Source organism: Nitrospirota bacterium (genome assembly GCA_016235245.1).
Taxonomy (GTDB): Bacteria; Nitrospirota; Thermodesulfovibrionia; order Thermodesulfovibrionales; family UBA6898; genus UBA6898.
Genome location: JACRLO010000006.1, coordinates 171810 through 218675, shown reverse-complemented (window position 1 = coordinate 218675; position 46866 = coordinate 171810). Strand labels below are relative to the sequence as shown.

Below are 46866 nucleotides of genomic sequence, written 5' to 3'. Positions count from 1 at the left end.
AGTGTTTCATGTTGGCATGAAGCCTGCATATATACAGGCAAGATCAACAAGCAGGAGGATACGAAGATGAAAAACAACACACTGGCAAAAAAGGGATTATACATCGGAGCAGGAGCAGGACTGATGCTGTTTGCAATCATCGGGCTGCTTCCCGGATCAGTGATTGGCGGGATGATAGGGATCAACATAGCCGGCAGCTTTTTTGGGTTGCCCCTTGAGGCGAGCATAGTGTCAAGACTGATCGTGGCAGGGTCGATGATCCTTGGGGTATGTCTCTCAGGAGTGGTATTTGTGGTAGGTGCCTCATCCCTTGGGTGGCTGCTGGGCAATGTGGCAGACAGTGTAAGGGCAGGCAGGGCAGTGGCAGTAGAGGCAAAGGCAAAGAGCAACTAAGACAGCAATAACCGATAAAAAAACTACGAGAAAAAGGAGAACGGAGATGAAAGCAAGAAAAGAGATGGTAAGGATGGGGACGAAGATCGGAGCAACACTTGGGGGGATCGCATTTTTGATCTTTGGAGTGCTGCCGGGGTTTTTCTTTGGGAGCTATGGGACGCTGCTGGTGCTTAGGCACCTGGTGGGTGGGCCTGTAGAGCCGACGGTGATCGTAAGGATGGTAGTGGCAGTAGGGATATTGCTTGGGATAGTCTGCATCGGGTCGGTGAGTGTTGTGTTGGGTTCAATCGTAGGGACAGGGATAGGGTATGCGGTAGAGGCAATATCGTCTCCCGTAGCGGCAAAAGAGACCGCTGAGGCAGCAGCCAAGAGCAATTAAGACAACAAAGAAACCAAAAGACAGAGCAGCCATACAGAGGAAGGGGAGACAGACTGTCTCCCCTTTTGTTTGCATTCTAATGAAATCTGCATTGCTAAATAGTAATCTCTTCTTTTGATGATAGCCCCTTGAAGCATTCTTGCCTTTGTCTTCAGTTAATGCTATTCTGTCCCAAAATCTTGGAGGGGTTTTTAATTCATGCTCTCAAAGGTCCTTTCCGCAAGCATCATCGGCATTGAGGCTTTTCCGGTTGAGGTAGAGGTCGATATCTCTTCCCGGGGCCTGCCCCATTTCTCGATGGTCGGCCTGCCGGATGCCGCAGTAAAGGAAAGCCGTGACCGGGTGAGGGCTGCCCTCAAGAATATCGGCTTCAATTTCCCGCTCAAGCAGATCACCGTTAACCTTGCACCTGCAGACCTGAAAAAGGAAGGTTCTTCCTTTGATCTTCCGATCGCCATCGGCATCATAACCTCTGAAGGACTAATCGAACCTGAGGTGGTCAGCGGATATGTCTTTACCGGTGAACTCTCTCTTGACGGCAGGATCAAACCGGTAAGGGGCTCTCTTTCGATGGCACTGAAAGTCCGGGACCTTGGTCTGAAAGGGCTTATCGTTCCTGAGGAAAATGCACCTGAGGCAGCGGTAGTATCGGGGGTTCAGGTTATCGGGGTCCAGAGCCTTCCTGACCTGATTGCCTTCCTGCGAAATGAAAAGAGCCTTCTGCCCTATACCGCTGACATTACCACCAATATGCAGGAGTTCTCCTGTTATGAGGAGGATTTTTCAGAGGTGAAGGGGCAGGAGCACGCAAAGCGCGCCCTTGAGGTTGCGGCAGCAGGCGGCCATAATGTTCTTCTTATCGGACCGCCCGGCTCAGGCAAGACCATGCTCGCCAAAAGACTTCCGACGATTCTTCCGCAGATGACCTTTGACGAGGCACTCGAAACAACCCGCATACACAGCGTTGCAGGCCTGCTCAGGGACGGCCAGCCGCTTCTGGCAACGCGGCCATATCGGGCGCCTCACCATACCATATCCGATGTTGCGCTGATCGGCGGCGGCCAGGTTCCAAAGCCGGGCGAAGTCAGCCTTGCACATCACGGCGTGCTGTTCCTCGATGAAACGCCGGAATTCAAGAGAAACGCACTTGAGGTTTTAAGGCAGCCGATCGAAAACGGCGAGGTTACCGTATCCCGCTCCATGGCATCCATTACCTATCCGGCAGCATTCATGCTGGTAAGCGCCATGAATCCATGTCCCTGCGGGTACCTCAGCGACCCTAAACATGCATGCACCTGCGCCCCCGGCCAGATACAACGATACAGGCGGAAGATGTCAGGCCCGCTTCTTGACAGGATCGACATTCATGTTGAGGTGCCGGCTGTGCCCTACAAGGAACTCTCAACTGATTACGTGGGAGAGACATCAGAGAAGATCAGGGACCGGGTCGTGCAGACGCGCAACCTTCAGCTCGACCGTTTCAAAAGCGACAAGATCTACAGCAATGGCCAGATGAAGACGCGCCACATCAAAAAATACTGCAAGCTCGGCACTGATGCCGTGAACCTTCTTGAAACCGCAATGCAGAAACTGGGCCTTTCTGCACGGGCCTATTCACGGATACTGAAACTGTCGCGTACGATAGCAGACTTAGAGGCGTCAGAAGACATAAAATCTCAGCATATATCTGAGGCAATACAGTACAGGACGCTGGACAGGGGGCAGTACTAACCTCAGCTAAAAACGAAGCAGAGGTTTCCTTGCAAATAATTCGGAGATGACAACGGCTTATCCTTCGATTTTATTGCTCATAAAGCTACGCATCTCTTCTATCGACGCCACAGCTCTGCATTTGCCCATTACGCCTGATCGTCTGAAAGCGGATTCATATCCGGCATCACTATCGGGCAAGTATTGCGAGGGTCAAGACACTCGCGCCGATAAGAAACAAGGCAACATAGGGCGGTACAGCCAGCGCAGTAAGACCGACGATAAGCAGCCCACCCCCGCCAATAACATGCAACCTCGACCGATGATCCGCGAGACCGCCTGCTGACTGGTACCCACAAACTTTGCCATTTGCTGCTGCGCTAAACCATTTTTCTCGCGGAGCTTCGCAGCCAACTTGAGTGTCTGCTGTTCTTCCCGACGAGTTTGCGAAACGGTAATAAATCCTACGGTAAGCCGGTTGCAGCGACCTGAAGTCGCCCGCGCCGTGCTCATTCTGGTTCCAACATACGGATAGGACGCGTCCCAATCTCCGCGCCTGTCACGGCATCGATCACGACGGGCTTGATGTCGGTCCCGGTCTCACCATCCAAGAATCGCACCAGCTTGCCCCCCCCCCGATGCTTTCGACCCCATGCGCCAATCATGAAAAGTACGGGCAAGAAGTCGCGACCAGCCTCGGTCAAGACATACTCGTCACGTGGCGGGCGTTCCGAGTATCGCCGCTTTTCGAGCAATTTCTCCTCCGTCAGCATCTCTAGCCGCTTGGTCAGCATGGTCGGTGCAATGCCCAGACTTTTCCGAAACTGATCGAAGCGTGTAACCCCGGAATGCGCATCCCGCAGGATCAGTATCGTCCAGGCATCGCCTAGAAAAGCGAGGGTCCGCGCTATCGGACAGATATTGGCAGAAGATTTTTTTGAGTTCATATCATTTTAGTATTGACTTAATACTAAAATGATAGTAACATATTTTTCATAGTAAGTCCACATAAATTTCACATTAAGGAGAGATCGTATGAACAGTAAAAGCATTAAGGTTGCTATGAAAAAGTCGCTGGGTGCTAAAACACTCGCGATACCAACACCAGTTTGGGTTGTCGGAAGTTATGACTCGCAGGGGAAGCCGAATATGATGACTATTGCGTGGGGCGGGATATGCTGCTCACAACCTCCCTGCGTCACTATTTCCTTGCGCAAGGCTACCTACACGTACGGCTGCATAGAAGAACGTAAAGCATATACCATTAACATTCCTTCTGCTTCGATGGTAAAAGAGGTAGATTATGTCGGCATGACTTCAGGAAGAAATGCCGACAAATTTGCCGTAACGAAACTAACCCCCGTTAGAAGCGATCTCGTAGATGCTCCGTACATCAAAGAATTCCCTCTGGTGATCGAGTGCAAGGTAATCCACACGCTGGAGATCGGGCTTCACACTCAATTCATCGGCGAGATCATGGACATCAAGGCTGAAGAGTCGGTGCTCGACGAAAATGGAATAGCGGATATCCTGAATGTTAAGCCGCTCGTTTTTGATACAGGCCAAGTTGCTTACTACGGTATTGGCGAGCGAATTGGCAAGGCATTTTCGATCGGGAAAAATTAAATCATACCCAACCGGGACAAATAGAGGAAAGTAAAATGACAAATGCCGTATTTGAGCAAGCACAGATAACAGACGTGAAATTAAGAAACCGGATTATTCGTTCAGCAACGTACGAAGGAATGGCTGACGAAAACGGCTTTCCGACTGAAAAGCTGAAGAATCTGTATATCCGTTTAGCGAAAGGAGGTGTCGGAGCAATAATTACCGGCTATGCATCCGTTCAGGCAGATGGAAAAAGCAACGCGGCTGGCAAGATGATGATCGACGACGATAGAAGCATTCCGGCATATAGAGAAATAACTGACGCCGTTCATGAATACGACACGCCGATAATAATGCAGATATCTCATTGCGGCAGGCAAACACGCTCTAAGTCAACGGGCTTGCCGGTTGTTGCGCCATCAGCCTTGCGCGACGTGTTTTTTAACGAAGACATGCCGAGAGAACTATCTGAATCCGGGATACAGGAAATCATCAACAATTTTGTTTCCGCTATTATCAGAGCGAAAAAAGCAGGCTTCGATGGAGTAGAGCTTCATCTGGCCCATGGCTATTTGCTGTCCGAATTTTTATCCTCTCACTCAAACCGCAGAAAGGATGGCTGGGGCGGCTCAATTGAAAATAAATACCGAATTGTCGGCGAGATTTTTAAGAAAGCCAAAGAGCGCGTTGGTGATTATCCGATTCTTGCAAAAATCAATGCTCACGACGGACAAAAAAACGGAATGAGGATCGAAGAAGCGGTTAAGATCGCCCGTATGCTGGAAAGCTCCGGTTGTGCGGCGATTGAAGTTTCCTGCGGGACTATTGAAGATGGTTTCTACACCTTGCGCGGAGAAAAGCTGCCTGCCGACGCAGCAATGGAATATATGTTCAAGTACAAAAATATTCCCGGATTTTTAAAGAAAATCGCAAAGCCGGTCCTCAAGACGCTCTTGAAACAACCAAAGCCTCTTCTGAAATACAATCTCGATGCAGCATCTGAAATAAGAAAGTCGGTAAATATCCCGGTGATCGTTGTCGGCGGAATAAATAACATGGTTGACATCAACGATATCATCAAGAATAAGAACCTGGATTTTGTTTCAATGTGCCGGCCATTTATCGTCGAACCGGACATCGTGAACAAATTCAGCAAAGGAACTCAGTCCCAATCAAAATGCATCATGTGTAACTACTGCATCGTGATAAGCGAGGAAAAACCATTGAAGTGTTATTACGGGAAATTACCGCAAGCAAAGCAGGTTAATTCAGACGAAAGCGGAACAAGGAGAAAATAATGAAGGCGTTTGGCATCAAGCGTTACGGAAAAAAGGTTGCTTTGCAGGTCGCCGAAATGCCGGATCCGGAAATGCGAAGTGATGACGTATTGATTCAGGTTCACGCTGCTGGTGTTAACCTTTTGGATTCCAAAATCAGGGACGGCGAATTCAAACTGATTTTGCCCTACAAACCGCCATTAACTTTAGGCCACGATGTCGCAGGAATTGTGATTAAAGCCGGCGCGCGTGTTTGGCAATTCAAGGTGGGAGACGAGGTTTATGCGCGGCCGGCAGACCATAGGGTTGGAACGTTTGCCGAATTTATTTCAGTAAGCGAAAAAGACGTAGCGCTAAAACCCAAAAATCTTTCGATGGAAGAAGCCGCATCCATACCATTGGTTGGTCTGACTGCCTGGCAAGCTTTAGTCGAAAAAGCGCACCTGCAGAAAGGGCAAAAAGTTTTCATTCAGGCGGGTTCCGGTGGCGTCGGCACATTTGCTATTCAGCTGGCGAAGCACCTGGGGGCAACCGTAGCCACAACAACAAGTGCGGTAAATATTGACTTGGTGAAGAGTCTCGGTGCTGATTTAGTGATCGACTACAAGAAAGAGAATTTTGAAACCATCCTGCATGACTACGACGTAGTTCTGAATAGCCAGGACAACAAGACACTCGAAAAGTCACTACGCGTACTAAAACCCGGCGGAAAACTCATCTCCATTTCCGGACCCCCCGTTCCCGAGTTTGCGGATGAAATCAAGGCACCTTGGTTCGTGAAGCAAGTTGTGCGGCTTTTGAGTGCGGGCATCAGAAGAAAAGCCAAGCGCCATGGTGTCAATTATTCATTTCTCTTCATGAAAGCGAGTGGAAGCCAGTTGCGTCAGATTACAGCGCTTATCGAGTCTGGCGCCATACGGCCGGTTATCGATAAAGTCTTTCCATTCGCATCCACCGATGATGCATTGGCCTACGTCAAAAGCGGACGTGCCAAAGGAAAGGTTGTGATCAAGGTACTATGAATCATTATCCATGAACGCCCCATCAGTTCCGTAGCGGGGGTGACTTTCTACGATATGCTGCGGGGTTTCTTTACGGGCCAGGATGCAAAGCAATTTCTGTTCTTCACGCGCACACCTAACGGCATCGAGGCAGGCAAGGCATTTCTGGCTCGGCTGACAGAGCGCACTGCGGGCCACGCGGCCCAATTCCAGTACCCCGAGCGGTTCTTGAAACACGTCATCCAGTTTCTCGGGGAATAGCTGAACATACGTTAAACTCACTTCAAGGAGGAGATAAATGGCAAAGAAGATCATGGTTTTGATCAGCAGTCCGCGCAAGAACGGCAATACCAGCACCGTGGCAACATGGTTCGCCGAGGGAGCAAAAGAGGCGGGCGCAGACGTCGAGATGATTGACGTGACAAAGCTGAAAAGCAAGTTCGGAGGTTGCATCGCCTGCATGGGATGCCAGAAGTCGGATAAATTCGAGTGCCAGGTGGACGACGAGGTGAAGCCGGTGCTTGCGCGGAAGCCGAAAGCTGATGCGCTCGTGTTCGCAACACCGACCTATTTCTTCGGACCAAGCGCGCAGACCAAGTCGATCATGGACCGCATGTATTCCCACATCAAGTTCAATTCCACCCAGGGCGGCTATGAGCAAAGTCTCGCCCATGTCAAGCTGGGCGTTATCGCGACTGCGGGCGGCGATATTCAGCCAGGACTCAAGCTGATCGATGACACCTTCAGAACAGTAGCTGGTTTATTAGGCATCCCTTTTGACTCGCTTCTCGTTCCCTTTGCTCCGAGAGAATCCGGAGAGATGAAAAAACAGAACAATGTCAGGGAAAAGGCGCTTGCCTTCGGCAGAAAATTCGCTCTATAACGTTAACGCTGAATATTTAACTTTTATTAGGAGGAAGAGGATGAGTCTTTTTACTATCGACGAAAAGAAGTGCAAACGCGACGGAATCTGTGTGGCCGAATGTCCGATCCAGATCATTGAAATGAAGGACGACAAATCCATACCAGCACCGACAGCATATTTGAGAAAGGATGACCAGGCGAAAAATATGAAAAGCTGAACGATTGTTGTCATCGAAGCCGGCGTTTGTAACTGAAAAATATACAATTTAACCAGAGAAAGGGAAAATGGAATGAAAAGGTCAATTGTAATGGCAATGTTGTTGGTATCAATATTCACTGTAGGAGCCGCAAATGCGGCAGATAGTCAGTTGGAGGCTCAAATGAATAATGAAAATGCTATCGTCCTCATGGGACACTCCTGGAAGAACGTGCCGACGCAAACCATCTCAGCGGGCGGCGTGGACTTCGCGTACCGCGAACTTGGAAAGAGCAATGGCGGCACACCAGTGGTGTTCCTCGTTCATCTGGCCGCGGTGTTGGACAACTGGGACCCACGAATCGTGGACGGTATTGCCACGAAGCATCATGTGATCACTTTTGACAACCGGGGCATCGGTGCGTCCAGCGGCTCGCCGTCGAATTCGATGGAGCAAATGACCGACGATGCCATTACCTTCATCAAAGCGATGGGGTTCAAGCAGGTTGACCTCCTGGGTTTTTCGTTGGGCGGTATGATTGCGCAAGAAATTGCGCTGAAGGAGCCGCAACTCGTCCGCAAGATGATTCTCGCGGGAACAGGCCCAGCGGGTGGCGAAGGCATCAGTTCCGTAGCGGGGGTGACCTTCTACGACATGCTGCGGAGTTTCTTTACGGGCCAGGATGCAAAGCAATTTCTGTTCTTCACGCGCACACCTGGCGGTATCGAGGCTGGCAAAGCGTTTCTGGCGCGGCTAAAGGAACGCTCGGAGAACCGCGACAAAGAAATATCTGTGAGCGCGTTTATAGCGCAATTGTCGGCTCTGCGCGCCTGGGGTCATAAGAAGGCTGCGGACCTTTCAGTGGTCAAACAGCCAGTTCTCGTTGTCAACGGGGATCAGGATCGGATGGTCCCTACGTCGAACTCACGCGACTTGGCGCGGCGGCTTCCGAACAGCCAGCTCATCATCTATCCCGACGCAGGTCATGGTGCCGTGTTTCAGTTTCACGACGACTTCGTTCTGAAGGCGCTTGAATTTCTTAAGCGATCAGAGGCGGGACGCGGTGAAAAAGCTTAACTCTGCGATCGAAGGGGGTAAGTCGTCTGAATATGAAACCCCTGCCTATTTTTTTCACCAATGATTCTTCTCCTCTTCTATGGTTAATTTCCAAAGAAGACCCGAAAGAAAGAACTCTCTCCTGATAGATATTCAGAGATACAGGGGTAACAACCGGCCAACATTCATTTGCGTGGGGACCTGATCCCTGATAAGCTTAATGTCATGGGAATAACCCTGAATATTTCATGCCCCTGCCAGCTCCGGCGATTAACCATGCCGGGCAGTGCTGGGCTCATATCACGCAGTGTCCTTGCCCTGCTTTCTGCCATCGTGCTTATTGCAGCCTCCGGCTGCAATAAAAAAGAAGAGACAGTGTACCAGGGATATGCTGAAGGCGAATTCGTGCTGGTCGCAGCGCAGTCTGCCGGCCGCCTCGAAAAGCGATGGGTACAGCGCGGCCAGGAAGTCGCAGCCAATGCACCGCTCTTTGCGCTTGAGCAGGAAAATGAAAAGTCTGCTGCGCGTGAGGCAGAAGCACGCATGCATATTGCAGAGGCAAATCTGGCCAATATCACGACCGGCCGGCGGCAGTCGGAGATCGAGGCACTCACCGCCTCAATTGCCCAGGCAGAGGCAGCGCGCAGGCTCTCCCTTGAGCAGCTTGAGCGATACGAGAAGCTTTTCGCCTCAGGGTACGTTTCGCGGGAACAGCTCGATGAAATACGCGCAAGCTATGCCACGAACACGGCGCGCGTGGCAGAGACAAAGGCACAGCTGCGCACTGCGCAGCTGTCATTGGGCCGCGACAAGGAGATCGATGCTGCACGCACCGGGGTCGATGCTGCACGCGCAGTACTTGCCCAGAGCAGCTGGCGACTGGAGCAGCGTGCAGTCCATGCGCCTGCGCCTGCCCTTGTGCATGATACGTTTTATTCCGAAGGCGAGTGGGTCCAGGCAGGAAGCCCTGTGGTCAGTCTCCTGCCTCCCGGGAATATCAAGCTGAGGTTCTTTGTACCAGAGCCTGTTCTGGGCTTGGTTAAGACCGGCCAGATGGTCTCTGCATCCTGCGACGGCTGCGGCAAGCCCATTGCCGCAAAGGTCAGTTATATTTCGCGTCAGCCTGAATATACTCCGCCTCTCATCTATAGCCGCGAGCAGAACCCGAAGCTCGTCTTTCTAATCGAGGCATGGCCTGATGCAGCAGATGCAGTGCGACTCCATCCGGGCCAGCCCATGGAAATAAAACTGAAGTGAGAAGCACAGCTTCCCCTGAACTGGTTATCAATGTCACGGGCCTGAACAAATACTTCGGGAAAAAGCATGTGGTGCGGGACCTTTCACTGCAGGTGCGGCGCGGCGAGATATTCGGTTTCCTCGGCCCAAACGGCAGCGGCAAAACGACCTCGATCCGGCTTTTATGCGGCCTGCTGACGCCGGACTCGGGTACCGGCACCTGCCTCGGCTTTGATATTGTCCGCGAGACCGCATCTATTAAACGCGAGGTCGGGTACATGACCCAGCGGTTCTCTCTCTGGGAGGACCTCACGATCCGGGAGAACATGGAGTTCATTGCCAGGATGTATGGTATGCAGCAACGCAGTAAGGCGGTGGCAGGGGCGATAGACAAACTCGGTCTGACCTCACGCCAAAACCAGCTTGCCGGCACCCTGTCCGGAGGATGGAAACAGAGGCTTTCCCTTGCAGCCTGCATGCTGCATCACCCGAAGCTCCTGCTGCTGGATGAACCGACTGCCGGGGTTGACCCAAAGGCACGGCGCGACTTCTGGAACGAGATCAATGAGCTTGCAGGCAGCGGCATTACCGTACTCGTCTCAACACACTATATGGACGAGGCTGAGCGCTGCCACCGTCTGGCATATCTTGCGTACGGGAACCTGCTGGCCTCGGGAACAGCGCAAGAGGTGGTCGATTCCCAGGCCCTTGCCGGGTATGAGGTGATCGGGCCTGACCTGGTCAAATACGCAGCACTACTGCGCGGCCTGCCGGGTGTTGAGCAGATTACAGCGTTTGGAAGCACCCTGCATGTGACCGGACACGATAGAGATGCGCTGACCGCGACCGCAGCACGCATGCAGAAAGAAGATACGCATCACTGGTCACCGATCCGGGCCGGGCTGGAGGATGTCTTTATCAGCCTCATGGAAACAGCGGTAGAGGACGACACCTGAGGCCCTGATCATGAACCCTCCCAAGGATCTGTCCATGAACTTCAGACTCTCCTGGTCACGCTGGACCGGCATCATTGCAAAGGAATTTATTCAGCTGCGGCGCGACCGTCTGACCTTCGGCATGATCATCGGCATCCCGATCATGCAGCTTATCCTCTTCGGGTACGCCATCAACTCTGACCCAAAGCACCTGCCTGCTGCAGCGGTCGTTGCCGACCATAGTCTGTACAGCAGGACAGTGCTCCAGGGACTGAAAAACAGCGGCTATTTCAAGATAGACCATGAGGTGTCCGGCAGGGCCGAGGCAGAAGAACTGCTGGCAGATGGAGAGATCCAGTTCGTGGTGACGATTCCGGAAGATTTCGGGAGGATGCTGGTGCGCGGCGAAAAGCCGACACTCCTTATCGAGGCTGATGCCTCAGACCCGACTGCGATCGGCAATGCGATTGCCTCACTTGAGGGAGTGGTCCGTACTGCGCTTGCGCGTGATCTTCAGGGGACATTGCGGCCGCTCGTTTCATCTGTTGCCCCGATCGACATAAGAGTGCACCGGCGATATAATCCTGAGGGCATCACCTCGTACAACATTGTGCCGGGCCTGCTCGGCACGATCCTCACCATGACCATGATCCTGATGACCGGCCTGGCAATGACGCGGGAGCGCGAGCGCGGGACATTCGAAAATCTGCTTGCAACTCCTGCGCTGCCGATCGAGGTGATGACCGGGAAGATCGTCCCGTATATCATGATCGGGCTGATCCAGGTGACCCTGCTCCTTGCCGCCGCAGTCTTCATATTCAACGTCCCGATGCACGGCAGTCTCCTGCTTCTCTATTTTTCTGTCTCGCTCTTTATCGCAGCCAACCTGACGCTTGGCATAACCTTTTCATCGATCGCACGCAACCAGCTCCAGGCAATGCAGATGACCTTCTTCTTTTTTCTGCCTTCGATCCTGCTTTCGGGCTTCATGTTCCCGTTCCGCGGCATGCCTGAGTGGGCCCAGTGGGTCGGGACAGTCCTGCCGCTTACCCACTTCCTCAGGATCGTGCGCGGGATACTGCTGAAGGGAAATGGCTTTGTTGAGGTCTGGCCGAATATCTGGCCGATCATTCTCTTTACGCTGGCTGTGATCGGGCTTGGCCTTGGGGTCTACCGCAAAACCCTGGACTGAGCATCACATATATTCACCCCTCTATGCAACAAGGCTCTCATGAGTGAGTAGCAGGCGCTTCAGGCTGGTGCCGCTGGCCGGAGAAAAGCCAATAACACTTTGTACCAGCAGAGGCATCTTTTTGCTATAATGACCAAAGGAGATAAGCCAAAAGGCAGGCTGATGAGTGCCTTTTGGCTCATTTAATGTTGCATTGCGGCAGGCAGGAATACTACCGCATTTCTCATACGCCTTTCTAAAAGGGGAAATCGATGGCTGACAAGCCGAAGCTGAGCATGTACTGGGCTGCATCCTGCGGCGGCTGCGAAATCGCGCTCGTCAATATCAACGAAAAGATCATTGACGTGGATGCTGTCTTTGATTTTATCTTCTGTCCCTGTCTGCTCGATACCAAAAAGAAGGATATCGAGGCGCTGCCTAACAAGGCCTTAGCGATCACACTTTTTAACGGGGCCATACGGACTGCTGAAAATGAGGAGATGGCGCATCTTCTGCGAAAAAAATCACAAATCCTTATCGCGTTCGGCTCGTGCTCGACTGAAGGCTGCATCCCCGGTCTCGCCAATCTTCATACCAGAGATGAACTAATGAATACCGTCTATCTTGATAATCCTTCGATCAATAACCCCGGGAATATCATCCCTCAGCCTGAAACAAAGGTTGCGGAAGGCACGCTTCATCTGCCTGTTTTTCTTGATAAGGTGAAGACCCTTGCGCAGGTGACTGATGTCGACTTTTTCATCCCCGGCTGTCCTCCGGAGCCGCACCAGATATGGAATGTGGTAAGTGCAGTCATTGCCGGTGCTGCTCTGCCGCCAAAAGGCTGCGTCATAGGGGCCGGAAAATCTGCTGTCTGCAATGAATGCGACAGGAAAAAAGAGGACAAAAAAATACCGAGACTATTCAGGACGTATGAGATCATCCCGGAAAAAGAGCCCTGCCTGCTTGAGCAGGGTCTGATATGTATGGGCATAGCCACGCGCGACGGCTGCGGGGCGCTCTGTCCAAAGGTAAATATGCCCTGCACCGGCTGCTATGGCCCACCGGAAGGGGTGCTCGATCAGGGGGCTAAAATGGTTGCAGCGCTTGGCTCGATCATTGACATCGGTGATACCAAGGGCATGGCAGAAGAGGAGATCTACCAGAGAATCGATGCGGTCCTTGGTTCAATCCCTGATTATGCCGGCATGTTCTACAAATACAGTCTTCCTGGGTCGATCCTGAAAGGCAGGATCAGATGAGAAAGATCAGTATTGACCCTATTACCCGTCTTGAGGGGCACGGCAAGATCGAGATCTTCCTAAATGAAGAGGGAGATGTAGCCAATACCTATTTTCAGGTGCCTGAACTCAGGGGTTTTGAAAGGTTCTGCGTAGGCAGGCTGGCTGAAGATATGCCGGTGATCACCAACAGGATCTGCGGTGTCTGTCCTGAGGCGCACCATATGGCCTCGGTCAAGGCCCTGGATATGCTTTTTGGGGTCGAACCGCCGCCTGCAGCAAAAAAGATACGGGAACTCCTGTACATGGCCTTCTATGTGACTGACCACACAACACACTTTTATGCGTTGGGCGGTCCTGATTTTATCATTGGCCCTGAGGCGCCGCCTTCTGAAAGAAATATACTCGGCGTGATCAGAAAGGTCGGGCTTGACATCGGCAAACAGGTGATCGACTGCAGGGCGCGCAATCATCATGTGATCGAGAAGCTTGGCGGCCGCGGCGTACATCTCGCCGGAGGACTACCGGGCGGCTGGTCCAAGTCCGTTTCAGAAAATGAGCGGAAAGAGATCAAGGAGATCGCAAAACAAAATATCGACTTTGCCTTATTCTCACTCAAGATCTTCGATGACATTGTGCTGAAAAACCAGCAGTATCTCGATCTGGTCACTTCAGACGTCTATCTTCATAAGACCTATTATATGGGCACGGTCGACGACAAGAACCGGGTCAATTTTTATGACGGCATGATCAGGGTTGTGGACCCTGAAGGCAAGGAGTTCGCCAAATATCCTGCCTCTGACTATACGCAGCATATTGCAGAGCGGGTCGAGCCCTGGACCTATCTGAAATTTCCGTACCTGAAAAATGTCGGCTGGCATGGGCTTGTGGACGGCATGGACAGCGGTGTGTACATTGCTACTCCTCTTTCCCGGCTGAATGTTTCTGACTCCAGGGCAACCCCGCTTGCCCAGGAGCACTTCGAGCGCATGTTTACGACCTTTGGCTCAAAAAAGGTCAAGGGAAGATTTCAGCCGATCCATCACCGGCTTGCAACCCATTGGGCGCGGCTGATCGAGCTGCTCTACGCAGCTGAGCATATGCTTGAGCTTAGCCAGGACCCTGAGATAACCTCACCTGATGTCAGAAACATCCCGCAGGGCATAGCCGGGGTCGGTATCGGTTCGGTTGAAGCGCCGCGCGGCACACTCACCCATCACTACGTCAGCGACGAGCGGGGTGTGCTCACCAGCGTGAACCTGATTGTCGGCACTACAAACAATTATGCTCCGATGAGCATGTCGATCAAACGTGCAGCAGAAAAACTTATTTCAAAAGGCAGGATCATTGAAGAAGGCTTGCTCAACAGGATCGAGATGGCCTTCAGGCTTTATGATCCTTGTCTCTCCTGCGCCACGCATTTCCTGCCGGGGCAGATGCCGATGAAGGTGGTCATCAGAAACAGCAGCAGTGAAATTATCAGGACGCTTCAGAGAGACTGATCCTTATGAAGACCGTGGTCATAGGGCTTGGCAATCCGATCCTTTCTGACGACAGCGTTGGCGTGAAGGTCTCCCGTGCTGTCAGGGAACATCTGAATCATCAGAGTGAAATAGCTATAACGGATGACCCTGTTGACGTCAAGGAGATCTACGCAGGCGGCATCAGGCTGATGGATGCAATGACCGGTTATGACAGGGCCTGTATTGTTGACGCCATGGTAACCGGCGGATGTAATCCTGGCAGGATAACCGAGTTTGGACTGGATGAACTCTGCAGTACAAGAAATATGGTCTGTACGCACGACACGAACCTTGCTACTGCACTCGAACTTGGCCGGATGTTAGACCTGCATCTTCCGTCCAGAATAAGAATATGGGGTATAGAGGCGGGCGATGTCAGCTCATTTAGTGAGCATCTGACCGATGAGGTTGAACGTGCTGTTCCTGTAGCGGTCAATGCGATACTGAGCGAGCTGAACATCTGTTGCCGAAAGGAGCTGCCATGAAGACGGGTGTCTATTTCTGCAACTGCGGAACAAACATCTCTGACAAGATTGATTCGGGCAAAGTCAGGGACAGCCTGCTTGCACAGTCACCCGGCATTCATTTTAAAACCGTGGATTTCATATGCTCTGATGAAGGCCAGGGGACAATAGAGAAAGACCTGGCTGAAAACGGGATTGAACGGGTTGTGATCTCGGCCTGCACGCCCAGAGAGCATGAAAACACCTTTATGAGGATGCTCTCCAGGGCCGGTCTGAATCCCTATCTCATGCAGATGGTAAATGTCCGTGAACAGATAGCCTGGGTTACCGAAGACAGAGACAAAGCGACGGAAAAAGCTGGCCGATATATACGGTCAGCGGTGGACCGGGTTCAGCTTCACGAGCCCCTCGAAAAGAAAGAGATCGATATATGTCCTGACGTGCTTGTAATCGGGGCCGGGCCTGCAGGACTCAAGACCGCACTGAGCATCGCCGGCTCCGGCAGAAAGGTCATACTGGTCGAGAAAGCACCGGTTATCGGCGGCATGCCGGTCAGATATGAAGAGCTCTTCCCTGATATGGAATGCGGTCCCTGCATGCTCGAACCGTTAATGGCTGAAATACTGCACGGCCAGTATGCTCAGAATATCGAACTGCTGACCATGGCCGAGGTGATCGGGGTTGTCGGTTCATATGGAAACTTTGTTGCCAGGATCAGGCAGAAACCCCGTTTTGCAGATGCGCATACCTGCATCGGCTGCGCAGAATGCATTGAGCCCTGTCCGGTCAGCGCAAAAAATACGTTTAACTTTAATGCAAACGAGCGCAAAGCAATCTCGTTCCCTTTTGCCGGGGCTTTGCCGAATGTGCCCTTTATCGATCAGAAACTCTGTATCGCTCTGCAGGGCGGGCAGTGCAGAAAATGCCAGGAGACCTGCCCGGTAGAGGGAGCAATTGTATTTGACGACAGCGAAAAAATCCATGAAAGAAATGTCGGGGCAATCGTCGTAGCAATCGGTTCAGAGCTCTATGACTGCGCGAAGATACCAGGGCTCGGGTACAAAAAGCTCGAAAACATTTACACCAGCGCCGAGTTTGAGCGTATCCTGGCCTCAAACGGTCCGACTGACGGCCAGATCAGGACATCGGATGGGAAGACTCCGGCAAGCGTTGCGATAGTCCACTGCGTTGGCAGTCTTGATGCGAACCATAAAGAATACTGCTCCGGAATATGCTGCCAGTATGCCTTCAAGTTTAACCATGTCATTGAGAAAAAATTGCCGGGTACCAGGGTCTATCACTTTTATAAAGAACTGGTGATCCCGGGCAAAAACGAGTTCAGCCTGTATAACCGGGCACGGTCGAATCCCCATGCAGCCTTCATCAGATACGCTGACATAAAGGACCTGTCTGTTGCCGGAGATGAAAAAGGCAATGGTATTGAGTATCAGGACATCTCCGGGAAATCCGGAAGAGTGCAGGCGGACATGGTGGTGCTCTGCCCGGCCGTTATCCCGGCAGAAGAATCAGGAAAGCTCGGAGAAGTTCTGGAGACGGCCCGGGACAGTTCCGGATTTTTTGAAGAACTGCACGGACGACTGGATTCTGCCCAGTCCAAAATCAAGGGGATCTTTCTGGCCGGCACCTGCCAGTCCCCAATGGATATTCAGAAGGCAATGAGCCAGGGCATGGCTGCTGCCGGGTATGTCCTTTCAGGCCTCGTAACTGGCAGGAAGCTCGAGATACAGCCGGTCAACGCAGAGGTTGATGGCGGGCGCTGCTCAGGATGCAGGGTCTGCATCAGCATATGCCCGTACACGGCGATATCCTTTGACGCAGAAAAAGAGGTGGCAAGGGTAAATGATCTGCTCTGTCAGGGATGCGGCACCTGTGTTGCCGCATGTCCTTCAGCCGCGATAAAGGGTCATCACTTTACCAACGAAGAAATTTATGCAGAGATCGCGGCGGTGCTGAAATGACCGATAATAACAACTTTGAGCCGAAGATCATCGGGTTTCTCTGTAACTGGTGTTCCTATGCAGGTGCAGACAAGGCAGGAACCGCTCAGACTCCTTATCCTTCCAATGTGAATGTTATCAGAGTAATGTGCAGCGGCAGGATAGATCCCCAGTTTGTGCTGAAAGCATTTGAACAGGGTGCTGACGGCGTTATTATTCTTGCATGCCATCCGGGCGACTGTCATTACAAGGAAGGCAACGTTCGGGCAGTGCAGCGCCACCGGCTGCTGCTTCAGATGCTTGAACCCTTTGGCATTGAAACAGAGCGGTGCAGGTTCGATTTTGTCTCTGCCGGCGAGGGAGACAAGTTTGTGAAACTCATAACTGAGATGGTCCATGCGATCAGGGTATTGGGGCCATTGAAAATATCGGCGTAATTTTCATAACATCTTGTATAGTATAGAAAAACAAGGGGGAAATCATTATGGCAATAGAGACTCTTGATGCACGCGGCCTGAAATGTCCACAGCCGACACTGAAGATTACTGCTATGGCAGTCAGGATGAAACCGGGAGATGTGCTGGAAGCTATAGCGGATTGCCCGACCTTCGAAAAAGATGTGAGGGACTGGTGCAGTCGCTCCAGGAAGATACTGCTCTGGATTCGTGACGAAGGTGGCATGAAAAAATGCCATATCCAGTTCTAACCCGACAGATCAGTTTGCTGCTGCGTTGTTGTCCTGATCTATTTGAGAAACGTTGACCGTCCCGGCAATGCGATTCCTCGGACGTATTTTTATAGAGAAAGATTACTAAAAGATAATCTATGGATGATATAAAAAGAAACAACCTGATCATCGAAGAGATGAAAAAGCGGAGGGGGAAGGAGGCACCCGTCGATGTCGAGACGGAGAATCTGAAGCTCGTGATCTTCACGCTCCGTGACGGTCTGTACGCATTTCCTGGAGCCGACGTAAAGGAAATCCTGCCTTTTATGGAGATTTTTCCGGTACCCGGTGCACCGGACTTCATCCCCGGCGTTATTAACAACCGGGGGGATATTGAGTCTGTCATCAACCTCAACCGGTTCCTCGGACTTCCCGACAGCGACAGGACTGCCGCAAGCCGGATCGCAATGGCCTCATCAAAGGCCGGTGTGCGTTCCGGGATCCTTGTGGATGCGGTGCTTGATGTTGTAGACCTGCCGCTAAACGCGATTAAGCCTCCGCTGTCCACACTTGACTATGCAATAAAGGATCTGGTGACCGGCGAACTGATCTATCACGACAGGACTGTGGTGATGCTCGATGTCGGACGCTTATTCAATAAGCTGGCTATCGATGACGAATGATAAGCGTGGGGAAGCTTGCGCTCTCCCCACAGAAATGGAGCTTCTCATGTTCCACGCGGCAGGTGTGAAAATGGCTGTTGAAACGGTCCGGGTGGACTGTATCATGAGCGGTGAGCAGGCAGCGCAGCAGGGAATCTCTTCATGCCGGCTGAACAAGGTCCTTGGATCGGCATATGAGACATCCCCTGAACCCTCAACCGTTATTTTGTACAAGAACGGCAGCGAGACTTGCGGACTCGGGATCGACGGGCTCGATGAAATCACTACCGTCCCGATCAGGGCAATACAGCCCCTGCCGGAGCCCCTTTCGTATTTTGCAGGACCACGGCTCTTCCAGGGCATTGTCCTGCATGGAAACGATGTAGTTTTGATTCTTGATCTATACCGGCTGAAAAGCCTGAACCCATGCAAGGCGGTACTAACCGCGTGAAAGAGAGGATGAAAAGACATGCATAACATACGGTTGTCCCAAAACAAAGCGTCATCAAAAAACCAGCTCCTGTTCTTGCTTATACTTCTGATGGTCCTTGCCATCGTTGCCTTCATGCTGATCTCCCTGTCTGCGATCAAAACCGGCGGAGAAAAACATATGGAGGCCTATGAACAGGCTCTGAAAGAAAATGGAACTGCAGACGGCAAACTACTGTTTGTGGACAAAAACAGGCTAATGGCCCGGGAGCGGGAGCTTTCAAAGGAAACGTCATGGCTCTTTATGAAGCGGGCTGGCCTGCTGTCCGTCCTGCTTCTGCTCTGCACGGGATATATGATCAGCCGCTTTCAAAAATGGTTTTATGACAACATCGAAAAAGCGTCTGATGTCGTTAAAAATATGGAGTCCTGCGCAGGCATGCTCTCCATAACCGTAGAACAGTATGCGGCGATTTCATCCGATGAATCAGCATCCATAGCAGAGATTACGTCAACGACTGAGGAGCTCTCCGCCTCCTCAACACAGATTGCCGAACATGCAAAAGCAGTGGTGGATATTGCCCAGAGGACCTGGGAAGATACGAAAAAGGGCGCAACGGCAATAGAATCAATGATGATGAAGATGGCCGAGATCCATGGGGACAGCCAAAAGAGCGCCGAGGAGATTCTGGCGCTTGGCAAGAAGTCCAGGGAGATTACGAAAGTCATGGAGATTATCAACTCCATTGCAGATAATACGAAGCTGCTTGCCTTCAATGCTGCACTTGAGGCGTCCAGTGCAGGCGAGGCGGGGAAGCGGTTTGGAGTTGTTGCCGCAGAGATCCGCAGGCTTGCCGACAGCGTGACAGAGTCTACCGGCGAGATCGAAGGGAAGATCAACGAGATCCAGGAGGCGGTGAACAACCTGGCTGTTGCTTCGGAAAAGAGCTCACGGGGAATCGAGCAGGGCATGGATTTTTCCTCGCAGACAGCCACACTCCTTTCTGATATTGTTGAGGCTGCCCACACCACCATGGACTCTGCCAAACAGATATCACTTTCCACACAGCAGCAGAAGACGGCCAATAGTCAGGTCGTGATCGCCCTGCGCGAAATCATGCAGGGCGCAAGTACGACGTCTGCCTCAGTTGAGTCGCTCAGTACCATAAGCTTTCAGCTTGCCTCGCTGTCGGAAAGCCTTGCACAGATACTGAAAAAACTCGGTTATAAGGGCGACATCGCACTCCAGAGCGGGGCTAATACGTAGGGTGTGATGAAGAAGATACGTGTTCTCATAGTGGACGACAGCGTCCTGGTGAGGAACCTGATCAGGGCAATCATTGAGATGGACCCGGAAATGGAGGTCGCAGGCGAAGCCTCAAACGGTCTCGAAGCAGTCGAAAAAGCCCGAAATCTCCATCCGGATATCATTACCATGGACATAGAGATGCCTGTTATGGACGGTCTCCAGGCAATCGAACAGATCATGGCTGACAATGCCCTGCCGATCCTTGTAGTGACCTCCCGGGGCGATGCGAAGACTGCCTATGCCGCCATAGCAAAAGGTGCTCTCGATCTTATGCTGAAGCCGGATTTGAACGTGGAAGCAGCAGAAGAGTTTGCGGCAAGGCTGAAACTTCTCTCCAAGGTCAGCGTTATTTCGCATATTTCCGGCAGGCTCAGTCATAGGCTTCCGGCTGCACCGGAGCCCCCAGTCTTTAGCGGGAATTCCTCGGACCAGGTGATAGCCATTGCCTCCTCAACAGGCGGCCCGGACGCCCTCTCAATCATTTTGTCGCGTCTGCCTGAAAAATTTCCAGTGCCGATCGTAATCGCCCAGCACATTTCCGACGGCTTCGCAAGCGGGATGGTTGGATGGCTCAGAGCGCTGTCGCGGATCGAGATCAAGGTGGCCGTACAGGGGGAGCATCTCAAGTCAGGCACCGCCTATGTCTGCCCGTCAGAAAACCATATGCAGGTCGACGGCTCGAAGAAGATCAACTTTGTGGAGCGTCATGCAAAGGATATCTACCGGCCGTCTTGCGATGTATTGCTGTCGTCTGTGGCAGCATCATTTGGGAATAAGGCCATCGGCGTGATCCTCACCGGTATGGGCAATGACGGTGTTGTCGGGATAACGAAGATCAGGGCGGCCGGGGGCTGGACGATTGCCCAGGACGAGAAGACATCGGTCATCTTCGGGATGCCGAAGCTTGCTATCGAAAGCGGAGTCATAGACGCGGTGCTTTCCCTGGAGGCGATCAGCGGAGAGATTGTCAGAGCAGCTGCCTCCACCGGAACTCCTTCCGCACGGACAGGTCAATGCACCTGACGCCATTTAAAAGTCTGATCAGGGAGAAGTGCGGCCTGTCGTTTGAAGATTCCCGCGAGGCCATCCTCGCTGAAGGGATTAAGGCGAGATTGTCTGAGCGGGCAGTTGCCTCGCATGAGACGTACCTCACTATTCTTTCTTGCGAACCGGATGAGTTCAAGATGCTGGTGAACCTCATTACGGTAAAGGAGACCTATTTTTTTCGGGAAGCTCTGCACTTTACCATTCTCACGGAAACGCTGATCCCTGAACTGGCGTCAAAGATGAATAACCGCAGGATCAAGATCGTCTGCGCCGGTTGTTCGACCGGCGAGGAGCCATACTCAATCGCCATGGCGCTTGCAGCGAGGTTCGGGCCGGAGTTCAGCAGCATGTTCTCGATTGTCGGATTCGATATCGATGAAGAAGCGCTCTGTAAGGCCAGAAGAGGTGTATACGCCAGTCATTCTTTCCGTGGGGTCCCGGATCAGATCCGAAAGGGTTTTTTCATTGAACAGGAAAACAGCTGCCGGATAAATGACTCTGTCCGGAAGGGGGTGGAGTTCCTGCGCCTGAATATCTTTGACGATTCATATCCCGAGGCGGTCAGGAATGCAGACGTCGTCTTCTACCGGAACGTCTCTATCTATTTTGAGCCCGAAGCCCAGCATCACATTTTCAGAAATCTGGCTACCATGCTGAACGAAAAGGGTTATCTCTTGTTGAGCTCTGCTGAGACGTTCGCTCATAACATCGGGGTTCTTTCTCTTGTTGAAAAGGAAGGGGTATTTCTCTATGAGAAAGGTGCTGAGGTCCAGATCGGGGAGAGAAGAAAGCGTCCCGGCGGCCATAAAACTGTTGCCCCGGCAACACAGGGGTTTACTAAACCCTCTTCGGACAAGACAAACTATGCTCCAATTAGGAAGAAGGACGAACCTCACCAGATATTCGACCAGGCGCTTGCGCTTGCCGAAGCTAAAAAGTATGCCGATGCGCTTCAGCTTACGGAATGTCTTATCGGCCTTGAGGCCACATTTATAAAGGCCCATATGCTGCGGGCCGGAATCCTGATCAACCTGCAGCGACTCGACGAGGCAGAAAAAGCCTGTCGCGACGGTATGGCGCTGGACCAGTGGTCTCTTGAAGGATATCTCCTGCTCGGCCTGATCGCCAAAATTCGGGGGGACTTTGAGGAAGCAGGAAAGAGGTTCAAGGAGGCGGTGTACGTTCGTTCGTCCTCCTGGCTTTCCCACTTCTATCTCGGCGAGATATACCGGATTGGGGGAAACAGGCCGCTGGCATGCCGCGAGTTCGAGGTCGTGATAAAATTGCTGGAAGAAAAGGGTTCTTCCGATCATGGACTTACGTTTTTTTCCCTCTCGTGCCCGATGGAGCAGGTCGTGCATCTCTGCAAACATTACCTCGCCGGCATGAAGCGCAGCAGGGGCTGACAGGGAGATCGCGATGGCATTCGACGTTGCAAAATTCATCGTCAGATTTGTGGAAGAGGCCCGCGAACATATCGGGGGCCTCAACCGGGGACTCGTTGAACTTGAGAAAAACCCGGGCGATGAGGAAAATATCAACGCAATCTTCCGGGCCGCACACACCATCAAGGGCTCCTCGCGGATGCTGAAGCTGACAGCCATCACCGAGGTGGCGCACAAGTTGGAGGACGCACTTGGGGCATTGCGCGAAAAACGGATTGCCCATACCCGGGAGCTTGCCGATCTTCTGTTTAACAGTGTGGATGCGTTAGCGGCGATGATACAGAAGGTTTCTGATGGACAGCAGATCACCATGGACAATCTCCCCCTCTGCGAGGCCCTTGCTCAGGCTGCCGGGGGTGCGCTCTCCGCAGGTTCTCAAGAAAAAGGCAATGCGGTTCAGGAGGCAACTGAGGCAGTGTCCGCTTGCGTTGATGTGCCTTTGATTCAGCCGGAGCGCCCTGAGCCGACTCCTCCGCAGCAGGCAAAGCCGGCATCCTCGTCTGAGAGCATCCGGGTGAAGTCTGATAAACTCGATGATCTGATACGTCTTATGGGTGAAGTCGTATCGCACCAGAATAAGCTCAAGCAGCGCATTATGGACATCAGCGTTTTGGAGCGGGAAGCGAAGCGGACTCTGGATGTTTGCAGTCTGGTCTGCGATGGCTCGTCTCTGACCAATGCCCGGGACCTGCATATGGGGCTAAAACAGCTCCTGTCGGTCATGAGGCAGGACAAGACAATGCAGGACATCCTTACGACCGAGTTTCAGGAAAAAGCCCTGATGCTGCGGATGGTGCCTCTTTCTACGGTCTTTGATCCACTGCACCGTCTCGTGCGCGACATAGCGGACTCTCTTGGCAAGGAGCTGGACTTTGAGATCGAAGGCGGAGAAATTGAGCTTGATAAAAAAATGATCGAAAAATTGAGCGACCCCCTTGTGCATATGCTCAGAAATTCGATCGACCATGGTATTGAAGAACCGGAGGGCCGCCGGAGGGCCGGTAAACCGCCCAAAGGAAGGGTGCGGTTGTCCGCGGCCTATGATGCCGGCAACATCCTTATTGAACTGACCGACGACGGTGCCGGGATATCAACAACAAAGATAAAGAAGAAGGCACTGGCAAACAGGCTGTTTGATCCGGCCACGCTCGACACCATGCCGGAGGCGGCACTGCTCGACCTGATCTTTCTGCCAGGCTTTAGTACAAGCGGCATCATCACGGATGTCTCGGGCAGGGGAGTGGGCATGGACGTGGTAAAAAAGAACCTCGTAGAGGATCTGAAGGGTACCGTGCATATCATGACCAAAGAGGGTGTCGGGAGTACCTTCTCGATCAGGCTTCCGATGACCCTTGCGATCATGCGGATACTTCTCATCTCCTGCCAGGGGATGAAGTTTGGCATTACCACTCACTATGTGACCGAGATCATCAAAGTTAAGGCAACCGAAATTATTGATGTCGTCAGCCGGAAGGCGCTGCGGCTGCGTGAGGAGTTCATCCCGATTGCTGAAATGGAGAGCGTCCTGAATATTGCCAAGAATGGCCAGAAGAAGCCGGAAACGCTTCTCATCCTGATTGTGCAGCTCGGCTCCGAAAAAATGGGGTTTATGGTAGATGCCATTTTGGATGAGGAGGATATGGTGATAAAGTCCCTGCCCGACCATTTAAAGAGTGTGCGGCTTGTCTCGGGAGTGACCATATCGGGGAAGAACGAGATTATTAACATTCTGAACATGCCGGCAGCTATGGAGGCGGCCAGGAATGCAAACAAAACAGGGTCCGCAGGCCAGACAGAAGAGGGGGCCGGGCAGGAGGTCACTATTCTGGTCGTAGACGACTCCATTAATACACGCGAGATCGAAAAGAGCATCCTTGAGGCCTATGGGTACCGGGTGACGATTGCAGGTGATGGAATGGAGGCCCTCCAGATGGCAGGGGAATCGAGATATGATCTGGTCATCACTGACGTGGAGATGCCCCGCCTCGATGGTTTTTCTCTCACCGAGCGGCTGAGGTCTGATAACGCGTACAAAGAGGTCCCGATCATTATCGTAACGTCGAGGGAAAAGGACGAGGACAAGCGGCGGGGGATCAGTGTCGGCGCAAACGCGTATATTGTAAAGGGGTCATTCGATCAAAGCAACCTCGTAGAGACAGTGCAGAACCTAATCGGGAAAGGAAGAAGACTATGAAGCTGAATAACGAAAATATAACCATACTGGTGGCTGATGACGACCCGCTGGTGCGGGAAATGATTGCGATGATCCTGCAGGACGAGGGGTATATTCTGGAGACGGCGGAAGACGGCGTTGATGCGTTTAAAAAGTTCGGCGCCGGAGACGTTATCGGCCTGATCGTCTCGGACATGAACATGCCCGAGATGGATGGTTTGGGTCTGATAAAGGCCGTCCGGGGCCTGGGGTCGGACGTGCCTATCATAATCCTGACGGGAAACAGTGAAGTGACAACCGCCATCCAAGCGCTCAAAACAGGTGCAAGCGATTATATATTGAAGGACGAAAATATCCAGGACACCATCGGCATATCGGTCGAAAAGGCACTTGAAAAGCACTTTCTCAGGAAGCAGAACCAGCAGCTCCAGGCAGAACTCGCCCGCAGGAACACTAAGCTCGAAGATGAGAAGGCCCTTGCGCAGAAGGTTCAGAAGAACATCCTGCCAAAAGAGCTTTGCTTTCCTGGGTTCGAGGTTGGATCGTTCTACCGGCCGTCGGACAAAATCGGCGGCGATTTTTTTGACGCATGGGAAAACGGCAACACGATTCATTTCCTGATCGGAGATGTGTCCGGCCATAGCACCTCATCTGCCCTTATCATGGCGGTGAGCAAGGGGATCCTCCAATCGCTCGGTCATACACAGAGTGATCCCCAGGAGATCGTCAGGACTGCCAACCGGATGATATGCAACATCGTAAGCGACAGCGGTATGTTCCTGACGCTGCTGTATGGAGTTTTTGACCGCTCAAGAGATGAACTTCGAGTCGTCTCTGCAGGCCATAACCCCGTCTTCATCGTCAGGGGGGAAGAAGTCACCAGAATAGACTCAACGGGATCTGTGTTAGGGTGGGACCCTGATGATTCCTGGAGCGTTACTGCCTCTGTCTTCTCGCCCGGCACGAGCCTGGTTCTTTATACGGATGGCCTTATAGAGGTGCGGAACCCTGACGGGCAGGAATTTGGCGAGGAGGGGCTTGAAGCCCTCCTGAGAAATAATCTGTCTATTGGCGCCACGATAGATAAGATCATACAGAAGGCCGAAACATTCTGTGGCAATGAGTTTCCGGATGATTTAACGCTTTTTATCATAAAACGGACAGCCGGTTGATGGATCAGAACATTATTTCTCTGAAATTTGAGCCGACCTTTGGGAATGTTGACGCGGCACGCGCTGCCGTGCATACTGCCTGCAGGGAGCGATTTCTGCAGCCCGGCTCAGATGCACTCATCGGCGATCTGCTCCTGGCAGTCACCGAGGCGATGAATAACGCGGTAGAGCATTCAGGAGCAAAGGAGCTGGAAATCGAGGTGATTGCCGGGCAGCAGGGCCTTATTTTCCGTATGATTACTGCAGGAGAAAAATTCGACCCTACAGCCGGAGTCGCTTTTCCTGATCTCGATGCGGCGGAAGAACTGCCCGAAGGCGGATTTGGAAGGGCACTGATTATGGAGATGGTGGACTCCGTGAAATTTGAATATCGTGAAGGCAGAAATATTCTGACACTCGAAAAAAACATGATGAAGAAGGAGGATTGAACTGATGGAGATTAGCATAAGCATGGAGGGGGATTTCGTTGTAGCTGACGTAGCCGGTGATCTGGTAGCGAGTACGGCAGAGGAACTCAAGGCGCAGATGGGGAAACTGCTCGAGAAGAACTTTCTTTTCGTGATCCTTGAGTTGAGCAAGGTGACCTTTATGGACAGCTCCGGCCTTGGAGCCTGTATGGCAGTCCACAAGGCGTTTAATGAGAAAAAAGGGAGTGTTGTCTGCACAAAACCGAGCGAGACCGTTGCCAAGGTCTTTCGTGTCACCCGTGCTGACCAGAAACTGAACATGGCTGGGACTCGGCTTGACGCCATAAAATTCCTCAAGAGCTCGGCAATGAGCGGGAGGCAGTCATGAAGATGGGCGAATCGACCAAGCTCGGCGAAATTCTGATCGAAAAGAAGATCATCACTACTGCGCAGCTTGAGGAGGCCCTCAAGAAGATGCAGGCGCATTCTCTTCCTCTTGGGGAGATGCTGGTCAGGCTCAAATTTGTGTCCGAACATGTTATGCTCGATACCCTCAGCAAGCACCTTGGGGTCGATTTTCTGAATATTGCAGAAAACGATTACCAGGTCGTGGACCGTACGCTGTCGCGTGTGCTTCCGCTTGAGATCTGCGAGAAGAACAAGGTCCTGCCGATCTATCAGATCATTGACGAAGACCTGCGGGAACTGACCCTGGCCATGGCCAATCCCTTTGACGAGGATGTCATTAATGACGTTACATCCATCACCGAATGCCGGGTAAACCCTGTGCTGGCAACAATAGCGTCGATCGAGGGCGGTATCGCCAAGCTTTATGCGATCAAGACCGACGTCAAGATCGAGAAGTTCTCGATGCAGAAGGGAGACCCCACATCGCTCGTAAACAGCATGCTTCAGACCGCAATCAGGCTTGGGGCAAGTGATATCCATGTTGATCCGCACGAGAAGGAAGTCTTTGTGCGGATGCGGGTTGACGGCATCCTGGAGGTCGTATCGGTATATCCCATAGATATTCATCCATCCGTTTCGACGAGGATCAAGGTACTGGCAAGCGCCGCTAACTCGAACATGAAGATCGAGGAGCGGAGGCTTCCGCAGGACGGCGCCATCACCGGCACGTTTGACGGGCATCTGGTTGACTGCCGTGTATCAACGCTTCCGTCGATATTTGGCGAGAAGGTCGTCATGAGGATCTTTGACAAGGACAAGGCGGCCTATATCGGCCGCATCAGGGACCTCAAGATGTCGCCGCGCATGGAGCTCAAATACCGGCGGTGCGTACGGCACCCAAGCGGCATCAATATCGTCACCGGTCCGACCGGCAGCGGCAAGACAACGACACTGCACGCAGTGATCAACGAGATCAGTTCGGTCGGCATCAGTGTGGTGACGGTAGAGGATCCGGTCGAATACCAGGCAGGGGGATATATTAACCAGAGCTCGCTCATTCCTGCAGCCGGTTTTACGTACACCCGCGCCCTGAAGGCGATCATGCGGCAAGACCCTGATGTCATCCTGATCGGCGAGGTGAGGGACCGTGAAACAGCCGAGATTGCGACTCAGGCTGCTCTGACAGGACACCGCGTTTTTACGACACTGCATACCGACAATGCGGCAAGCTCGTTTGCACGGCTGATCGATATCGGTGTCGAACACTTTCTTGTCTCTTCCACCACGGTCTCATCCCTGAACCAGCGGCTCATCCGCAAGGTCTGCACGAACTGCGCGGAAGAGCACGTCCCGACAAAGGTTGAACTGGCAGATATCGGCATTGACAATAAGGTTATCAGCGAGATCCTGAATAACCCCCAGCAATTCAGCATGCGCAGAGGTAAAGGCTGCGATATGTGCCGCAAAACCGGGTACCGGGGAAGGCAGGGAGTTTATGAGCTGATAGCAGTCACCCCGGAGATACGCGAACTTATTCACCGGAATCAGTCAACAGACGTAATCGCCACAACAGCGAGGGAAAAAGACAATGTGAATATGATCTTCGAAGAGGGTCTGCGGCTCTTCCTTACAGGGGTCACCACCCTTGGCGAAATGCAACACCTGCCGCGGGGTGATTATGAGATGAAGTCGGTTGGAGAAATTCTGAAGGATTCCGAACTTTCATGAGCCGGGCGTCTTTAACCCTGTGATGCCGGAGCAGGACGTGTGAGGGCATGACACATCCCAGCGATGCAGTTCAGGAAAAGCTGAAAGGGCTGCGAAAGATCTTTTTAGGACAGCTGCAGGGGAAAATCCGGGAGATCGAAGAGGCTTGGGCATCTCTGCTCCGGGACGGCTGGGACCAGGGCCGGGCAGAAGCCGTTACCCGTCTGCTCCATACGATGGCCGGTACTGCCGGGACTTTCGGTTTCTCCGCAATACGGGTTGCGGCAAAAACCCCTGAGGCCAGGATCAGGGCGGGCATCAGAGAGGGCGGAAATCCGTCTATCAGCGTGCTGGCTGAAATAACAGAATACTTAACCTCGCTCAGGGATGCCTGCGGAGATGCCGCAATATCAACGGTCGCTTCTCAGGTCACTATGCAGGTGCCTTCCTCCGCCCGGTCAGACAACGATACTGTTTTTGTGGTCGATAGCGACCCGCTGTTTGTCGATGGCCTTGCCCTTCAACTGCGCTGTTATGGATATAAGGTGGCCGCTTTCAGCTCCTTTGCCGGTTTCATTGAGGCCTGGAAGGCATCAATGCCACTGCTTATCGTTATGGAACTGTCATTTCTCGGTGATCTGCAGACGGGTGCAGACGCAATTGCAGAGCTTCAGCAGAGACAGGAATCGCCAATCCCCGTTGTATTTCTTTCCGACAGGGTAGATTTTAACAGCCGGCTCGAGGCTGTGCGTGCCGGAGGTACTGCCTTTTTTGTAAAGCCTATGGATGTCGGTCACCTGGTGGATATTTTGGATGCCCTGACAACGCGCAGACCGCGCCATCCCTTTCGCATCCTGATTGTAGATGACGATCCGCTCCTGGCCGACTTTCATGCAACCGTGCTGCTGCAGGCAGGCATGAAAGCCGCCGTGGTGACGGAGCCCGAGCAGGCGCTGGAGAGCATGATCGATTTCAGGCCTGAGCTTATCCTGATGGATGTATATATGCCTGGCTGCAGTGGCATGGAACTGGCCAGGTTGATACGTCAGGATGAGACGTACATCGACATTCCTATAGTCTTCCTTTCCTCGGAAACGGATATTGACCGGCAGTTGGCCGCGATGGGTCGCGGCGGCGATGATTTTCTTACCAAGCCTATCCAGCCGGCCCGACTGATTACGTCGGTCACGCTTCGGGCAGACCGGTACCGCACTCTGCGGTCCTTCATGCTCTACGATGGTCTAACAGGCCTGCTCAATCATACAAGGACCAAGGAGCAATTAGACGTTGAGGTTTCACGCGTTTTCAGACAAAAGGCGGAACTCTCCTTTGCCCTGATCGATATAGATCATTTCAAGTTGGTAAACGACACCTATGGGCATCCGGTCGGTGACCAGGTCCTTAAAAGTCTGTCGCGCCTGCTGAAGCAGCGGTTGAGAACAACGGATATCGTGGGTCGTTTCGGCGGTGAAGAGTTCGCGGTCATCCTTACCGATACCGACGGGCAGACCGCTCACAGGATATTGAACGAACTGCGGGAGGATTTCGCAAAGATCTGCCACACGATCAAAGATGGCTCTTTCAATGTCACCTTCAGCTGCGGCATCGCCTGCCCGGAACCGGGGATGACCGGAACTGCCCTGATCAACGAAGCGGACAGGGCCCTGTATGAGGCCAAGCGGGCAGGACGAAACTGTGTGGTTTGCGGAGGGGCAGGCGAGGCCTCTACGGCCTGCTGATATATGTCGCTGGAACAACTTCTCTCGGGCTTAGGCCAGGAATAAAGACCGTATTGAATGGGCAATGATACTGCCGAACTTCAGAGACTCAGATCAACGCAGTCAGGATTTTCTGCAAGGACTGTTTTTGCCTCAGCAATATCTTTGGTGATCTGGGCAATCAGCGCATCCGCTGAATCGAACTTCTTTTCCTTTCGCAGTTTTTTAATGAAATAGACCGTTACTTCTTCACCGTAAAGGTCTTCATTAAAGTCAAAGACATGCACCTCGATCGCAAGCGACTTTGTCTCAAACGTAGGTCTGAGACCGATATTGACAACGCCGTCATGACAGGTGTCCCGGGCAGAGAGCTTTACCGCGTAAACGCCGTTTGAGGGTATGATTGCATGTTTTGAGGCAATGTTTGCGGTTGGGAACCCGAGGGTCTTGCCCCTGCTGTCACCCTTGACTACGATGCCGGTTATTGCATAGGGTCTGCCTAAGAGTTCCGCTGCATGCTCTACCTCTCCGGCGCGTAGCAACTGCCTGATCTTGGTACTGCTGATCAGTTCGCTCTTCAGGAAAATCTGCTCCACTTCGTTCACCCTGAAACCGAATTCTTCACCCATCTGCTTCAGGGTCTCGGTAGTGCCTTCCCTCCCTTTGCCAAAACGGTAGTTGCATCCCACAAAGATCTCTTTTGTGCCGAGAAGATCACAGAGGATCTTCTTCACAAATTCCCGGGGCGACATTTCAGCGAAATGAAGTGAGAAGGGTATCTTGACCAGAACGTCAATGCCTAATTTTTTGAACAGTTCGATCTTCTCTTCATAGATGCTGATGAGGGGCGGACATTTGTCGGGAGCCAGGACTTTGAGAGGATGCGGCCTGAAGGTGACGACCATGCTCTGGCCCTGGATCTCCTGAGCCCGCTTCATGACCATACGGACAAGTTCCTGGTGGCCAAGGTGTATGCCGTCAAAGTTGCCCAGGGTTATTACACTGTTGGTGAAGGGCCTGGTAATTTTGCCCAGATCAGTTATGAGCAGCATAGGTCTTTGTGCCGGTCGAAGGATTTCAGTGAACTCATGTATAATTATAATGTTTTTCACTCTTCTTTGGCTGGATATAATAACAGGAAGTGGTTTTTAGAGATTCTTATGTTTGACAGAAAACTGAAAATATATCAACAGATCATGCAGCAGATGGCTGACGGGGTCTGCCTTGTATCCCTTGACGGCAGGATTACCTTCTGGAATGGCGGGGCAGAGGCGATAACAGGCAGGACTTCGCTTGAACTGCTTGGCAAATCCTGTTTCGATGAGATGATCAGGTTTGAAGATGAGGAGGGCAATGCCCTCTGCGATCTCATTTCTTCTTTTGCTGCGACGACTAAGCCGGAGCAGAGGAATCTTTTCCTGAAGCTCAGAGATGGCAGCAGGGCCCTTCTGGAAGGCAGTATTTCTCCGATGCTCAGGGCCGGAAAGCCGGAAGGTATTATTATCACCTTCAGGGACATTTCTCAGTTTGCTGCTCTCAGGCTGTTTCAGCTTAAAACGCAGAAACTCGAGCGCCTGATCCCGATCTGCGGCTGGTGCAAGAAGATCCGGCATGATGATGAGACGTGGGAGCAGCTTGAAGCCTATCTTACAGAGCAGGGGTTCGGTGATTTTACGCATTCAATGTGCCCTGTCTGCGCAGAGAAGATATTTTCGAAACGCATCTATCTCGAAAGCTACCAGAATGTCTGCAAGGCGATCAGTACCAGCCTTTCGGTTGAGGAGGTGCTGAGCCTCATTGTTACGAATGTGGTCAAGGTAATGAACATGAAGGCAAGCCTTGTAAGACTCCTCAACAGGGAGAAGAATCAGCTTGAGATCGCTGCCCATTGCGGCCTGAGCTCAAGCTATGTGAACAAAGGCCCTGTTGAATATGACCGCTCCATAGACGATGCCCTCGCAGGAAAGCCGGTCTCGATCTACGACATCACCGAGGACAGGTCGTCAAAATACCGGAACGAGGCCGAGAAAGAGGGCATCCGTACGATCCTTTCGATACCGCTTCGGTTCAAGGATGAGGTGATTGGCGTGCTTCGAATGTACACTGCAGAACCGCTGGATTATTCAGACGAAGACCTGAAGTTTCTTGCCGCAATTGCGGAACAGGCTGCTATCGCGATCATGAATGCGCGCCATTTTGAAAAAAGCGTCTCACGGGAGCGTGAGTATCTTGATATCTTCAAGGCAGTCACCAAAACGATCAGTTCAACGCTTAACGTGAAAGAGGTCTTAAATACGGTCGTGAGGATGATCCCTGCGGTCATGAGGCTGAAGGCGGCGACTATTCGGCTCCTTGACGAAACAGGCCAGAAACTGGTGCTTGAGGCATCTCACGGTCTGTCAGAGCAGTATCTAAGCAGGGGACCTGTCGATACGGAGGAGAACATCCGGGAGGCCTTAAACGAAAAGCCCGTTGCCATCTATGATGTGATGACTGATCAGAGGATTACCTATAAGAAAGAGACAGAGGCAGAGGGGATCAAGAGCGTTCTCGCTCTTCCTATCATAGCGAAAGGAAAGGTGATCGGTGTGCTGAGGCTGCTTACCAACGTGCACAGGACCTTCAGCCAGGACGAGATCGATTTCACGATGGCCCTTGCAGAGCAGTGCGGCATTGCTATCGAAAACGCACGTATGTACGAAAAGCTCCATTCTGCCAATATGCAATAAGGGTGTCGTTATTCTCCCCGTTTCAAAAAACTACACCTTGACCTTCCAGGCAGTGCCTTCCTTCTTGTCTTCAAGGATCACCCCGTTACCTTCAAGCTCCTTTCGGAGTGCATCAGCTGCAGCCCAATCCTTGTTCACCCGGGCCTTCTGCCGCTCCTCAATTTTTGTCAGGATGAACTCCTCCGTCACATCCGGGCACTTAAACTGCATGAGAGCACTGTTCCACTCCTCAGGCGTGCGTGCGAAAATATTCAGCGCATTCCCGATCTCTTTCAAAAGGTCCTGTGCCCGGACAACCAATTCCTTTGCCCGGGGACCAGAGGGTTTTCCATCGAGATATTTATTGAGGATGCGGATCAGTTCGAAGATATTCCCGATTGCAAGTGCCGTATTAAAGTCGTCGTCCATTGCCTCGGTAAATCTGCCCCTGAATGCATCCAGCATATCCCCGAAAGCCTTCTCTTCTGTGCCTGCCTTTTCCTTTGCATTATCCTGGGCAAGGAAATCGCGCACACGGAGCGCTGTTGTGTAGTAGCGGTCTATGGATACCTCGGCCTCTTTCAGCTGCTCGTCGGAAAACTCGATCGGGCTCCGGTAGTGGGTTGAAAGGAGAAAAAACCTTATCGGTTCTGCATCAAACTTTGAAAGGATTTCCTTGATCGTAAAGAAGTTGCCCAGAGACTTTGACATCTTCTCCTTATCTACGGTGATAAAGCCGTTATGCACCCAGTATTTTGCAAAGGGTTTACCGGTAAATGCCTCTGACTGGGCAATCTCATTTTCATGATGCGGGAATGTCAGGTCAGCCCCTCCGCCGTGGATATCGAACGTGTCTCCCAGGTGCTTCCTTGACATGGCAGAACATTCTATGTGCCAGCCTGGCCTGCCGGGCCCCCAGGGGCTGTCCCAGGAAGGCTCCCCTTCTTTTGACGCCTTCCAGAGGGCGAAATCCATAGGGTTTCTTTTGCGCTCATTCACGTCTACCCGTGCCCCTGCAATCATGTCATCAAGATCGCGCTTTGAAAGCTTGCCGTAATCACTGAACTTTTCGATCTGGAAATAGACATCTCCATCCGAAGCATAGGCGTATCCCTTGTCCACAAGGCCTTTTGTGATCTCGATAATCTCCTGAATATGCTCGGTCGCCTTTGGCTCGATATCAGCTCTGCCAACCCCAAGCTGATCCATGTCCTGATAGTATTCAGCGATATACTTTTCAGCAACCTCGTTCCAGGCAATGCCTTCCTGTTTCGCCCTGTTAATGATCTTGTCGTCGATATCAGTGAAGTTCTTTACGAACGTAACATGGTATCCCCTGTAGGCAAGATACCGGCGCATGATATCAAATATGATCGAACTCCGCGCATGACCAATGTGGCAATGGTCATAAACGGTTATGCCGCATACATACATCTTTACCTGCCCCGGCGTTACAGGAACAAAATCCTCTTTCTTGCCGCCAAGGGTATTATAAAGTTTCATTCTTCCTCCTTTTTGGACTGTACTCTGGGGAGCCTCCATCTTTCTGGCTATCTCAGAAATCCGCGCTTCCAGCTCCTTTATCTTTTCGTTCGTCGGGTCAGGAAAATAGTCCATAACCTCGACAAGCCCGTCTTCAGTCGTCATCCGTATGATCTTCTTTTTTGTGATCCTGCCAGGCACCCCAACACATATGGCATTGTCAGGCACAGGTTTCAGAATTACCGAGTTGGCCCCGATGACAGCGTTATTGCCGATTGTAATTGCGCCCAATATCTTGGCCCCTGCGCCAACCGTCACATTATTGCCAAGGGTTGGATGACGCTTGCCCTTTTCCTTGCCCGTGCCGCCAAGGGTTACACCCTGATAGAGAAGGCAGTTTTCACCGACTTCTGCTGTTTCGCCGATTACGACCCCCATGCCATGGTCTATAAAAAAACCTCTGCCTAATATTGCTGCCGGATGGATCTCGATTCCGGTGAGAAACCGGGCAGCATGAGAAAGAAGTCTTGGGAGAACGGGGATGCCGGCGACCCAGAGAATATGGTTAATTCTATGGATGAAGACCGCATGAAATCCGGGATAGGCAAGGAGGACCTCAAGACTGTTGCGTGCAGCAGGATCTCTTTCGAAAACTGCCTTATAGTCCTGCCTTATATCCCTCCAGAAGCCCATGTTTAGAGCGTATTATACATAAAAAGCAGAACCACTGTGCTATTATTCTTCATGCAGATCAGCCCACAATCGGACCTTCCGCAGATGATCGCAGATTATATGGAGAACGGCTTTCTTGACAACATCATTGACATGTTCAGGCATGACAGCTCGCTGTATGATCTTGTCGGCATGTTGATACAGGATGAGCGCGTCAGAGTAAGGATAGGCATTACTGCGCTGATGGAAGAACTGAAGAGGCTTGATCCTGACAATGTCATTTCTGCCCAGAAAAACCTGCTGCCGCTTCTTGCCCATACCGAAGCGGTTGTGCGGGGCGATGCTGCAAACCTTATCGGCATTATCGGTGACAGGGGTTCGCTCCCGTTTCTTGAGCAGTGCCTGCTGGATACTCATGAGGGTGTCAGGACCATTGCTCAGGAAGCAGTTGCCCAGATGCAGGCTCAGTAGAAATCTCTTTTTTGTGGAGTTATGATGAAACGTATTGCAAATTTTCTCTTTGAAGCCGGTATGCTCAAGCGCACGCCAAGGACCGGTTTCCAGTTTTTAGGATCAGGGTCCGAGTCAGTTGCGGAACATATTTTCAGGACTGCGTATATCGGGTTTGCTCTCGCCCATCTTGCAAAGGATGCAGATCATGACAAGCTCCTCAAGATGTGCCTGTTCCACGATCTTCCTGAGGCCAGGACAGGAGACCTGAATTATGTCAACAAAAAATATGTGAAGGCTGACGAGGTAAAAGCGGTTAATGATCTTGCCGATACGCTCCCTTTTGGGGATGAGATCAGGGACCTGATATTCGAGTTCATGAAGGGTGAGAGCCTGGAGGCACAACTGGCGTATGATGCTGATCAGCTCGAAATGATCGTGGCCCTCAAGGAACATAAAGACCTCGGCAATACCTACGCAGACGAGTGGCTCGGTTTTGCGCTGAAAAGGCTGAAGACGGATATCGCCCGAGAACTTGCCATGACCATACTCGAAACAGATTCATCGCTTTGGTGGTTTTCAGACAAGAGCGACTGGTGGGTCAAAGGGAAAAAAGAGGCATAAGCCTACTGCGTTGTTTTCCCCTCCTTCTCAAGCAGGCAGACCGCGTGCACCGCAATACCTTCACCCCGACCGATAAACCCCATGCCCTCGTTTGTCTTTGCCTTGATATTAATCTGCGCTGCAGAGATACCGGCCAGAGATATTGCAGACTTCATCTTCTCAATATAGGGAGAGAGCTTCGGTCTTTCAGTGATAATCGTTGAGTCAATCCAGGCAACAGCATAGCCGTTCATTCTTGCCATTTCAACAACGGACTTCAGCAGTTCGATGCTCACGGCGTCTTTCCACTTCGGATCAGTATCAGGGAAATGGGTGCCTATATCTCCTAATCCAAGCGCTCCGATGATCGCATCGGCAATGGCATGACAGAGCACGTCAGCATCGGAATGGCCTAACAGTCCTCTTTCGTGAGGTATCTCGACGCCGCCAAGGATAAGCCTCCTGCCATCCGCAAAGCGGTGAGAGTCATATCCCGTGCCGATCCTCATGGTTTCTCTTCCCCCATCATCTTCAGAAAGGCTTCAGCAATCACAAGGTCTTCCGGTGTCGTAATCTTGATATTCGTATACTCCCCTTCTACTACGCTGATTCTGCCGCCGTTTCTCTCGACAAGCGCTGCATCGTCAGTCGCATAAAAAGATTCTTTCATAGCCTTTGCATAGGCATCAAAGAGCGGCTGATAAAAAAAGATCTGGGGGGTCTGTATTGCAATGAGGGTATCCCGTTTTAATGTCTGTCGTATGAATCCCCCCTCGATCTCTTTTATCGTATCTTTGGGAGGCACACCGATCACAACACCGTCACATCCTGATAATGCCTTCAGAGCTCTTCTGACGGTTTTTGCTTTAAGAAAAGGCCTTGCCCCATCATGAATAAGGACAACGGTTGCGTTGTCTTTTATGAAATGAAGTCCGTTAAAAACAGAATCCTGCCGTTCCTTGCCGCCCGGCGCTATGCGCTTTACTTTGGAGATAGTATAGTGACTGAAGAGTTCTGTGGCTGCCTGCATGTCAGTCTCCTTGAGCACAGGGATGATCTCAGATATTTCAGGCATCTTCTCAAGGGTTTCGAGAGCCCATATCAGAACGGGTTTGCCGCCCAGGGTCTCAAAAGGCTTGTTCCTGTCTTCTCCGAACCTTCTTCCCAGTCCGGCAGAAGGGACAATTGCTACGGCGTTATGCGGCATGGAAACACCCTTTGAACTGCCGTCCGTATTTCAAGAGGGCTTGATCGTAACGTAAAACTTCTTCCCGCCCCTGTTGACGAAAAGGAGTGCCGCGTCTCCCGGCTTCATCCCTGAGACGGCCTTATTGTAGTCGTTGAGCCCTTCAATCCGCTTTCTGTCAATTTCCTGGATGACATCTCCTTTGCGTATGCCGGCCTCCTCAGCAGGGCTTCCTGCTTCGACCCGAACAACGACAACACCTTTCTCATCCTTGTGAAGGCCAAGCTGCCGGGCAATCTCCCGGGAGAGTTCCATGGCGGACAGTCCTGAGAGGCCTTCAAAGGTCGCATCCTCAGGTGTGTTGCCGGGAGTTGCCTCTGCCATATCCTTTGGCAGTTCTACGATCAGAACCTTTACCGCATATTCCTTGCCGCCCCTCAGAATAGTTATCGGTATTTCGCTGCCGACCTTGCTCTGGGCGACCATGTTCCTGAGGTTCCCCACATCAGAAATCTTCTTGCCGTTATATTCAAGGATGATGTCGCCCCTCTTGATGCCCGATTTTTCGGCAGGACTTCCCTTGGCAATATCTCCTACCAGTGCACCCTTCTCGCTCTTCAGCCCGAACTTCTGCGATAGTTCAGGCGTCAGTTCCTGGATTGTTACGCCGAGCCAACCCCGCGTTACCTTTCCTTTATCAACAAGCTGGTTCATCACAAGACGGGTCATGTTGCTCGGCACCGCAAACCCGATGCCCTGGTATCCGCCGGACCTCGAAAAAATCGCCGTATTGACGCCGATAAGTTCTCCCTTGATATTGACAAGCGGGCCGCCTGAATTTCCGGGGTTGATTGCCGCATCGGTCTGGATAAAGTCCTCATAATCTGCTATCCCGACATTGGCCCTTCCCACAGCGCTAATAATGCCCATGGTAACCGTATGGCTCAGACCATAGGGATTGCCGATCGCAAGCACAAACTCACCGACCTGCAGCTTGTCAGAATCTCCCCACTGCGCAGCCCTGAGATTGTCTGCCTCGATCTTCACAATAGCGATATCTGTCTTGGTGTCTGCACCGATAATCTTTGCCTTGAAGGAACGCTTGTCAAAGAGCGTTACCCTGATCTCGTCAGCCTGTTCAACGACATGGTTATTCGTAATGATATAGCCGTCTGTGCTGACAATTACCCCTGAGCCCAGGCTCTGCTCTTTCCACTTTTTGGGCATCTTGAAATTGCGAAACGGGTTTAAAAGGTCAAAAAACGGATCTTCAGGAGAGGACCCTGAATCTCTCTTCATAACCTTTGTTGTTGATATGTTTACAACAGAGGGCGAGACAGAACCTGCAATCTCTGAAAATGCCTTGCTTGTGTCGATGATCTGACGCGGCACATTTGGCGCGGTAAAGGACGCGTATCCTTTATGTGTCCCCGTGACTTTCTCAAGGAAATAGAACGAAACTCCGCCGATAAGAATGCCGATGAGCAGGAAAAGAACTATAATCCCGATTTTATTCTTCATGGTTAATTATAATAGTCTGCCCATATGATGTAAAGCGTCTAACCTTGACAAAAACCCTGTTCTAATGCTAATTTTCAGGCTCATAATACTTGGGAATCCAGGGGTTGGGATTACTTTATTGTCGTCTTTTCTGCCTGTTTCAGTCCCAAGAATATATCCCTGTAATATAACATTTAGGAGGTTTCTTATTATGATGAAACGCTATCTTTTAGCGCCTGGACCGACACCGGTCCCTCCGGAAGCCTTGCTGGCCATGGCAATGCCGATCATTCATCACCGCGCACCTGACTTTCTGCCGGTACTCGACTCGGCAAAGAAAGGGCTTCAGTGGCTATACCAGAACAAAAATGATGTTCTGATCATCTGCTCAACCGGTACAGGCGGTATGGACGGAACAGTAAATAACTTCTTCAGCCCCGGCGACAAAGCGCTTGTTGTCAATGCCGGAAAATTCGGGGAGCGCTGGACCAAGATCTGCAAGGCCTACAACCTTTCCGTAGAAGAGATCAAGATAGACTGGGGCTATACGGTCAAGCCTGAAGATATCGAAAAGGCGCTCAAGAAAGACCCTTCGATAAAAGGTGTCTTTGTGCAGGCATCGGAGACTTCCACCGGCGTTTATCATGATATTCAGGCTATCGCGTCGGTGGTAAGGAACTTTGACAATACCATTTTGGTTGTTGACGCCATCTCTGCGCTTGTGGCCCATGACCTGAAGATGGACGACTGGGGCATTGACGTCCTTATCGGCGGCTCCCAGAAGGGCCTCATGCTTCCCCCGGGCCTTGCCTTTGTCGGCGCAAGCGAAAAGGCATGGAAGTTCGCAGAGGTCTCAAAGTCTCCGAAATTTTATTTTAACTTCACGACAGAGAGGAAGAAGCTCAAGGACAACCAGACCAATTTCACTTCTCCTGTCTCTTTGATCATCGGCTTAAACGAATGTCTCAGGCTGCTGCAGGCCGAGGGGCTCGAAAATGCTTTCAACCGCCACGCAAAGCTTGCCCATGCAACCAGGGAGGCGGTAAAGGCGCTTGGGCTTGAGATGTTCACGAAAGAGTCTCCGAGCAATTCGGTTACTGCTATCAGCGCTCCCAAGGATATTGACGGCCAGGAGATATACAAGAACCTCCGGGTGAAATATGGCATAACCGCAGCAGGCGGACAGGGGCAGGCAAAGGGCAAGATATTCAGGATCGCCCATCTCGGTTATGCAGGCACCTTTGATACGATCACCGCAATTGCAGGCGTTGAGATGGTTCTTAAAGGCCTGGGGTATCCGCTAAAACTCGGCACAGGTGTTGCCGTTGCCCAAGAATTATTAATGGTATAGGAGAGGGAAAATTCGATGAAAGTGCTCGTCAGCGACAACATATCGGCAAAAGGCGTAGAGATACTGAAAAAAGCGGGGCTCGAGGTTGATGTCAAGACCGGCATGAAACCTGAGGAGCTGAAGGCATGTATCGGGCAGTACAGCGGCTTGGTAATCCGTTCAGCAACCAAGGTTACTGCCGAGATCATCGAGGCCGCAACGAACCTCAAGGTTATCGGCAGGGCGGGCTCCGGCCTTGACAATGTTGACAAAGTGGCCGCATCCAAAAAGGGTATTGTTGTTATGAATACGCCGGGCGGCAACACGGTCACGACGGCTGAGCATACTATTGCGATGCTCTTTTCAGTGGCACGCATGATCCCCCAGGCAACGGCCTCCATGAAGGCCGGCAAGTGGGAGAAGAAGAAGTTCTGTTCGACCTGCTGGCGCGGGCCGACGTCATCACGATCCACGTCCCCGGCGGCGGCGGCACGAAGGGCCTGCTGGACGCCGACGCGCTGGCGCGGTGCCGCAAGGGCGCGCTGCTGATCAACTGCGCACGCGGCGGCATTGTCAATGAACAGGACCTCTATGAGGCGATGACAAGCGGCAAGGTTGCTGCTGCGGCCCTTGACGTCCTTGAAAAAGAGCCGCCCGAAAATAACCCTCTTCTCACGCTTGACAACCTCATATGCACGCCCCACCTGGGCGCTTCGACAGAAGAGGCTCAGGAAAATGTTGCACTTGCCGTTGCCGAGCAGATAGCTGATTATCTTGTCCATGGCACCATCAGACATGCAGTCAATTTCCCGTCGATCCCGAGTGATCAGGTCCCGAGACTTCAGCCGTATATCAATCTCGCTGAAAAGCTTGGCAGTTTCTCATGCCAGATCTTCGAGGGCGGAGCAACTGAGATCAGCGTCGAGTACTATGGCGATGCTGCCACGGTCAATACGGCTCCGGTCACCATAGCTGCGCTGAAGGGATATCTCAGCCCCATCCTGCTTGAGACCGTAAATTTCGTGAACGCTCCCTTTATTGCAAAAGAGCGCGGCATTGATGTTAAAGAGAGCAAGAGCAGCGATGCAGGCGACTTTTTCAGCAAGATCACGATCAGGATCAAGGCAGGTCACAAGGAAAGTTATGTCTCCGGGACCCTTTACAGCAAGAAGGACCCTCGAGTCATTGAGATCGATAATTTCAAGGTGGAGATTGTCCCTGAAGGTGAACTCCTGCTCATGTATAATAATGACAAGCCGGGGGTCATCGGCAACATCGGCAATCTGCTGGGCAAAAACAATATCAATATCGCACGCATGCACTTCGGAAGGGAATCCGCAGGCGGCACGGCAATTTCTGTGGTAAGCCTTGATGCAAGGCCCGGCCCGGAAGTCCTTGACCAGCTCAAGGCTTTGCCGAACATCTTATCCATTAAACAGATCAGCCTCTAACGCTGTCTGACGGATTATAAGAGAGGAGCTACTATGTCAGTTGTCGTGATCGTAGGTGCGCAGTGGGGAGACGAAGGAAAAGGAAAGATCGTCGACTATCTCACCAGAAAAGCCGAGGTGGTTGCCCGGTTCCAGGGCGGGCATAATGCCGGCCATACCGTAGTGATAAAGGACGAAAAATACATACTGCATCTTATCCCTTCAGGAATTCTCCACAAAAACACGCTCTGCCTTATCGGCAATGGCGTTGTTGTAGAGCCTGCAGCGCTTATACAGGAGATAACAGACCTTAAAAAGAGAGGTATCAAGGTTGGCGGTAATCTCCTTGTCAGCAAGAATGCCCACCTTATCATGCCGTATCACATCGCTCTTGATCAGGCAAGCGAACGCGCAAAAGGCAAAAAAAATATCGGCACCACAGGCAGAGGTATCGGCCCTACGTACGTTGACAAAATGGGACGCTCGGGTATAAGAGTCGGGGACCTGCTGACCCCTGATGCATTTCTTGAAAAACTTAAGGCAAACCTTCTGCATGTGAACTTTCTTTTGAAAAACCTGTACAAGGCCCCGACATTCAGCGCAGAGAAAGTCTTCAGACAATATATGGGATATGCAAAGGTGCTCGGAAAGCATATTGCCGATACAGACATTATTGTAAACGATGCGATGGCAGCGAAGAAAAATGTGCTGCTTGAAGGTGCACAGGGAACGCTCCTCGATATTGACCACGGCACCTATCCTTTTGTGACATCGTCAAGCGCTATTGCAGGCGGCGCATGCACAGGTCTCGGCATAGGCCCTACGAGGATCAACAAGGTCTTGGGCATTGTGAAGGCATATACAACCCGCGTAGGCAGCGGCCCTTTCCCCACAGAACTTCATGACCAGACCGGAGAACTGATCAGGGAAAAGGGAGGAGAGTTCGGCTCAACGACGGGCAGAGCCCGGAGATGCGGCTGGCTCGATACCGTCATACTTAAGCACTCCTGCCGCATTAATGGCCTTTCAGGCATTGTGCTGACGAAGCTTGACATCCTCGATGGGATGGATACCCTTAAGATATGCACTGCCTACAAATACAAAGGTAAGATCATTAAGGAGATGCCGAAGGAACTCCTTGTTTTTGAAAATTGCGTTCCTGTATATGAGAAAATCGCCGGGTGGAAAGAGAGTACCCTTGGCATCACTGACTTCAGAAAACTGCCCAAAAACGCACAGGCATACATAAAGCGCATTGAAGAGCTTATTGGCGTTAAGGCCGCCATCGTCTCAACAGGACAAAAAAGAGATGAACTGATACTGCGGCTGGAACCTTTTTGAGACCTCGCCGAAGGCACGAACGGTTTGTTCGAAGACTTGAGTCCGAGTTTGTCGGCCAGGGGAAGAACTATCGTGCAATTTCGAGTGATTTTTCGCGTTACGGACTCTTTATCAGGACAAACCATGCCTTTGTCCCCGGCACAGAGCTGGAGATTATCATTCACCTTCCAAACGGAACTGACTGCAGGCTCAAAGGCGTTGTCAGGCGGGCGATGAAGACAACCATTGTCTCTTTGAAAAATGGGATGGGCATAGAACTTACCAGTCGGGACCATAACTATATCAAATTTCTGAAGGATTTTGATCCCAGCGAAGACGGACAACCTCCTGCATTCAGCGGTGAAAAGCGTGCGGACCCTGAACCGACAGCCCAGGGACAGAACGAACCTCATGAGCACTACCGCAAGCCTGCTCATGACACTGCCCCTGACTTCGTTATCATCACCTGCGCCCAGTGCGGAGTAAAAAATAAGGTCCGCAGAGAACGACTTTCTCACGGCCCCAAATGCGGCAAATGCGGCTCCCCCATTTCGCTTCAGGCATAATTGCCGGTCTCGTTAATTTCATATACCCCTCTGTATGCCCTACGTGCAGTAAACAGACTGACAGTCTTTCCCATGCTCCATTTTGCAGGCAATGCTGGAGCAGTATAGGGCAATACGCTGGTCCAGCATGCAGGATCTGCGGCGTGCCTATTGTCTCCGTTCATGCTGACCGATGCCAACATTGTCTTGAGGATCCCCCCGCCTTTGCACGGGCCCATTCTTTTACTCACTATGAAGGCTCAATTGCTTTAGCAATTCATCATTTCAAGTTCCTTGGGATTCGGCGGCTTTCAGGACCGCTTTCAGAGTTTCTGCTCTTTCATGATACTGAGGGCATAGATTCTATCGTTCCGGTCCCGCTCAGTCCGGGCGGACTGAAAAGCAGCCAATGTGAGGAAGGCTTTTGACTGCAGCGGCACGGTAACAGGCCTGAATCTGCTGTTGATCGATGATGTTATGACGACCGGAGCTACTGTCAATGCCTGCTCCAGGGTACTCCTCAGCGCAGGCGCGAAAAGCGTTTCTGTCCTCACGCTTGCCAGGGCTGGCATGATATAAGAAATATTTTATTGCTGCCGGCAACTCTGCCACCCCTTGTACAGAATACATTGACTTGTCGGCGGCAAAACGACAATTATATGAATGCGCTTAAAGAGATTCCCGCATCAGATCGCAATAAATAGAAATAGTTGGGGAGGAGCATGCCATGAATGAGGTGCAGAGTTTTAAACTGAAAAACGGGTCGGCAGTCACATTGCGGCCTGCCGCAGGTGACGACGCAAAGGGCATTGTGGGGACCATCCGTTCGACCTCTGAAGAGAGGAGTTCCCTGATTCTGGAAATGCACGGCAAGAATATCGGATCTGAGCGCGCGTTTATCGAAGGCCTCGACCGCCGCAATAACCTTCTGCTTGTTGCAGTTTCTGACGATACCGTGGTCGGCTGCCTCGCAGCGCTCAATGCCTCTGACTGGGAGGACCGTTCGGTCCGTGTCGTTGAGGTGGGCCTGCACCTCAGGGATGGGTACCGGGGAGAAGGCCTTGGCTCTGCTATGCTCTCCTACGCAGTCGAATGGGCCCGATCAAAGAACTTCAAGAAGATGATGACGAGTATATTCACCAGCAACCGGCGGTCAGCCAGCCTGTTCACCCGGCAGGGTTTTAACGAAGTGGCAGAAAAGAATATTCGGACCACCAGCACCAGCCTTAACAAGATCATTCTCCAGCGAATGCTTTAGCAGTTTTCAGGATGCCACAGGGGAAAGGAAGCCGCGGTCAACAGACTCCCGGTTCCATTGCGTAACCATAAGCCGGTTATCTGAGTCCCGGAAAGAGCACCGTCAGTCCCCCGGCAATAAATTCAACGGCGATAGCGGCCAGGAGCAGCCCCATAAGGCGGGTCGCAATATTGATCGCAGTCTTGCTCATCACACGTCTGAGAGGGCTTGCGATATTCAGCGCAATCCAGGTTAACCCCGCCACCAGGACACTGCTTATAATGAGCAGGGTGATATGAAGAACATGGGGCGAGGCGTCTGCGTAAATTATGATGGTCGATATGGCCCCCGGTCCTGCCAGAAGCGGCATGGCGATCGGTACTACGGCGATGCTTCCTTTCTCTTCGGCTTCAGCCTCTTCTTCGCGGGTCTGCTTCGTCTGCGCGTATGTTGCCTGCATCATCGAGATCGCCATGAGCAGAAGCAGAATGCCACCGCCCACCTTGAACGAGGCGATGCTGATGCCGAAAAAATCAAGCAGTGGTTTGCCAAGCAGCGCGGATACGATCAGGACTACAACAACCGTAATGCTTGCGGTGTTGATGATGCGCCTGCGTTCTTCCGACGCCATCGTGCCTGTCAGGCTGATAAAGATTGGGATTGCGCCGAGTGGATTTACGATCGCAAGGAGCGTCGTAAATATCTTGATATAGGCTGTCAATTCAAGCATGGATGAAATTCGCCCACGAGTGAAATTTAGCATGGCAGAATGTGAAAAGACAAGACCGCCCCTCATACAGACCGGGTAGTAACCTGCATGGTATTGTCATGCCTGTGAGCAGTTTGACACTGAAAAAGCGGCAGGGTTCAATACGTCAGTTATTTATATGACCATTATCTGCGAAAAATACGGAGGATCTATGCCTGTCATGTCCACCTGAAGCCCGTTATTTCACTGCAACGGTAAGTAATACCCGCAAGGGTGTTTGACCGGATGCCGGGACTTCCTTTACAATTAATACCTTCACACCGTGCCGGTGTGGTGGAACTGGCAGACGCGCCGGACTCAAAATCCGGTTCCCGCAAGGGAGTGGGAGTTCGATTCTCCCCACCGGCACCAATTAATTTATTCCAGACTATGACTGACTATAAGAATGTCCCCTGTTTTCGCTCTACCCTGAAAAATGTTAAAGTAAGATCGGTATGTCCGGCAAAATCCTTGTTATCGATGACGAACTGCTTATCCTGAATACGGTCGAAAGAGCACTTGTACGGGTTGGGTACTCTGTTGCCAAGGCGCAGAATATGGAGGAACTCGGTGCGGCGCTCAGGGATGCTCCCTTTGATCTCGTGCTCACTGACCTCCATATGGATGAGGATTCTGCAGAGAATATCATTAAGAGAGTAAAACAGTCTTCTCCCGCCATCAAGGTGCTGTTCATGAGCGGCGGCTCGTATGAGGCCGATGCTGATAACTTCATCGAAAAACCCTTTAAACTGGAAGAATTGAGGGAAAAAGTCAGGGTTTATCTGAATGAACCTTCCTGATTTTGATACCGCACTCTTTTTTTTCATAAACCAGAATCTGCAGAACCCTTTTTTCGACAGGGTCATGCCCTTTGTGACGACACAGACGTATCTCGTGTTTCTTCCTTTTGTCGTGCTGCTTTGGTTCAGGGAGAAGAAACAGGCGCTGCCCGCTCTTGTTGCCGGGCTTTTTGCCATTGCCTTTGCGGATGCCTGCGGACATATTCTGAAGGAGCTTGTGATGAGGCAGAGGCCCTGCAATGCGCTCGACCATGTCCATCTCCTCGTCGGCTGCAGCAAGTCCTACTCCATGCCCTCAAACCATGCATCGAATGCCTTTGCCTTTGCCATGACCATCCGGTTTATGCTTGGGAGCAGGTATAGCCTGCTGTTTCCGGCAGTTGCAGGCCTGATCGGGATTTCGAGAGTTTTTGTGGGCGTTCACTATCCGTTTGATGTACTTGCCGGAGCTCTTGTCGGCACAGCTGCGGCCTACGGCGCTGTCAGGCTTTACAGGCGGGCAGAAGAGATATTCATAGCGCGCTCCTATGAGCAGGCCCTTTTTCTTGGTCTCGCAATGCTGAGCATATTCCGCATCTACTATATTGTGACGGGCCCGTTTGATCTTGTGGCCGATGAAGCTCATTATTGGGAATGGTCCCGCCGTCTTGACTGGAGCTATTATTCGAAAGGCCCTGTGATAGCCTGGCTTATCC

The 46866-nt window shown here is 51.8% G+C and carries 48 protein-coding genes, 1 tRNA gene and 1 pseudogene (1 of these 50 cut by a window edge); 41 read left to right on the top strand and 9 right to left on the bottom strand.

What is annotated here, in order from left to right; all coding sequences use genetic code 11:
• The first annotated feature begins 66 nt into the window (after positions 1 to 66).
• The 3 genes from HZB31_03575 to HZB31_03565 all read left to right on the top strand — a co-directional run bounded on the left by HZB31_03575 (position 67) and on the right by HZB31_03565 (position 2506).
• On the top strand, positions 67 to 393 hold the full coding sequence (locus tag HZB31_03575) for a hypothetical protein (protein MBI5847018.1): 327 nt from the start codon (positions 67 to 69) through the stop codon (positions 391 to 393).
• 46 nt (positions 394 to 439) lie between these two features.
• Positions 440 to 775: a hypothetical protein gene (locus HZB31_03570; GenBank protein MBI5847017.1), complete on the top strand. Its 336-nt coding sequence runs from the start codon at positions 440 to 442 to the stop codon at positions 773 to 775.
• A gap of 198 nt (positions 776 to 973) precedes the next feature.
• Positions 974 to 2506 (top strand): YifB family Mg chelatase-like AAA ATPase, encoded by a 1533-nt coding sequence (locus tag HZB31_03565; GenBank protein ID MBI5847016.1) that lies wholly within the window; start codon positions 974 to 976, stop codon positions 2504 to 2506.
• Positions 2507 to 2698: 192 nt separating this feature from the next.
• Here the strand turns inward: HZB31_03565 and HZB31_03560 are convergent, their stop codons facing one another.
• Both HZB31_03560 and HZB31_03555 read right to left on the bottom strand, forming a co-directional pair.
• A complete protein-coding gene (locus HZB31_03560; GenBank protein ID MBI5847015.1) occupies positions 2699 to 2998 on the bottom strand; it encodes a helix-turn-helix transcriptional regulator in 300 nt (99 codons plus the stop codon).
• On the bottom strand, positions 2995 to 3432 hold the full coding sequence (locus HZB31_03555; protein ID MBI5847014.1) for a helix-turn-helix transcriptional regulator: 438 nt from the start codon (positions 3430 to 3432) through the stop codon (positions 2995 to 2997). The genes HZB31_03560 and HZB31_03555 overlap by 4 nt, the downstream gene beginning before the upstream one ends.
• 115 nt (positions 3433 to 3547) lie before the next feature.
• Between HZB31_03555 and HZB31_03550 the strand changes: the two genes are divergently transcribed.
• From HZB31_03550 to HZB31_03540, 3 genes are read left to right on the top strand one after another with little or no spacing between them, the layout of a single operon-like run.
• Complete coding sequence (locus HZB31_03550; protein MBI5847013.1) at positions 3548 to 4111, top strand: flavin reductase family protein; 564 nt, start codon at positions 3548 to 3550, stop codon at positions 4109 to 4111.
• 35 nt (positions 4112 to 4146) lie between these two features.
• A complete protein-coding gene (locus HZB31_03545; protein MBI5847012.1) occupies positions 4147 to 5391 on the top strand; it encodes an NADH:flavin oxidoreductase in 1245 nt (414 codons plus the stop codon).
• Complete coding sequence (locus tag HZB31_03540) at positions 5391 to 6392, top strand: NADP-dependent oxidoreductase (GenBank protein ID MBI5847011.1); 1002 nt, start codon at positions 5391 to 5393, stop codon at positions 6390 to 6392. The genes HZB31_03545 and HZB31_03540 overlap by 1 nt, the downstream gene beginning before the upstream one ends.
• On the opposite strand, the gene HZB31_03535 is transcribed toward HZB31_03540, so the two are convergent.
• Positions 6387 to 6686, bottom strand: coding sequence for a hypothetical protein (locus HZB31_03535; protein ID MBI5847010.1), 300 nt, complete (start codon positions 6684 to 6686; stop codon positions 6387 to 6389). The two genes, HZB31_03540 and HZB31_03535, sit on opposite strands and share 6 nt — an antisense overlap.
• Between HZB31_03535 and HZB31_03530 the strand changes: the two genes are divergently transcribed.
• The 23 genes from HZB31_03530 (at position 6670) to HZB31_03420 (ending at position 30181) form a co-directional block, all read left to right on the top strand.
• Positions 6670 to 7254, top strand: coding sequence for a flavodoxin family protein (locus tag HZB31_03530; protein ID MBI5847009.1), 585 nt, complete (start codon positions 6670 to 6672; stop codon positions 7252 to 7254). The genes HZB31_03535 and HZB31_03530 overlap by 17 nt on opposite strands.
• Before the next feature lie 40 nt (positions 7255 to 7294).
• Positions 7295 to 7453, top strand: a complete 159-nt coding sequence (locus tag HZB31_03525; protein MBI5847008.1) for a 4Fe-4S binding protein — start codon at positions 7295 to 7297, stop codon at positions 7451 to 7453.
• A 72-nt stretch (positions 7454 to 7525) separates the two neighbouring features.
• Positions 7526 to 8509: an alpha/beta hydrolase gene (locus HZB31_03520; GenBank protein ID MBI5847007.1), complete on the top strand. Its 984-nt coding sequence runs from the start codon at positions 7526 to 7528 to the stop codon at positions 8507 to 8509.
• Positions 8510 to 8764: 255 nt separating this feature from the next.
• Entirely contained in the window at positions 8765 to 9745 is a 981-nt protein-coding gene (locus HZB31_03515) for an HlyD family efflux transporter periplasmic adaptor subunit (protein ID MBI5847006.1), read from the top strand.
• Positions 9742 to 10680, top strand: a complete 939-nt coding sequence (locus tag HZB31_03510; protein ID MBI5847005.1) for an ABC transporter ATP-binding protein — start codon at positions 9742 to 9744, stop codon at positions 10678 to 10680. The genes HZB31_03515 and HZB31_03510 overlap by 4 nt, the downstream gene beginning before the upstream one ends.
• A 34-nt stretch (positions 10681 to 10714) precedes the next feature.
• Positions 10715 to 11851 carry an ABC transporter permease gene (locus HZB31_03505; GenBank protein ID MBI5847004.1) on the top strand — a complete coding sequence of 379 codons (1137 nt, stop codon included), beginning with the start codon at positions 10715 to 10717 and terminating at the stop codon, positions 11849 to 11851.
• Between the two features lie 251 nt (positions 11852 to 12102).
• Positions 12103 to 13092, top strand: coding sequence for an NADH:ubiquinone oxidoreductase (locus HZB31_03500; GenBank protein MBI5847003.1), 990 nt, complete (start codon positions 12103 to 12105; stop codon positions 13090 to 13092).
• Positions 13089 to 14573 carry a Ni/Fe hydrogenase subunit alpha gene (locus tag HZB31_03495; protein ID MBI5847002.1) on the top strand — a complete coding sequence of 495 codons (1485 nt, stop codon included), beginning with the start codon at positions 13089 to 13091 and terminating at the stop codon, positions 14571 to 14573. The genes HZB31_03500 and HZB31_03495 overlap by 4 nt, the downstream gene beginning before the upstream one ends.
• Before the next feature lie 5 nt (positions 14574 to 14578).
• A complete protein-coding gene (locus HZB31_03490; GenBank protein ID MBI5847001.1) occupies positions 14579 to 15079 on the top strand; it encodes a hydrogenase maturation protease in 501 nt (166 codons plus the stop codon).
• Positions 15076 to 17037: a CoB--CoM heterodisulfide reductase iron-sulfur subunit A family protein gene (locus HZB31_03485; protein MBI5847000.1), complete on the top strand. Its 1962-nt coding sequence runs from the start codon at positions 15076 to 15078 to the stop codon at positions 17035 to 17037. Before HZB31_03490 ends, HZB31_03485 begins: the two co-directional genes overlap by 4 nt.
• Positions 17034 to 17453 carry a hydrogenase iron-sulfur subunit gene (locus HZB31_03480; protein MBI5846999.1) on the top strand — a complete coding sequence of 140 codons (420 nt, stop codon included), beginning with the start codon at positions 17034 to 17036 and terminating at the stop codon, positions 17451 to 17453. Before HZB31_03485 ends, HZB31_03480 begins: the two co-directional genes overlap by 4 nt.
• Positions 17454 to 17500: 47 nt before the next feature.
• Entirely contained in the window at positions 17501 to 17722 is a 222-nt protein-coding gene (locus HZB31_03475) for a sulfurtransferase TusA family protein (GenBank protein ID MBI5846998.1), read from the top strand.
• Between the two features lie 119 nt (positions 17723 to 17841).
• The gene (locus HZB31_03470) at positions 17842 to 18366 is read left to right on the top strand and encodes a purine-binding chemotaxis protein CheW (protein MBI5846997.1); all 525 of its coding nucleotides are present in this window, start codon (positions 17842 to 17844) and stop codon (positions 18364 to 18366) included.
• 70 nt (positions 18367 to 18436) lie between these two features.
• Entirely contained in the window at positions 18437 to 18796 is a 360-nt protein-coding gene (locus HZB31_03465; GenBank protein MBI5846996.1) for a chemotaxis protein CheW, read from the top strand.
• An 18-nt stretch (positions 18797 to 18814) separates the two neighbouring features.
• Positions 18815 to 20041, top strand: a complete 1227-nt coding sequence (locus tag HZB31_03460) for a hypothetical protein (GenBank protein MBI5846995.1) — start codon at positions 18815 to 18817, stop codon at positions 20039 to 20041.
• A 6-nt stretch (positions 20042 to 20047) separates the two neighbouring features.
• Positions 20048 to 21106 carry a chemotaxis-specific protein-glutamate methyltransferase CheB gene (gene cheB / locus HZB31_03455; protein MBI5846994.1) on the top strand — a complete coding sequence of 353 codons (1059 nt, stop codon included), beginning with the start codon at positions 20048 to 20050 and terminating at the stop codon, positions 21104 to 21106.
• Positions 21097 to 22536 (top strand): hypothetical protein, encoded by a 1440-nt coding sequence (locus tag HZB31_03450; GenBank protein MBI5846993.1) that lies wholly within the window; start codon positions 21097 to 21099, stop codon positions 22534 to 22536. The genes cheB and HZB31_03450 overlap by 10 nt, the downstream gene beginning before the upstream one ends.
• A 13-nt stretch (positions 22537 to 22549) precedes the next feature.
• A complete protein-coding gene (locus HZB31_03445) occupies positions 22550 to 24769 on the top strand; it encodes a hybrid sensor histidine kinase/response regulator (GenBank protein ID MBI5846992.1) in 2220 nt (739 codons plus the stop codon).
• Positions 24766 to 25920, top strand: coding sequence for a SpoIIE family protein phosphatase (locus HZB31_03440; protein MBI5846991.1), 1155 nt, complete (start codon positions 24766 to 24768; stop codon positions 25918 to 25920). The genes HZB31_03445 and HZB31_03440 overlap by 4 nt, the downstream gene beginning before the upstream one ends.
• Complete coding sequence (locus tag HZB31_03435) at positions 25920 to 26348, top strand: ATP-binding protein (GenBank protein MBI5846990.1); 429 nt, start codon at positions 25920 to 25922, stop codon at positions 26346 to 26348. Before HZB31_03440 ends, HZB31_03435 begins: the two co-directional genes overlap by 1 nt.
• Positions 26349 to 26352: 4 nt before the next feature.
• The gene (locus HZB31_03430) at positions 26353 to 26715 is read left to right on the top strand and encodes an STAS domain-containing protein (GenBank protein MBI5846989.1); all 363 of its coding nucleotides are present in this window, start codon (positions 26353 to 26355) and stop codon (positions 26713 to 26715) included.
• Positions 26712 to 28463 carry a Flp pilus assembly complex ATPase component TadA gene (gene tadA / locus HZB31_03425; protein ID MBI5846988.1) on the top strand — a complete coding sequence of 584 codons (1752 nt, stop codon included), beginning with the start codon at positions 26712 to 26714 and terminating at the stop codon, positions 28461 to 28463. Before HZB31_03430 ends, tadA begins: the two co-directional genes overlap by 4 nt.
• 47 nt (positions 28464 to 28510) lie before the next feature.
• Positions 28511 to 30181, top strand: a complete 1671-nt coding sequence (locus HZB31_03420; GenBank protein ID MBI5846987.1) for a diguanylate cyclase — start codon at positions 28511 to 28513, stop codon at positions 30179 to 30181.
• 80 nt (positions 30182 to 30261) lie between these two features.
• Here HZB31_03420 and HZB31_03415 read toward each other — a convergent pair whose 3' ends face one another.
• On the bottom strand, positions 30262 to 31212 hold the full coding sequence (locus HZB31_03415) for a bifunctional riboflavin kinase/FAD synthetase (GenBank protein ID MBI5846986.1): 951 nt from the start codon (positions 31210 to 31212) through the stop codon (positions 30262 to 30264).
• Between the two features lie 108 nt (positions 31213 to 31320).
• On the opposite strand from HZB31_03415, the gene HZB31_03410 reads away from it, so the two are divergent.
• On the top strand, positions 31321 to 32889 hold the full coding sequence (locus tag HZB31_03410) for a GAF domain-containing protein (GenBank protein ID MBI5846985.1): 1569 nt from the start codon (positions 31321 to 31323) through the stop codon (positions 32887 to 32889).
• A gap of 30 nt (positions 32890 to 32919) precedes the next feature.
• On the opposite strand, the gene HZB31_03405 is transcribed toward HZB31_03410, so the two are convergent.
• Positions 32920 to 35043, bottom strand: a complete 2124-nt coding sequence (locus HZB31_03405) for a cysteine--tRNA ligase (protein MBI5846984.1) — start codon at positions 35041 to 35043, stop codon at positions 32920 to 32922.
• Between the two features lie 99 nt (positions 35044 to 35142).
• Here HZB31_03405 and HZB31_03400 point away from each other — a divergent pair, with 99 nt between their 5' ends.
• Both HZB31_03400 and HZB31_03395 read left to right on the top strand, forming a co-directional pair.
• Positions 35143 to 35493: a HEAT repeat domain-containing protein gene (locus HZB31_03400; GenBank protein ID MBI5846983.1), complete on the top strand. Its 351-nt coding sequence runs from the start codon at positions 35143 to 35145 to the stop codon at positions 35491 to 35493.
• A gap of 24 nt (positions 35494 to 35517) precedes the next feature.
• A complete protein-coding gene (locus HZB31_03395; GenBank protein MBI5846982.1) occupies positions 35518 to 36096 on the top strand; it encodes an HD domain-containing protein in 579 nt (192 codons plus the stop codon).
• Between the two features lie 2 nt (positions 36097 to 36098).
• Here HZB31_03395 and HZB31_03390 read toward each other — a convergent pair whose 3' ends face one another.
• The 3 genes from HZB31_03390 to HZB31_03380 are packed head-to-tail and all read right to left on the bottom strand — an operon-like array spanning position 36099 to position 38782.
• Positions 36099 to 36584, bottom strand: a complete 486-nt coding sequence (locus HZB31_03390) for a 2-C-methyl-D-erythritol 2,4-cyclodiphosphate synthase (GenBank protein MBI5846981.1) — start codon at positions 36582 to 36584, stop codon at positions 36099 to 36101.
• Positions 36581 to 37282 carry a 2-C-methyl-D-erythritol 4-phosphate cytidylyltransferase gene (ispD, locus tag HZB31_03385; protein ID MBI5846980.1) on the bottom strand — a complete coding sequence of 234 codons (702 nt, stop codon included), beginning with the start codon at positions 37280 to 37282 and terminating at the stop codon, positions 36581 to 36583. The genes HZB31_03390 and ispD overlap by 4 nt, the downstream gene beginning before the upstream one ends.
• 30 nt (positions 37283 to 37312) lie before the next feature.
• On the bottom strand, positions 37313 to 38782 hold the full coding sequence (locus HZB31_03380) for a DegQ family serine endoprotease (GenBank protein MBI5846979.1): 1470 nt from the start codon (positions 38780 to 38782) through the stop codon (positions 37313 to 37315).
• A gap of 190 nt (positions 38783 to 38972) precedes the next feature.
• On the opposite strand from HZB31_03380, the gene HZB31_03375 reads away from it, so the two are divergent.
• The 6 genes and pseudogenes from HZB31_03375 to HZB31_03350 all read left to right on the top strand — a co-directional run bounded on the left by HZB31_03375 (position 38973) and on the right by HZB31_03350 (position 44644).
• A complete protein-coding gene (locus tag HZB31_03375; GenBank protein ID MBI5846978.1) occupies positions 38973 to 40112 on the top strand; it encodes an alanine--glyoxylate aminotransferase family protein in 1140 nt (379 codons plus the stop codon).
• 15 nt (positions 40113 to 40127) lie between these two features.
• Positions 40128 to 41542, top strand: a pseudogene (locus HZB31_03370) (phosphoglycerate dehydrogenase).
• Between the two features lie 33 nt (positions 41543 to 41575).
• A complete protein-coding gene (locus HZB31_03365; protein ID MBI5846977.1) occupies positions 41576 to 42862 on the top strand; it encodes an adenylosuccinate synthase in 1287 nt (428 codons plus the stop codon).
• On the top strand, positions 42859 to 43407 hold the full coding sequence (locus HZB31_03360; protein MBI5846976.1) for a PilZ domain-containing protein: 549 nt from the start codon (positions 42859 to 42861) through the stop codon (positions 43405 to 43407). The genes HZB31_03365 and HZB31_03360 overlap by 4 nt, the downstream gene beginning before the upstream one ends.
• Positions 43408 to 43797: 390 nt before the next feature.
• Positions 43798 to 43965, top strand: a complete 168-nt coding sequence (locus tag HZB31_03355; protein MBI5846975.1) for a ComF family protein — start codon at positions 43798 to 43800, stop codon at positions 43963 to 43965.
• A 148-nt stretch (positions 43966 to 44113) separates the two neighbouring features.
• Positions 44114 to 44644 (top strand): GNAT family N-acetyltransferase, encoded by a 531-nt coding sequence (locus HZB31_03350; GenBank protein MBI5846974.1) that lies wholly within the window; start codon positions 44114 to 44116, stop codon positions 44642 to 44644.
• 76 nt (positions 44645 to 44720) lie between these two features.
• On the opposite strand, the gene HZB31_03345 is transcribed toward HZB31_03350, so the two are convergent.
• Positions 44721 to 45353, bottom strand: coding sequence for a YchE family NAAT transporter (locus tag HZB31_03345; protein ID MBI5846973.1), 633 nt, complete (start codon positions 45351 to 45353; stop codon positions 44721 to 44723).
• A gap of 303 nt (positions 45354 to 45656) precedes the next feature.
• Between HZB31_03345 and HZB31_03340 the strand changes: the two genes are divergently transcribed.
• The 3 genes from HZB31_03340 to HZB31_03330 all read left to right on the top strand — a co-directional run.
• A tRNA-Leu gene (locus HZB31_03340) sits at positions 45657 to 45743 on the top strand.
• Positions 45744 to 45826: 83 nt separating this feature from the next.
• Entirely contained in the window at positions 45827 to 46171 is a 345-nt protein-coding gene (locus tag HZB31_03335; protein ID MBI5846972.1) for a response regulator, read from the top strand.
• A protein-coding gene (locus tag HZB31_03330; protein ID MBI5846971.1) for a glycosyltransferase family 39 protein crosses the window boundary here: on the top strand, positions 46158 to 46866 show its start. The gene runs 1322 nt beyond the window's last position; 709 of the gene's 2031 nt are visible here — the first part of the coding sequence; its start codon is at positions 46158 to 46160; its stop codon lies off the right edge, out of view. Before HZB31_03335 ends, HZB31_03330 begins: the two co-directional genes overlap by 14 nt.

Excerpts from the sequence above, each read along its gene's own strand:
- HZB31_03575 (MBI5847018.1), top strand. The coding sequence starts at position 67 with ATGAAAAACAACACACTGGCAAAAAAGGGATTATACATCGGAGCAGGA.
- HZB31_03570 (MBI5847017.1), top strand. The coding sequence starts at position 440 with ATGAAAGCAAGAAAAGAGATGGTAAGGATGGGGACGAAGATCGGAGCA.
- HZB31_03565 (MBI5847016.1), top strand. The coding sequence starts at position 974 with ATGCTCTCAAAGGTCCTTTCCGCAAGCATCATCGGCATTGAGGCTTTT.
- HZB31_03560 (MBI5847015.1), bottom strand. The coding sequence starts at position 2,998 with ATGAGCACGGCGCGGGCGACTTCAGGTCGCTGCAACCGGCTTACCGTA.
- HZB31_03555 (MBI5847014.1), bottom strand. The coding sequence starts at position 3,432 with ATGAACTCAAAAAAATCTTCTGCCAATATCTGTCCGATAGCGCGGACC.
- HZB31_03550 (MBI5847013.1), top strand. The coding sequence starts at position 3,548 with ATGAAAAAGTCGCTGGGTGCTAAAACACTCGCGATACCAACACCAGTT.
- HZB31_03545 (MBI5847012.1), top strand. The coding sequence starts at position 4,147 with ATGACAAATGCCGTATTTGAGCAAGCACAGATAACAGACGTGAAATTA.
- HZB31_03540 (MBI5847011.1), top strand. The coding sequence starts at position 5,391 with ATGAAGGCGTTTGGCATCAAGCGTTACGGAAAAAAGGTTGCTTTGCAG.
- HZB31_03530 (MBI5847009.1), top strand. The coding sequence starts at position 6,670 with ATGGCAAAGAAGATCATGGTTTTGATCAGCAGTCCGCGCAAGAACGGC.
- HZB31_03535 (MBI5847010.1), bottom strand. The coding sequence starts at position 6,686 with ATGATCTTCTTTGCCATTTATCTCCTCCTTGAAGTGAGTTTAACGTAT.
- HZB31_03525 (MBI5847008.1), top strand. The coding sequence starts at position 7,295 with ATGAGTCTTTTTACTATCGACGAAAAGAAGTGCAAACGCGACGGAATC.
- HZB31_03520 (MBI5847007.1), top strand. The coding sequence starts at position 7,526 with ATGAAAAGGTCAATTGTAATGGCAATGTTGTTGGTATCAATATTCACT.
- HZB31_03515 (MBI5847006.1), top strand. The coding sequence starts at position 8,765 with ATGCCGGGCAGTGCTGGGCTCATATCACGCAGTGTCCTTGCCCTGCTT.
- HZB31_03505 (MBI5847004.1), top strand. The coding sequence starts at position 10,715 with ATGAACTTCAGACTCTCCTGGTCACGCTGGACCGGCATCATTGCAAAG.
- HZB31_03500 (MBI5847003.1), top strand. The coding sequence starts at position 12,103 with ATGGCTGACAAGCCGAAGCTGAGCATGTACTGGGCTGCATCCTGCGGC.
- HZB31_03495 (MBI5847002.1), top strand. The coding sequence starts at position 13,089 with ATGAGAAAGATCAGTATTGACCCTATTACCCGTCTTGAGGGGCACGGC.
- HZB31_03490 (MBI5847001.1), top strand. The coding sequence starts at position 14,579 with ATGAAGACCGTGGTCATAGGGCTTGGCAATCCGATCCTTTCTGACGAC.
- HZB31_03485 (MBI5847000.1), top strand. The coding sequence starts at position 15,076 with ATGAAGACGGGTGTCTATTTCTGCAACTGCGGAACAAACATCTCTGAC.
- HZB31_03480 (MBI5846999.1), top strand. The coding sequence starts at position 17,034 with ATGACCGATAATAACAACTTTGAGCCGAAGATCATCGGGTTTCTCTGT.
- HZB31_03475 (MBI5846998.1), top strand. The coding sequence starts at position 17,501 with ATGGCAATAGAGACTCTTGATGCACGCGGCCTGAAATGTCCACAGCCG.
- HZB31_03470 (MBI5846997.1), top strand. The coding sequence starts at position 17,842 with ATGGATGATATAAAAAGAAACAACCTGATCATCGAAGAGATGAAAAAG.
- HZB31_03465 (MBI5846996.1), top strand. The coding sequence starts at position 18,437 with ATGGCTGTTGAAACGGTCCGGGTGGACTGTATCATGAGCGGTGAGCAG.
- HZB31_03460 (MBI5846995.1), top strand. The coding sequence starts at position 18,815 with ATGCATAACATACGGTTGTCCCAAAACAAAGCGTCATCAAAAAACCAG.
- cheB (MBI5846994.1), top strand. The coding sequence starts at position 20,048 with ATGAAGAAGATACGTGTTCTCATAGTGGACGACAGCGTCCTGGTGAGG.
- HZB31_03450 (MBI5846993.1), top strand. The coding sequence starts at position 21,097 with ATGCACCTGACGCCATTTAAAAGTCTGATCAGGGAGAAGTGCGGCCTG.
- HZB31_03445 (MBI5846992.1), top strand. The coding sequence starts at position 22,550 with ATGGCATTCGACGTTGCAAAATTCATCGTCAGATTTGTGGAAGAGGCC.
- HZB31_03440 (MBI5846991.1), top strand. The coding sequence starts at position 24,766 with ATGAAGCTGAATAACGAAAATATAACCATACTGGTGGCTGATGACGAC.
- HZB31_03435 (MBI5846990.1), top strand. The coding sequence starts at position 25,920 with ATGGATCAGAACATTATTTCTCTGAAATTTGAGCCGACCTTTGGGAAT.
- HZB31_03430 (MBI5846989.1), top strand. The coding sequence starts at position 26,353 with ATGGAGATTAGCATAAGCATGGAGGGGGATTTCGTTGTAGCTGACGTA.
- tadA (MBI5846988.1), top strand. The coding sequence starts at position 26,712 with ATGAAGATGGGCGAATCGACCAAGCTCGGCGAAATTCTGATCGAAAAG.
- HZB31_03420 (MBI5846987.1), top strand. The coding sequence starts at position 28,511 with ATGACACATCCCAGCGATGCAGTTCAGGAAAAGCTGAAAGGGCTGCGA.
- HZB31_03415 (MBI5846986.1), bottom strand. The coding sequence starts at position 31,212 with ATGCTGCTCATAACTGATCTGGGCAAAATTACCAGGCCCTTCACCAAC.
- HZB31_03410 (MBI5846985.1), top strand. The coding sequence starts at position 31,321 with ATGTTTGACAGAAAACTGAAAATATATCAACAGATCATGCAGCAGATG.
- HZB31_03405 (MBI5846984.1), bottom strand. The coding sequence starts at position 35,043 with ATGGGCTTCTGGAGGGATATAAGGCAGGACTATAAGGCAGTTTTCGAA.
- HZB31_03400 (MBI5846983.1), top strand. The coding sequence starts at position 35,143 with ATGGAGAACGGCTTTCTTGACAACATCATTGACATGTTCAGGCATGAC.
- HZB31_03395 (MBI5846982.1), top strand. The coding sequence starts at position 35,518 with ATGAAACGTATTGCAAATTTTCTCTTTGAAGCCGGTATGCTCAAGCGC.
- HZB31_03390 (MBI5846981.1), bottom strand. The coding sequence starts at position 36,584 with ATGAGGATCGGCACGGGATATGACTCTCACCGCTTTGCGGATGGCAGG.
- ispD (MBI5846980.1), bottom strand. The coding sequence starts at position 37,282 with ATGCCGCATAACGCCGTAGCAATTGTCCCTTCTGCCGGACTGGGAAGA.
- HZB31_03380 (MBI5846979.1), bottom strand. The coding sequence starts at position 38,782 with ATGAAGAATAAAATCGGGATTATAGTTCTTTTCCTGCTCATCGGCATT.
- HZB31_03375 (MBI5846978.1), top strand. The coding sequence starts at position 38,973 with ATGATGAAACGCTATCTTTTAGCGCCTGGACCGACACCGGTCCCTCCG.
- HZB31_03365 (MBI5846977.1), top strand. The coding sequence starts at position 41,576 with ATGTCAGTTGTCGTGATCGTAGGTGCGCAGTGGGGAGACGAAGGAAAA.
- HZB31_03350 (MBI5846974.1), top strand. The coding sequence starts at position 44,114 with ATGAATGAGGTGCAGAGTTTTAAACTGAAAAACGGGTCGGCAGTCACA.
- HZB31_03345 (MBI5846973.1), bottom strand. The coding sequence starts at position 45,353 with ATGCTTGAATTGACAGCCTATATCAAGATATTTACGACGCTCCTTGCG.
- HZB31_03335 (MBI5846972.1), top strand. The coding sequence starts at position 45,827 with ATGTCCGGCAAAATCCTTGTTATCGATGACGAACTGCTTATCCTGAAT.